Source organism: Cupriavidus sp. FW305-27 (assembly GCF_058787995.1).
The window spans coordinates 56,736-102,133 of sequence record NZ_JBYTAG010000017.1; the positions used below are offsets into that span (position 1 = coordinate 56,736).

At 68.2% G+C, this 45,398-nt stretch carries 42 protein-coding genes (1 of these 42 only partly in view); 29 read left to right on the forward strand and 13 right to left on the reverse strand.

Annotated features, from left to right (window positions below):
• From AC3WRI_RS10855 to AC3WRI_RS10870, 4 genes are all read right to left on the reverse strand, one after another.
• Positions 1-796, reverse strand: the 5' portion of a protein-coding gene (locus tag AC3WRI_RS10855; protein WP_492293305.1) for a threonine aldolase family protein. Its footprint begins 236 nt before the window's first position; the window shows 796 of its 1,032 coding nt (coding positions 1-796); the start codon lies at positions 794-796; its stop codon lies beyond the left edge, outside the window.
• Between the two features lie 28 nt (positions 797-824).
• The gene (locus AC3WRI_RS10860; RefSeq protein ID WP_010813672.1) at positions 825-1,013 is read right to left on the reverse strand and encodes a 4-oxalocrotonate tautomerase; all 189 of its coding nucleotides are present in this window, start codon (positions 1,011-1,013) and stop codon (positions 825-827) included.
• A 52-nt stretch (positions 1,014-1,065) separates the two neighbouring features.
• On the reverse strand, positions 1,066-1,842 hold the full coding sequence (locus AC3WRI_RS10865; RefSeq protein WP_010813673.1) for a class II aldolase/adducin family protein: 777 nt from the start codon (positions 1,840-1,842) through the stop codon (positions 1,066-1,068).
• A gap of 100 nt (positions 1,843-1,942) precedes the next feature.
• Positions 1,943-3,202, reverse strand: a complete 1,260-nt coding sequence (locus tag AC3WRI_RS10870; RefSeq protein ID WP_058696665.1) for a YbfB/YjiJ family MFS transporter — start codon at positions 3,200-3,202, stop codon at positions 1,943-1,945.
• A 129-nt stretch (positions 3,203-3,331) separates the two neighbouring features.
• On the opposite strand from AC3WRI_RS10870, the gene AC3WRI_RS10875 reads away from it, so the two are divergent.
• The 3 genes from AC3WRI_RS10875 (at position 3,332) to AC3WRI_RS10885 (ending at position 6,597) form a co-directional block, all read left to right on the forward strand.
• Entirely contained in the window at positions 3,332-4,225 is an 894-nt protein-coding gene (locus AC3WRI_RS10875; RefSeq protein ID WP_492293306.1) for a LysR family transcriptional regulator, read from the forward strand.
• Between the two features lie 102 nt (positions 4,226-4,327).
• Positions 4,328-5,827, forward strand: a complete 1,500-nt coding sequence (locus AC3WRI_RS10880) for an NfeD family protein (RefSeq protein WP_439670836.1) — start codon at positions 4,328-4,330, stop codon at positions 5,825-5,827.
• 2 nt (positions 5,828-5,829) lie between these two features.
• Positions 5,830-6,597 carry a slipin family protein gene (locus tag AC3WRI_RS10885; RefSeq protein ID WP_010813677.1) on the forward strand — a complete coding sequence of 256 codons (768 nt, stop codon included), beginning with the start codon at positions 5,830-5,832 and terminating at the stop codon, positions 6,595-6,597.
• Between the two features lie 62 nt (positions 6,598-6,659).
• Here the strand turns inward: AC3WRI_RS10885 and alaS are convergent, their stop codons facing one another.
• Entirely contained in the window at positions 6,660-9,284 is a 2,625-nt protein-coding gene (gene alaS / locus AC3WRI_RS10890) for an alanine--tRNA ligase (protein WP_010813678.1), read from the reverse strand.
• Between the two features lie 298 nt (positions 9,285-9,582).
• On the opposite strand from alaS, the gene AC3WRI_RS10895 reads away from it, so the two are divergent.
• The 3 genes from AC3WRI_RS10895 to AC3WRI_RS10905 all read left to right on the forward strand — a co-directional run bounded on the left by AC3WRI_RS10895 (position 9,583) and on the right by AC3WRI_RS10905 (position 12,375).
• Positions 9,583-10,803 (forward strand): CaiB/BaiF CoA transferase family protein, encoded by a 1,221-nt coding sequence (locus AC3WRI_RS10895; protein WP_492293307.1) that lies wholly within the window; start codon positions 9,583-9,585, stop codon positions 10,801-10,803.
• 93 nt (positions 10,804-10,896) lie between these two features.
• Positions 10,897-11,352, forward strand: coding sequence for a DUF2214 family protein (locus AC3WRI_RS10900; RefSeq protein ID WP_011615824.1), 456 nt, complete (start codon positions 10,897-10,899; stop codon positions 11,350-11,352).
• Positions 11,353-11,379: 27 nt separating this feature from the next.
• On the forward strand, positions 11,380-12,375 hold the full coding sequence (locus AC3WRI_RS10905; RefSeq protein WP_010813681.1) for a Bug family tripartite tricarboxylate transporter substrate binding protein: 996 nt from the start codon (positions 11,380-11,382) through the stop codon (positions 12,373-12,375).
• Between the two features lie 32 nt (positions 12,376-12,407).
• Here the strand turns inward: AC3WRI_RS10905 and AC3WRI_RS10910 are convergent, their stop codons facing one another.
• Positions 12,408-14,204 carry a potassium/proton antiporter gene (locus AC3WRI_RS10910; protein WP_439668115.1) on the reverse strand — a complete coding sequence of 599 codons (1,797 nt, stop codon included), beginning with the start codon at positions 14,202-14,204 and terminating at the stop codon, positions 12,408-12,410.
• A 352-nt stretch (positions 14,205-14,556) separates the two neighbouring features.
• Here AC3WRI_RS10910 and AC3WRI_RS10915 point away from each other — a divergent pair, with 352 nt between their 5' ends.
• The 3 genes from AC3WRI_RS10915 (at position 14,557) to AC3WRI_RS10925 (ending at position 17,188) form a co-directional block, all read left to right on the forward strand.
• On the forward strand, positions 14,557-15,018 hold the full coding sequence (locus AC3WRI_RS10915; protein WP_010813683.1) for a tripartite tricarboxylate transporter TctB family protein: 462 nt from the start codon (positions 14,557-14,559) through the stop codon (positions 15,016-15,018).
• Between the two features lie 13 nt (positions 15,019-15,031).
• A complete protein-coding gene (locus AC3WRI_RS10920; protein WP_010813684.1) occupies positions 15,032-16,534 on the forward strand; it encodes a tripartite tricarboxylate transporter permease in 1,503 nt (500 codons plus the stop codon).
• A gap of 180 nt (positions 16,535-16,714) precedes the next feature.
• Positions 16,715-17,188 (forward strand): aminoacyl-tRNA deacylase, encoded by a 474-nt coding sequence (locus AC3WRI_RS10925; protein ID WP_010813685.1) that lies wholly within the window; start codon positions 16,715-16,717, stop codon positions 17,186-17,188.
• A gap of 143 nt (positions 17,189-17,331) precedes the next feature.
• Here AC3WRI_RS10925 and katG read toward each other — a convergent pair whose 3' ends face one another.
• Together katG and AC3WRI_RS10935 are read right to left on the reverse strand one after the other, a co-directional pair.
• Entirely contained in the window at positions 17,332-19,587 is a 2,256-nt protein-coding gene (gene katG, locus AC3WRI_RS10930; RefSeq protein ID WP_011615827.1) for a catalase/peroxidase HPI, read from the reverse strand.
• Positions 19,588-19,814: 227 nt separating this feature from the next.
• A complete protein-coding gene (locus tag AC3WRI_RS10935; protein ID WP_010813687.1) occupies positions 19,815-20,699 on the reverse strand; it encodes a LysR substrate-binding domain-containing protein in 885 nt (294 codons plus the stop codon).
• A gap of 163 nt (positions 20,700-20,862) precedes the next feature.
• On the opposite strand from AC3WRI_RS10935, the gene AC3WRI_RS10940 reads away from it, so the two are divergent.
• From AC3WRI_RS10940 to AC3WRI_RS10955, 4 genes are all read left to right on the forward strand, one after another.
• Positions 20,863-21,840: a Bug family tripartite tricarboxylate transporter substrate binding protein gene (locus AC3WRI_RS10940; RefSeq protein ID WP_492293308.1), complete on the forward strand. Its 978-nt coding sequence runs from the start codon at positions 20,863-20,865 to the stop codon at positions 21,838-21,840.
• Between the two features lie 52 nt (positions 21,841-21,892).
• A complete protein-coding gene (gene ggt / locus AC3WRI_RS10945) occupies positions 21,893-23,518 on the forward strand; it encodes a gamma-glutamyltransferase (protein ID WP_011615828.1) in 1,626 nt (541 codons plus the stop codon).
• A gap of 173 nt (positions 23,519-23,691) precedes the next feature.
• Positions 23,692-24,552 carry a PhzF family phenazine biosynthesis protein gene (locus tag AC3WRI_RS10950; RefSeq protein WP_010813690.1) on the forward strand — a complete coding sequence of 287 codons (861 nt, stop codon included), beginning with the start codon at positions 23,692-23,694 and terminating at the stop codon, positions 24,550-24,552.
• A gap of 56 nt (positions 24,553-24,608) precedes the next feature.
• Positions 24,609-25,226 (forward strand): pyridoxamine 5'-phosphate oxidase family protein, encoded by a 618-nt coding sequence (locus tag AC3WRI_RS10955; RefSeq protein WP_010813691.1) that lies wholly within the window; start codon positions 24,609-24,611, stop codon positions 25,224-25,226.
• Position 25,227: 1 nt separating this feature from the next.
• On the opposite strand, the gene AC3WRI_RS10960 is transcribed toward AC3WRI_RS10955, so the two are convergent.
• Positions 25,228-26,667 carry a CoA transferase gene (locus AC3WRI_RS10960; RefSeq protein WP_492293309.1) on the reverse strand — a complete coding sequence of 480 codons (1,440 nt, stop codon included), beginning with the start codon at positions 26,665-26,667 and terminating at the stop codon, positions 25,228-25,230.
• Positions 26,668-26,922: 255 nt separating this feature from the next.
• Between AC3WRI_RS10960 and AC3WRI_RS10965 the strand changes: the two genes are divergently transcribed.
• From AC3WRI_RS10965 to AC3WRI_RS10995, 7 genes are all read left to right on the forward strand, one after another.
• Positions 26,923-28,680 carry a glutamine--tRNA ligase/YqeY domain fusion protein gene (locus tag AC3WRI_RS10965; RefSeq protein ID WP_492293311.1) on the forward strand — a complete coding sequence of 586 codons (1,758 nt, stop codon included), beginning with the start codon at positions 26,923-26,925 and terminating at the stop codon, positions 28,678-28,680.
• Positions 28,680-28,922: an RNA-binding S4 domain-containing protein gene (locus AC3WRI_RS10970; RefSeq protein ID WP_492293312.1), complete on the forward strand. Its 243-nt coding sequence runs from the start codon at positions 28,680-28,682 to the stop codon at positions 28,920-28,922. The genes AC3WRI_RS10965 and AC3WRI_RS10970 overlap by 1 nt, the downstream gene beginning before the upstream one ends.
• A 66-nt stretch (positions 28,923-28,988) precedes the next feature.
• The gene (locus AC3WRI_RS10975; protein WP_010813695.1) at positions 28,989-29,372 is read left to right on the forward strand and encodes an MAPEG family protein; all 384 of its coding nucleotides are present in this window, start codon (positions 28,989-28,991) and stop codon (positions 29,370-29,372) included.
• Positions 29,373-29,386: 14 nt separating this feature from the next.
• Positions 29,387-29,974, forward strand: coding sequence for a YceI family protein (locus tag AC3WRI_RS10980; RefSeq protein WP_492293314.1), 588 nt, complete (start codon positions 29,387-29,389; stop codon positions 29,972-29,974).
• 108 nt (positions 29,975-30,082) lie between these two features.
• Positions 30,083-30,391: a hypothetical protein gene (locus tag AC3WRI_RS10985; protein WP_011615834.1), complete on the forward strand. Its 309-nt coding sequence runs from the start codon at positions 30,083-30,085 to the stop codon at positions 30,389-30,391.
• Positions 30,392-30,502: 111 nt separating this feature from the next.
• On the forward strand, positions 30,503-31,051 hold the full coding sequence (locus AC3WRI_RS10990; protein ID WP_010813698.1) for a YaeQ family protein: 549 nt from the start codon (positions 30,503-30,505) through the stop codon (positions 31,049-31,051).
• Positions 31,052-31,110: 59 nt separating this feature from the next.
• Positions 31,111-31,458 carry an FKBP-type peptidyl-prolyl cis-trans isomerase gene (locus tag AC3WRI_RS10995; RefSeq protein ID WP_010813699.1) on the forward strand — a complete coding sequence of 116 codons (348 nt, stop codon included), beginning with the start codon at positions 31,111-31,113 and terminating at the stop codon, positions 31,456-31,458.
• Between the two features lie 80 nt (positions 31,459-31,538).
• On the opposite strand, the gene AC3WRI_RS11000 is transcribed toward AC3WRI_RS10995, so the two are convergent.
• The gene (locus AC3WRI_RS11000) at positions 31,539-31,859 is read right to left on the reverse strand and encodes a hypothetical protein (protein ID WP_010813700.1); all 321 of its coding nucleotides are present in this window, start codon (positions 31,857-31,859) and stop codon (positions 31,539-31,541) included.
• A 255-nt stretch (positions 31,860-32,114) separates the two neighbouring features.
• Here AC3WRI_RS11000 and AC3WRI_RS11005 point away from each other — a divergent pair, with 255 nt between their 5' ends.
• Entirely contained in the window at positions 32,115-32,870 is a 756-nt protein-coding gene (locus AC3WRI_RS11005; RefSeq protein ID WP_010813701.1) for a gamma-glutamylcyclotransferase, read from the forward strand.
• A 17-nt stretch (positions 32,871-32,887) separates the two neighbouring features.
• Complete coding sequence (locus AC3WRI_RS11010; RefSeq protein WP_081050144.1) at positions 32,888-33,688, forward strand: ankyrin repeat domain-containing protein; 801 nt, start codon at positions 32,888-32,890, stop codon at positions 33,686-33,688.
• Between the two features lie 69 nt (positions 33,689-33,757).
• Here the strand turns inward: AC3WRI_RS11010 and AC3WRI_RS11015 are convergent, their stop codons facing one another.
• Positions 33,758-35,473 carry a long-chain fatty acid--CoA ligase gene (locus tag AC3WRI_RS11015; RefSeq protein ID WP_010813703.1) on the reverse strand — a complete coding sequence of 572 codons (1,716 nt, stop codon included), beginning with the start codon at positions 35,471-35,473 and terminating at the stop codon, positions 33,758-33,760.
• A 234-nt stretch (positions 35,474-35,707) separates the two neighbouring features.
• On the opposite strand from AC3WRI_RS11015, the gene trxA reads away from it, so the two are divergent.
• Entirely contained in the window at positions 35,708-36,553 is an 846-nt protein-coding gene (gene trxA / locus AC3WRI_RS11020) for a thioredoxin (RefSeq protein WP_010813704.1), read from the forward strand.
• Positions 36,554-36,623: 70 nt separating this feature from the next.
• On the forward strand, positions 36,624-37,001 hold the full coding sequence (locus AC3WRI_RS11025) for a cupin domain-containing protein (RefSeq protein WP_011615838.1): 378 nt from the start codon (positions 36,624-36,626) through the stop codon (positions 36,999-37,001).
• 6 nt (positions 37,002-37,007) lie between these two features.
• Here AC3WRI_RS11025 and AC3WRI_RS11030 read toward each other — a convergent pair whose 3' ends face one another.
• On the reverse strand, positions 37,008-37,448 hold the full coding sequence (locus AC3WRI_RS11030) for a bacteriohemerythrin (protein ID WP_010813706.1): 441 nt from the start codon (positions 37,446-37,448) through the stop codon (positions 37,008-37,010).
• 124 nt (positions 37,449-37,572) lie between these two features.
• On the opposite strand from AC3WRI_RS11030, the gene AC3WRI_RS11035 reads away from it, so the two are divergent.
• Entirely contained in the window at positions 37,573-38,151 is a 579-nt protein-coding gene (locus tag AC3WRI_RS11035) for a P-loop nucleotide/nucleoside kinase family protein (protein ID WP_010813707.1), read from the forward strand.
• A gap of 15 nt (positions 38,152-38,166) precedes the next feature.
• Here AC3WRI_RS11035 and tcdA read toward each other — a convergent pair whose 3' ends face one another.
• Positions 38,167-39,036, reverse strand: coding sequence for a tRNA cyclic N6-threonylcarbamoyladenosine(37) synthase TcdA (gene tcdA / locus AC3WRI_RS11040; protein WP_081050145.1), 870 nt, complete (start codon positions 39,034-39,036; stop codon positions 38,167-38,169).
• A 211-nt stretch (positions 39,037-39,247) separates the two neighbouring features.
• Between tcdA and AC3WRI_RS11045 the strand changes: the two genes are divergently transcribed.
• The 4 genes from AC3WRI_RS11045 (at position 39,248) to AC3WRI_RS11060 (ending at position 45,348) form a co-directional block, all read left to right on the forward strand.
• On the forward strand, positions 39,248-41,587 hold the full coding sequence (locus AC3WRI_RS11045) for an AsmA family protein (protein ID WP_492293315.1): 2,340 nt from the start codon (positions 39,248-39,250) through the stop codon (positions 41,585-41,587).
• Positions 41,588-41,896: 309 nt separating this feature from the next.
• Complete coding sequence (locus AC3WRI_RS11050; protein ID WP_492293316.1) at positions 41,897-43,090, forward strand: MFS transporter; 1,194 nt, start codon at positions 41,897-41,899, stop codon at positions 43,088-43,090.
• A gap of 145 nt (positions 43,091-43,235) precedes the next feature.
• Complete coding sequence (gene pdxH / locus AC3WRI_RS11055) at positions 43,236-43,874, forward strand: pyridoxamine 5'-phosphate oxidase (RefSeq protein ID WP_010813711.1); 639 nt, start codon at positions 43,236-43,238, stop codon at positions 43,872-43,874.
• 232 nt (positions 43,875-44,106) lie between these two features.
• The gene (locus tag AC3WRI_RS11060; RefSeq protein WP_010813712.1) at positions 44,107-45,348 is read left to right on the forward strand and encodes an SAM-dependent methyltransferase; all 1,242 of its coding nucleotides are present in this window, start codon (positions 44,107-44,109) and stop codon (positions 45,346-45,348) included.
• Positions 45,349-45,398 lie beyond the last annotated feature (50 nt).

Genomic DNA, 45,398 nt, shown 5'->3' on the forward strand with positions numbered 1-45,398 from the left:
GCGCCATCGCATTGGCATGGCGCGCGTTGGCGAGCCATACGTCGCTCTCGAGCAAACCCAGCCACGGCGCGGAGATAAAGCGCATCTTCGACGCCAGCTGCCCGGCCTGCTTGACGCGGTAGGCAAAGTCCTCGGCCAGGCGGCGGTCGAAAAACACCACCGCTTCGCCCACCGGCAGGCCGTTCTTGGTGCCGCCGAAGCACAGCACGTCGACGCCGGCGCGCCAGGTAATCTCGGACGGATGCACGCCCAGCGACGCCACCGCATTGGCAAAGCGCGCGCCGTCCATATGCACGCGCAGCTGGCGGCGCTTGGCGATGGCAGCGATCGCGCGCACCTCTTCCACGCTGTAGACGGTGCCGACTTCCGTCGACTGCGTCAGCGACACCACCTTGGGCTTGGGGTAATGGATATCGGAGCGGCGCGTGACCAGCGCCTCGACCGCGTCAGGCGTGAGCTTGCCGTCAGCGCCGGGCGCGGTCAGCAGCTTGGAGCCGTTGGAGAAGAACTCCGGGCCGCCGCATTCATCGGTCTCGATATGCGCCAGCTCGTGGCAGATCACCGAGTGGTACGACTGGCACAGCGCCGACAGCGCCAGCGAGTTGGCCGCCGTGCCGTTGAACACGAAGAACACTTCGCAGTCGGTCTGGAACAGGTCGCGGATACGGTCGCAGACCTTCTGCGTCCAGGTATCGTCGCCGTAGGCCTGCTCATGGCCGCTGGCGTTGGCTTCCAGGAAATACTTGAGCGATTCCGGGCAGAAGCCGGCGTAGTTGTCAGAGGCGAAGTGCTGCATGGTGTTCAGTGTGGGGCTGAATGGAGCCTTACTTCTTGTCGGCCCACAGCTCGCCGCCGGTGGCCCAGTTCTCGCGCTTGATGTCGGTGATGATGATGTCGACGGCCGAGGCCGAGCAGCCCAGGGTCTCGCAGCTGACGCGCGTCACTTCCTCGACAAACTTGCGCTTCTGCTCGATGGTACGGCCTTCAAACATTTCGACGTGGAAAGTCGGCATGCAATGCTCCTTTGATGAATGTGGTTGAGTCGCGGCGGGAAATCGATCCCGCTCAGTCCCGGTATGAAGGATCGATTCTATCCAGTTTGCGCAGCAGCGCGGGCCACTCCATCACGCCTTCGACGGCGCCGTTGTCGTAGAGCTGCTCCGAGGTCTTGTCCGCCACGGCCGCGCCTGGCTGCACCAGCGCACCGCCCGCCTGTGCGGCAATCTGGACCTCGCAGGCCTTGATCAGCGTCGCCATCAGCACATAGGCCTCGGCCACGGTGCGGCCCACCGTCAGCGTGCCGTGGTTGCGCAACAGCATGGCGGGATGCCCACCCAGCGATGCGGTCAGCCGCGCGCCTTCGGCCGGGGTGAAGGCCAGGCCTTCGTAGTCGTGGTAGGCCATGCGGCCGTGGAAGCGCATCGCGTGCTGCGACAGCGGCAGCAGCCCGGCGGCCTGCGCCGATACGGCAATGCCGGCGGTGTTATGCAGGTGCATCACGCACATCGCGTCGGCGCGCGCCGCATGCACCGCGGCGTGCAGCGCAAAGCCGGTCACATTGACCGGATGCACGGTCGCGCCGACGACCTCGCCGCGGCCGTTGATCTTGACCAGGTCGCTGGCGCGGATCTCGTCGAAGGCAAAGCCGAAGGGGTTGATCAGGAAGTGGTCGGACTCGCCCGGCACCGTGGCGGAGATATGGGTGTAGATCAGGTCATCCCAGCCCTCGCGCGCGGCCAGGCGGTAGGCGGCGGCCAGGTCGACGCGCACACGCTGTTCTTCGGCGGAAACGGGCCGGATGGGGGCACCCGCGGCACGCGCGGGCTGCAAGGCAAAAGACATGGGGTCGCTCCTGCGCCGCCCGGTCTCGCGTGCCGGGTACGGCCCCGGCCTTCTGTGGCGCGCCAGGCGGCAAAGGCAATACTTTAGCGCACCTTGCCGATCAGCTCCGGGCAGCCGCCAGCGGCCAGGCGCGGCACATCCAGGCGAACACCAGCGCGCCGAGCAGCAGCGCCGCCGCCGCGCACGCCAGCGAGCCGGCAAAGCCGCCGGTGCGCGCCACCAGCGCGGTTGCCAGCGGCGGCCCGGCGATCTGGCCCAGGCCGTAGGACGCCGTCATCAGGCCCATCAGCCGCGCCGCTTGCGGCCCCCACAGGCGCCGCGCCTCGCGCATCGCAAACGCCACCAGCGCGGTGAACGGCAGCCCCGCCAGCAGGCTGCTGAGGGCAAAGCCGGCCACGGTCGGGAACACCACCGCGATCGCCACGCCCAGCGCCTGCATGCCGTACAGCAGCGTCAACAGCTTGCGGTTGTCGTGCGCCATGCCGACCCGCGTGACCAGGAACGCGCCCACCGTCACGCCCGCGCCGAAGATCGGCCAGAACAGGTCGGCCCAGACCGTGCCGGGCAGCGCCTCGCGCGCAATCACCGGCAGGAAGGTCGCGGTGATGATGTAGCCGAAGCCGGCCAGGCCGTAGGCAAAGGTCAGCGCCCAGGTCTGGGCATCGAGCCGCGCGGCGCCGGTGTCGGCTGCCGCCGGGGATGCCGCCGCCGTCGCCGTCATCGGCACAGCCGGCTGCGCGACGAAGATCCGCCAGACCGCCGCCACCAGCACCACCGCCAGCGCCGTGAACGCGAGCCAGCCATAGTCCGCATGCCAGCCCGCACCGACCATGCCGGATGCACCCAGCCCAGTGACCACGATGCCCAGCCCCGGCCCGCAGAAGATCAGCCCGGCGAGTTCCGGCTTGCCCAGTTCCGCCAACCGCTGCAGGCACCACCCCGCGGTGTAGACCATCACCACGGCGCTGGCCACGCCCGCGGCGGCGCGCCACAGCGACCATGCCGCCATGCCGCCCGGCAGGGCCATGCCCAGCGTCAGCAGCACCGTTGCGGCCAGGCCCCAGCGCACCATGCGCACCGCGTCGGGCCGGATGAACATGCACACTGCGGCGCCGGCGAAGTAGCCGATGTAGTTGACCGTGGCCAGCCAGCCGCCCTGATCCAGCGTGACGGTGCCGTCATGCAGCATCATCGGCAGCAGCGGCGTAAAGGCAAAGCGGCCGATGCCCATCACCACCGCCAGCGATACCAGGCCGGCCATGGCCACCGCCACCGCGCCGGCTTCGCGCCGTGCCGACGCCCGGGTGGCCACGCGCGCAGCGGCGGGGTGTTCAGGGTCGAGGCTGTGGGGGTTCGGCATGGCTGGAGGCTGGCGGGGCAGCGGTTGCATTGCGATGCCTGTATGCTACGCTGGCTTCAGCATTCCAAAAAATGAATTATTAAGATGTCAGGCATCTTAATAAGAGATGAATAACCTCAGGAGTCCCGCATGGACCTTGCCGCCCTCGAGATCTTCCGCGCCGTCGTCGAAGCCGGCGGCATCACCCGTGCGGCCGAGCGGCTGCACCGGGTGCAGTCCAATGTCACCACGCGCATCCGCCAGCTGGAGCAGTCGCTCGGGGTCGACCTGTTCGTGCGCGACGGCCGGCGCATGGTGCTGACGCCTTCCGGGCAGACCCTGTTCGACTATGCCTGCCGCATCCTCAGCATGACCGAAGAGGCACGCCAGGCGGTGCTGCCGGCGCGGCCGCACGGCCGGCTGCGCATTGCCTCGATGGAGAGCACCGCCGCCAGCCGCCTGCCCAATGTGCTGGCCGCGTACCACCAGGCCTGGCCCGCGGTGCAGCTGGAGCTGGTGACGCTGGCCACGCGCCAGGCGCTGGATGCGCTGGCGCGCTTCGAAGTCGAATGCGCCTTTGTCGCCGAGCCGCTGACCGACCCGGCACTGAGCGCCGTCCCGGTGTTCGAGGAAGAACTGGTGGTGATCACGCGCGCTCGCCATCGCCCGGTGCGCACCGCGGCCGACCTCGAGGTGCCGACGCTGCTGGCGTTCGAGCCCGGCTGCAACTACCGCGCCCGGCTCGAGAACTGGTATGTGATCGGCGATGCGCCGACGCCGCGCGTGCTGCAGCTGAGCTCGTACCATGCCATCGTCGCCTGCGTCGCGGCCGGCATCGGTGCGGCGATCGTGCCGCGCTCGGTGCTGGGGCTGTACCGCGACCTGCCCGCCATCCGCCAGCACGGCCTGGGCGCGGCCGGCCGCGTGCGCACGCTGCTGGCCTGGCATCCGTCCATGGCCAGCGCGGCCTTGCATGCGCTGATCGACACGCTCACCGCCCACTCACCCGGCCCCTCGGCCAGGCCGGACCTGGCGGCGGCCTGAGCGCCCGGCGCGCGGGCCCGAGGCAGCCCGCGTGCAAGATGTGCCCGGTGGCCTACACTTGAAGTGGCGCCATCACGGCACCTTGCGTGCCCCGCCCCTCTCATGAAACCTGCCACCGCGCTGCTGCGGGCGCTTCGGCCGATGTCCGGCCGGCTGCTGGCCGGCCTGGCGCTGGCGTGCGGCGCCGTTGCCCTCGCCGGCCCAGGTGCCCGTGCGGCGCCGCCCTCCGGCGCCTCGGCGCCTGCCGCCACCGTCACGACCACGGCAACCGCGCCGGTCTACGTGATTCCGCTCAAGGGTGCGGTCAGCCCCGCCAGCGCCAGCTTTATCCTGCGCAGCATGGAACGCGCGCGCGCGGGCGGCGCCCAGCTGGTGGTGCTGGAAATGGACACCCCGGGCGGGCTGGACGCGTCCATGCGCGAGATCATCCAGGCCATCCTGGCCTCGCCGATACCGGTGGCCAGCTACGTCTATCCCGGCGGCGCGCGCGCGGCCAGTGCCGGCACCTACATCCTCTACGCCAGCCACATCGCGGCAATGGCGCCGGGCACCAACCTGGGCGCGGCCACCCCGGTGCAGGTCGGCATTGGCGGGCCGCAGAAGCCAGAGGCCCTGCCCGGCGCCAAGCCCGCCTCCGCCCCCGCCAGCGAGCCAGCGCGGGCCGACGCGATGGAACGCAAGCAAATGCACGATGCTTCGGCCTATATCCGCGGCCTGGCCCAGCTGCGCGGACGCAATGCCGAGTGGGCCGAACGCGCGGTGCGCGAATCGGTCAGCCTGTCGGCCGACGAGGCCCTGGCCCAGCGCGTGGTCGACCTGGTCGCCCCCGACCTGCCCGCGCTGTTGCGCCAGGTTGAAGGCCGCACGATCACCGCTGCCGGTGGCAAGGCCGGCGTGCTGCACACCGCCAATGCGCCGGTGGTGACGCTGGAACCCGACTGGCGCAACCGCTTCCTGGCCGTGATCACCGAGCCCAGCGTGGCGCTGCTGCTGCTGATGATCGGCATCTACGGCCTGATCTTCGAATTCTCCACGCCGGGCATGGTAGTGCCCGGCATTGCCGGCGCGATCTGCCTGCTGGTGGCGCTGTTCGCGCTGCACATGCTGCCCGTGAACTACGCCGGGCTGGCGCTGGTGGCGCTGGGCATCGGCTGCATGGTGGCGGAGCTGTTCCTGCCGTCCTTCGGCGCGCTGGGCGTGGGCGGCATCATCGCCTTTGCCTTTGGCGCGGTGATGCTGATCGACACCGACGTGCCGGGCTTCGGCGTGCCGCTGCCGATGGTGGCGGCGATGTCAGCGCTGTCCGCGATTTTCGTGTTCGGCATGTCGGCGATGCTGGTGCGCTCGCGCAAGCGCCCGGTGGTCAGCGGTGCCGACACCCTGGTCGGCGCCCGCGGCGAAATGCTGGACGACCTGCGCGAGGAAGGCTGGGCCACGGTGCGCGGCGAGACCTGGCGCGTGCACAGCGCCAGCTCCTTGCCGCGCGGCACGCCGGTGGTCGTCACCGCGCGCAAGGGCCTGGTGCTCGAGGTGATCGCCGCCGGCAACGCCCCGCTTGTCCCGACAACTCCACCCCAACCGACGCCAGACAAGGGAGCCTGACCATGGCCTACGGATTCAGCTTCGGCGGTTTGATCTTCCTGCTGGCACTGCTGGTGATCACCTCGTTCCGCGTGCTGCGCGAATACGAACGCGGCGTGGTGTTCATGCTCGGACGCTTCTGGCGGGTCAAGGGCCCGGGCCTGGTGCTGCTGATCCCCGCCGTGCAGCAGATGGTCAGGGTGGACCTGCGCACGGTGGTGATGGACGTGCCGCCGCAGGATGTGATTTCGCGCGACAACGTCTCGGTGAAGGTCAATGCGGTGGTGTACTTCCGCGTGGTCGATCCGGAACGCGCCATCATCCAGGTGGCGAACTTCCTGGAAGCCACCAGCCAGCTGGCGCAGACCACGCTGCGCTCGGTGCTGGGCAAGCACGAGCTGGACGAGATGCTGGCCGAGCGCGAGAAGCTCAACCTCGACATCCAGCAGGCGCTGGACGCCCAGACCGACGCCTGGGGCATCAAGGTCTCGAACGTCGAGATCAAGCATGTCGACCTCAACGAAACCATGATCCGCGCGATTGCGCGGCAGGCCGAGGCCGAACGCGAGCGGCGCGCCAAGGTGATCCATGCCGAGGGCGAACTGCAGGCTTCGGAGAAACTGCTGGAAGCGGCCCAGATGCTGGCGCGCGAGCCGCAGGCCATGCAACTGCGCTACCTGCAGACGCTGACACAGATTGCAGGGGACAAGAGTTCCACCATCGTCTTCCCGCTGCCGATCGACATTCTCAACCGGCTCGCCGGCAAGCCGCCCGGCGACGAGCGCCCATAGAAAATGGCGCCGAAGCGCCATTAGCAGTTGCCGGGTCTGAGGGGGTTGCCCCCCTCAGCCGCTCAGACCTTGGTCGCCACCCACTCGCCGACACCAGCCAGCGCCTGCGGCAGCTTGGCCGGCTCGGTGCCGCCAGCCTGGGCCATGTCGGGACGGCCACCACCCTTGCCGCCCACCTGCTGCGCGACAAAGTTGACCAGCTCGCCGGCCTTGACCTTGCCCGTGGCATCGGCGGTGACACCAGCGATCAGGCTGACCTTGCCGTCGGACACCGCACCCAGCACGATGGCCGCACTCTTCAGCTTGTCCTTGAGCTTGTCCATGGTCTCGCGCAGGGTCTTGACGTCGGCGCCGTCCAGTTGCGCGGCCAGCACCTTCAGGCCCTTGATGTCGACCGCCTGCGCGGCCAGCTCGTCGCCCTGCGAGGCGGCCAGCTTGCTCTTCAGGCGTTCCAGCTCCTTCTCCAGCGCGCGCACCTGGTCCTGCACCTGGCCGATGCGCGGCACCAGCTCCGACGGCTGGGCCTTCAGCACGGCGGCGGCTTCGTTCAGCCTGGCGTCCAGGCCCTGCAGGTAGTGCAGCGCGTTGTCGCCGGTAATGGCTTCCACGCGGCGGATGCCGGCGGCAACGCCGCCTTCCACCACGATCTTGAACAGGCCGATGTCGCCGGTGCGGTGCACGTGGGTGCCGCCGCACAGTTCCTTTGAGGTGCCGATCGACAGCACGCGCACGTCGTCGGCGTACTTCTCGCCGAACAGTGCCATCGCGCCGCTCTTGACCGCGTCGTCGAACGGCATGATCTCGGCATGCGTGTCGTCGTTGCGCAGGATCTCGGCATTGACGATCTCTTCCACGCGGCGGATCTGCTCGTCGGTCAGCGCCGCGTTGTGCGAGAAGTCGAAGCGGGTCTTGTCCGCATCCACCAGCGAGCCCTTCTGCTGCACGTGGCTGCCCAGCACTTCACGCAGGGCCTTGTGCATCAGGTGGGTGGCCGAGTGGTTGCGCACGGTGCGCGCACGGCGCTGCGCGTCGACCTGGGCCGACACGGCATCGCCCACCTTGAGTGCGCCGCCTTCCAGCGTGCCCTGGTGGCCGAACACGTCGGCCTGGATCTTGGTGGTGTCAGTCACGGCGAAGACGGCATTGCCTGCCTTCAGCACGCCCTGGTCGCCGGCCTGGCCGCCGGACTCGGCGTAGAACGGGGTGTTGTCGAGCACCACCACGCCGGTCTGGCCCGGCTGCATGGCGTTCACGGCGGCGCCGTCCACATACAGCGCGGTGACCCTGGCTTGCGGCAGTTCCAGCTTCTCGTAGCCGTGGAACACGGTCTTGTCGCCGGTGTACTCCAGGCCGGCGGCCATCTTGAACTTGCCGGCGGCGCGCGCCTGCTCGCGCTGGCGGTTCATGGCCGCGTCGAAGGCGGCCTCGTCCACGCCGATTTCCTGCTCGCGGCACACGTCCTGCGTCAGGTCCAGCGGGAAGCCGAAGGTGTCGTGCAGCTTGAACGCCAGTTCGCCGTCCAGCGTCTTGCCGCCCTTGAGCTTCAGGTCGGCCAGTGCGGCGTCAAGGATCGACATGCCGTTCTCGATGGTCTCGAAGAAGCGCTCTTCCTCGGCCTTCAGCACTTCGGTCACGCGCGACTGGGCTTCAGCCAGTTCGGGATAAGCCTGGCCCATCTGCTCGACCAGATCGGCCACCATCTTGTGGAAGAACGGGGTCTTCTGGCCCAGCTTGTAGCCATGGCGGATGGCGCGGCGGATGATCCGGCGCAGCACGTAGCCGCGGCCTTCGTTGCCGGGGATCACGCCGTCGACGATCAGAAACGAGCACGCGCGGATATGGTCGGCGATGACCTTGAGCGAGTTCTGGTTCAGGTTGTCGATATGGGTTTCACGCGCGGCGGCCTTGATCAGCGCCTGGAACAGGTCGATCTCATAGTTGCTGTGCACGTGCTGCAGCACCGCGGCAATGCGCTCCAGGCCCATGCCGGTGTCCACGCACGGCTTGGGCAGCGGCGTCATATTGCCCTGCTCGTCGCGGTTGAACTGCATGAACACCAGGTTCCACACCTCGATGTAGCGGTCGCCGTCTTCCTCGGGCGATCCCGGCGGGCCGCCCCACACGTCCGGGCCGTGGTCGTAGAAGATTTCCGAGCACGGGCCGCACGGGCCGGTGTCGGCCATCTGCCAGAAGTTGTCCGAGGCGTAGCGCGCGCCCTTGTTGTCGCCGATGCGCACGATACGCTCGGCCGGCACGCCCACTTCCTTGGCCCAGATGTCGTAGGCCTCGTCGTCTTCCGCGTAGACCGTCACCCACAGCTTCTCGGCCGGCAGCTGGTAGGTCTTGGTCAGCAGTTCCCACGCGTACAGGATGGCATCGCGCTTGAAGTAGTCGCCAAACGAGAAGTTGCCCAGCATCTCGAAGAACGTATGGTGGCGCGCGGTGTAGCCCACGTTCTCGAGGTCATTGTGCTTGCCGCCGGCGCGCACCGAGCGCTGCGCCGAGGTGGCGCGGGTGTACGGGCGCTTGTCGGTGCCCAGGAACACGTCCTTGAACTGCACCATGCCGGAGTTGGTGAACAGCAGCGTCGGGTCGTTCGCCGGCACCAGGCTGGACGAGCGGACCACGGTATGGCCCTTCGATTCGAAGAACTGCAGGAACTTGCTGCGAATGTCTGAGACTTTCATGGGATGGCGGACGCTTGCCCTGGCGTGGCCGGGCGCGACGAATCAGTATTGGATTTGCAAACCGTTGATTATACGGGCAAGGCAGCCTGCCGGGCACGTCAGGCATGGCGCCGGGGAGCCGGCCGGCTATCGCCCAAATCCCATCGCCACAAGCGCCTTATAAAGCACCCAAAGCCGCACCGGCGATTTGCCGGTGGTACATTGCAGGCAACCCGTGCTGGCCCCTGTTTGCAGGGGCGCGCCGACCCCTCGCCGTTGCGACCGATCCCCCTCCTTACCCACTGCATTGACTACCGCCATGGGAGCTTTAAGCCATCTCCGCGTCCTCGACCTGACCCGCGTCCTTGCCGGGCCGTGGTGCGCCCAGAACCTTGCCGATTTCGGCGCCGACGTGATCAAGATCGAGCGCCCCGGCGCCGGCGACGATACCCGCACCTGGGGCCCGCCCTGGCTCAGGGACGAGGACGGCCGCGACACCGCCGAAGCCGCCTACTACCTGGCCGCCAACCGCAACAAGCGCTCCGTGACCTGCGACATCAGCACGCCGGAAGGTCAGCAGATCGTGCGCGAGCTGGCGGCGCAGAGCGACGTGGTGCTGGAGAACTACAAGGTAGGCCAGCTCAGGAAGTACGGCCTGGACTATGAGTCGCTCAGGCAGGTCAAGCCCGACCTGATCTACTGCTCGGTCACCGGCTTCGGCCAGACCGGCCCGTACGCCGCGCGCCCGGGCTATGACTTCATCATCCAGGGCATGGGCGGCTTCATGAGCCTGACCGGCGAGCGCGACGACCTGCCCGGCGGCGGCCCGCAGAAGGCCGGCGTGGCCATTTCCGACCTGATGACCGGCCAGTACGCCACCATCGCCGTGCTGGCGGCGCTGGCGCACCGCGACCGCACCGGCGAGGGCCAGTACATCGACATGGCCCTGCTGGACGTGCAGGTGGCGATGCTGGCCAACATGAACACCAACTACCTGGCCAGCGGCCAGGCGCCGCGCCGCTGGGGCAATGCGCACCCCAATATCGTCCCCTACCAGACCTTCCAGGCCTCCGATGGCTGGATCATCGTGGCGGTGGGCAACGACGGGCAGTTCCGCAAGTTCGTCACCGACGGCGGCAAGCCCGAGCTGGCCGACGACCCGCGCTTTGCCACCAACCCGCAGCGCGTGGCCAACCGCGACGTGCTGGTGCCGATCCTGGCCGAGATGGTGCGCCCGCGCACCCGCGCCCAGTGGATCCGCGACCTGGAGGCCGCCGGCGTGCCGTGCGGCCCGATCAACACCCTCGACGACGTGTTCGAGGACGACCAGGTCAAGGCGCGCGGCCTGCGCGTGGACCTGCCCCACCCCAGCGCCGGCGAGGTCAGGCTGGTGGGCAGCCCGATCAAGATGAGCGCCACGCCGCCGCAGGCACTGCGCCACCCGCCGCTGCTGGGCGAGCACACCGACACGGTGCTGGCCGAGACGCTGGGCTACGGCCCTGAGCAGATCGAAGCGCTGCGTGCAAAGGGTGTGCTGTAAGATTCTCCTCCTGCCGGCGGGCGGCCCTGGTGCCCCGCCGGTGCCTTCCCGAAGCAGTTCAGTCCCCACTGAAGCAAAGGCAAAGGAGAATCCATGCTGACCGACGCCATACTGTCCTTCCTGCATTTCCTTGCGATCTTCGTCCTGATCACCCTGATGGCCGCCGAGGCCGTGGTGCTGCGCCCGGAAATCACGCCGGCCGCGGTGCGGCGCCTGTCGCTGTACGACCTGTTCTATTTCCTGTCGGCGATGGTGGTGCTGGGCACCGGCCTGCTGCGCCTGTTCTACGGCGCCAAGGGCGCCGACTTCTACCTGCACAACCCGTGGTTCCATGCCAAGGTGGGCGTGTTCGTGCTGATCGCGCTGTGCTCGCTGCCGCCGACCTTCGCCATCGCGCGCTGGCGCAAGCAGGCGCGCCGGCTGCCGGATTACGTGCCGCCGCCGTCCGAGTTGAAGGCCGCCCGCCGCTGGGTGATGATCGAAGCCCACCTGGTGATCCTGCTGCCGCTGTGCGCGGTCATGATGGCGCGGGGCATCGGCGCCAGATAAGAATCCCAATCCCCTGAAGTCCGAAACATGCTGAAGAAACTGCTTGCCGCCGCGCTGACCGCGGCCCTGCTGCCCGCCGCCGCCGTGGCGGCCACCAATGCCTACCCGACCAAGCCGGTCCGCTTCGTGGTGCCCTACCCCGCCGGCGGCCCGCTCGACACCGTCGCGCGCGCCATCGGCGAGAAGCTGCGCGACAGCCTGGGCCAGCCGGTGGTGGTCGAGAACAAGCCCGGCGCGGGCGGCAACCTGGGCGCGGACTACGTCGCCAAGCAGCCGGCCGACGGCTACACCATCGTCATGGGCGCGGTGGCCACGCACGCCATCAACCCGACGCTGTTCAGCAAGATGCCGTACGACCCGGTCAAGGACTTCGCGCCGATCACGCTGGTGGCCGACGTCCCCAACGTGCTGGTGATGCACCCGGGCAAGGCCGCCGACCTGCATATCAACAATGTGCGCGACCTGGTCGCGTACGCGCGCAAGAATCCGGGCAAGCTGGACTACGCCTCGGGCGGCAACGGCAGCGCCGGCCACCTGTCGGGCGAGCTCTTCAAGAGCATGGCGAAGGTCAGCATGGTCCATATCCCGTACAACGGCGCCGCACCGGCGCAGCTGTCGGTGCTGTCGGGCCAGACCGACCTGATCTTCGACAACCTGGCTTCGGCCTCGGCCAATATCAAGGCGGGCAAGCTGAAGGCCTTTGCGGTCACCACCGCCAGCCGCGCCGCGGCCTTCCCGGAACTGCCGACCATCGCGGAAGCCGGCAAGGGGCTGGGCCTGGAAGGCTTCGACATCTCGACGTGGTTCGGCGTGTTCGCGCCGGCCAACACCCCGCGCGAGATCGTCGAGCGGCTTAACCATGAGATCGTGGCAATCCTGAAGACCGACGAGATGAAGGCACGCCTGGCCCGCATCGGCGCACAGCCGGCACCGACCACGCCCGAGCAGTTCGCGGCGCTGATCCAGCGCGAGCTGAAGAAATACGCGCAGATCGTGAAGGTATCCGGGGCGAAGGTGGATTGAAAACAAGGCGGCCATGGCCGCCTTTTTTGTCATTACTCCGCCTCGGCACCCTCCCCGCTCCGCTCTGCCCCGTCCTTGCGCCGGCGCGGCCATAGCCGCCCGCCCGAATCCCCGTCCAGCCGCGGCAGCAGCAACCCCACCTGCAGGATCTGCGCGCCTTCCATGCGCGTCACCGTCAGCGGCAGGCCGGCGATCGCGACGCTGTCGCCCTCCACCGGCGGCGAGGTGAAGGCCCGCAGCATCGCCGCTTCCAGCGTCAGCGGCTCCTCTTCCGGGGTCAGCGCGCGCGTGCCGTACAGCGCCGCGACGTCGCGCAGCAGCGCATCACCCGACATCAGGAAATCATGCGAGGCCTGCTCCCAGGTAGGCGCGCGGCCCGGTGCCTGGAACAGCGCCGACAGCATCGGGAGGGTCGTCACCGGCGCCAGCACCGAGACGCTGTCGCCGGCGCGCAGCACGGTCTGATCCAGCGCCGCCAGCGCATCGTCGCGCGCCACCGTCAGCAGCCGGCAGCGCGGCGGCAGCTCCAGCTGGTCGGCGCGCACGTTCTCCACGGGCGCATTGGGCCCCACCTCGAACTGCATCACCTCCAGGATCGGCGCGCGCGTGCCGCGCAGGCGCGAACGCGCCAGCGGCTCGGGGTAGCCGGGGCGCCGCACGCGCGCCAGGCGCGCCGCCACCGACACCGTGGTGCCCTGGAACAGCAGGCTGGCCAGCACCACGGCAAAGGCGATGCGGAACAGCAGCCCCGATTGCGGCACCTCGCGCAGCAGCGGAAACAGCGCCAGTACGATCGGCACCGCGCCGCGCAGGCCCATCCAGGCGATAAAGCCGGTCTCGCGCGCATTGAAGCGGAACGGCAGCAGCGCCAGCCACACCGCCACCGGCCGCGCCACCAGCATCAGGAAGGCCGCCACCGCCACCGCCGGACCGGCCACCTCCCAGATCCGGTGCGGCGACACCAGCAGGCCCAGCAGCAGGAACATGGCCGACTGCGCCAGCCAGGCCATGCCGTCCATGGCGCGCATGGTGTCCGGCGTCACCGCGCGCTCGCGGTTACCGATCAGCATGCCGGTCAGGTACACCGCCAGGAAACCGCTGCCGCCGGCGCTCTGCACCAGCGCGAACACCATGGCGCCGCCCGAGCACAGCAGGATCGCCTGCAGCCCTTCGGCCACGCGGATGCGCTCCAGCACGCGGGCCAGGCAATAGCCGAGCGCCAGGCCGAGCACGCCGCCCACGCCGAACTGCACCAGCAGCCGCGTGACCAGGCCCAGCGGCGTCAGGCCGTCAGGCGCGGTCAGCCATTCGATCAGCGTCAGGGTCAGGAAGATAGCCATCGGGTCGTTGATGCCGGACTCGATCTCGAGCACGCTCGCCACCCGCTCCTTCAGCCGGATGCCGCTGCTATTGAGCATCGAGAACACCGCGGCCGCGTCGGTCGAGCCGACGATGGCGCCAAGCAGCAGCCCGAGCCGCCAGTCGATGCCCAGCAGCCACGCGGCGAACACGCCGACCAGCGCTGCCGTCACCAGCACCCCCACGGTCGCCAGCGACAGCGAAGGCTTCAGCGCCACCCGGAAGGTGGCAAAGCGCGTGCGCAGCCCGCCATCGAGCAGGATCACCGCCAGCGCCAGGTTGCCGACCAGGAAGCTGAGCCAGGTATCGGAGAAACGGATGCCGCCCGGCCCGTCCACGCCGGCCAGCATGCCCACGGCCAGGAAGACCAGCAGGAACGGCACGCCCAGGCGTGCCGAGAAAGCCCCCAGCACGATGCCCAGCGACATCACGACGGCGCCGATCAGAATGATGTGGTCAATGCTCTCCAAACCGCTCCTCGCGTTGCGTAGTGGTTCCTTGCGGAACCTTTCAAACCTTTCAGCGGCGGGTAGCGCCGCGCGGCGCAAGACCGCCCCGGATAATAGCGCAGCGACTGGGGCTTCTGCCCGCCAGGCCGCTCCCAGCTTGGCTTGGCGGCACTTTTAAGCGCTCTTTCACTAGGGGATACCCTCAGCATGACCCTGTTTGCAGACATCTGAAAGGTAGCTGAAAGGTCGCCCCCTTAACTTCCACCCTGCCCGTAGGAGAGCTCCCGCAAACTGCCGCATTGATGCACCGCAACAAAGGCAGCGGAAGGGAGCCCTCCTGAGATTTCAAGCAGTCTTATCGAGGAGATTCACTTTGCGCATACGTAGCCAAAAGGACTTCGCCTCCGGCCTGATGTTCATCCTGGTCGGATTCGGCTTTTCCTGGGTCGCGCGCGGTTATTCCATGGGAACCGCCGCAAAAATGGGACCGGGATACTTCCCGTTCTGGCTCGGCATCGTGCTCGCCCTGCTGGGCGTGCTGGTGCTGTGGGGCTCGTTGTCTTCCAAGTCGGAAGAAGACAACCTGGCCCGCTGGGACATCAAGACGCTCTTGTGGATCCTCGGTTCGGTGGTGCTGTTCGGCCTGCTGCTCAAGCCGCTGGGCATGGTGCTGTCGGTGCTGGTGCTGGTGCTGGTGTCGTCGATGGCCAGCCATGAATTCAGCTGGAAGGGTGCCATCCTCAACGCCATCATCCTGGTGCTGATCAGCCTGGGCGCGTTCGTGTACGGCATCAACCTGCAGATGCCGGTGTGGCCGGCTTTCCTGGCAAGCTAAGGAGGCCGCCAACATGGAACTACTCGCCAACCTGGGTCTGGGCTTCTCCACCGCCCTGACCTTCCAGAACCTCGCGTACGCCTTCCTGGGCTGCGTGCTGGGAACCCTGATCGGCGTGCTGCCGGGCCTGGGGCCGCTGGCCACCATCGCCATGCTGCTGCCGGTGACCTACACGCTGCCCCCGGTGGCCGCGCTGATCATGCTGGCCGGTATCTACTACGGCGCCCAGTACGGCGGTTCGACCACCGCCATCCTGGTCAACCTGCCTGGCGAATCGTCATCGGTGGTGACCACCATCGACGGCTACCAGATGGCAAGGCGAGGACGAGCGGGGGTGGCGCTGGCCACAGCCGGGCTGGGCTCGTTCTTCGCCGGCTGCGTCGCCACCATGATCCTGGCCGCCTTTGCCGCGCCGCTGTCGGAACTGGCGTTCAAGTTCGGCCCCGCCGAATACTTCTCGCTGATGGTGCTGGGCCTGATCGGCGCCGTGGTGCTGGCTTCGGGTTCGCTGGTCAAGGCCATCGCCATGATCGTGCTGGGCCTGCTGCTGGGCCTGGTCGGCACCGACGTGAACTCGGGCGCCGCGCGCTTCTCGTTCGACGTGCCGGAACTGACCGATGGCCTGAACTTCGTCTCGGTGGCAATGGGTATCTTCGGCTTTGCTGAAATCATCGCCAACCTGGAGCAGAAGGAACACCGCGAAACCTTTACCGACCACATCACCAACCTGTTCCCGACCAAGGAAGACTTCAAGCGCATGATCCCGGCGGTGCTGCGTGGCACGCTGCTGGGCTCGGCACTGGGCATCCTGCCGGGCGGCGGTGCATCGCTGGCTTCGTTTGCTGCCTACTCGCTGGAGAAGAAGACTTCCAGGTATCCGCAGGAATTCGGCAAGGGTGCGATCGAAGGCGTGGCGGGTCCGGAATCGGCCAACAATGCGGCTTCGCAGACCTCCTTCATCCCGCTGCTGACGCTGGGCATTCCGCCCAACGCGGTGATGGCGCTGATGGTGGGTGCGATGACCATCCACAACATCCAGCCCGGCCCGCAGGTGATGACCAGCAACCCGGCGCTGTTCTGGGGCCTGATCGCCTCGATGTGGATCGGCAACCTGATGCTGATCGTGCTGAACCTGCCGCTGATCGGCATCTGGGTGAAGCTGCTGAAGGTGCCTTACCGCTACCTGTACCCGGCCATCCTGACGTTCTGCTGCATCGGCGTGTACTCGGTCCAGAACACCACCTTCGACGTGTTCCAGACCGCGGCCTTCGGCGTGGTGGGCTACCTGTTCATCAAGCTCAAGTGCGAACCCGCGCCGCTGCTGCTCGGCTTCGTGCTGGGGCCGATGATGGAAGAGAACTTCCGCCGCTCGCTGCTGCTGTCGCGTGGTGACTTCAGCGTGTTCGTGACGCGCCCGCTGTCACTGGGCCTGCTGATCGCCGCTGCCGTGCTGGTGCTGATCGTGGCGATGCCGTCGATCAAGGCCAAGCGCGAGGAAGCGTTCCAGGAAGAATAAGCAGGGAATATCGCCGGCCCCGGGGCCGGCGGCACAACACACTAAGGGCACCGCAAGGTGCCCTTTTTTTTGCGCTTGCCGGCTACGTTCTGGCTCCGCCCCACCGCCGCCCGACCCCCGACGACCTATATTGGTAGGACTCGGACAACGGTCGCGCTGCGCGCGTCGGAGGTTGAAATCATGACCATGTCTACCACGCTGGCGAGATGCCTGAGCAAGAAGCAAAGCCAGTTCGACACCGTCCGGCACCCCTACAGCCTCAGCAGCATGGCCACTGCGCAGGCCGCACACATTCCCGGAGACCGACTGGCCAAGACCGTCCTGCTGGAAGACAGCAGCGGCTACGTCGCTGCCGTGATTCCTTCGACTCACCACCTGAAACTGTCGGAGATCTGCGAGCAGACCGGCCGCAAGCTGTCGCTGGCGCATGAGGATGGCGTGCGCGAAGTGTTCCGCGACTGCGACCACGGCGCGCTCCCGCCGGTCGGCATGGCGTACGGCACGCAGACCTGGCTCGACGACAGCCTGCTGACGCATCCCGACGTCTACTTCGAGGCGGGCGACCACCAGGAACTGGTGCACATGAGCACCGGGCAGTTCCTCGACCTGATGGCCGATGCGCGGCGCGGGCATTTTGCGCACAGGATCATGTAGGCGGGGGCATGCCCTGGCAGGCCACGCGGCCGGCGCTTGCCGGCCGCTTGTCATTGTGTCGGCGACGCGTCCACTGCGCCGCTCACACCCGGGTTGAGAAAGCCCCGTCAGGGAGGACGGCCCTGACGGGGCCACGCGACCGTTCAGGCAACGTCGAACCGGTCGAGGTTCATCACCTTGGCCCAGGCGGCGACGAAGTCACGGACAAACTTCTCCTGTCCGTCCTCGCTTGCGTAGACCTCGCAAAGGGCCCGGAGCTGGGAATTCGAACCAAACACCAGGTCGACGCGGGTGCCGGTCCACTTCTTCGCACCGGTCTTGGCGTCACGCCCCTCGAACACGTCCCGGGCCTCCGAGAGCGGCTTCCATTCCGTACGCATGTCGAGCAGGTTGCGGAAGAAATCGTTGCTCAGCGTTTCCGGACGGTCGGTGAAGACGCCGTGCGCATCCTGCCCGGTATGCACGTTCAGGACGCGCAGTCCGCCAATGAGCACCGTCATCTCGGGAGCAGTCAGGGTCAGCAATTGCGCCTTGTCGATCAGCAGGTCCTCCGCCCGGATGTTGTACTTCCCCTTCAGGAAGTTGCGGAAGCCATCTGCAATCGGCTCGAGCGCCCCGACGGATTGCACGTCGGTCTGTTCCTGCGAGGCGTCCATGCGGCCCGGCGTAAACGGCACGGTCACCCGATGGCCGGCCTTCTGCGCCGCCTGCTCGATCCCCGCGCCACCGGCCAGCACGATCAGGTCGGCAAGCGAGATCTTCTTGCCGCCGGACTGTGCACCGTTGAACTCGGCCTGGATCCCTTCGAGCACCTTCAGCACCTTCGCCAGTTGCTCGGGCTCATTGGCTGCCCAGTCCTTCTGCGGGGCCAGGCGGATACGCGCGCCATTGGCGCCGCCGCGCTTGTCCGAGCCGCGGAAGGTGGATGCCGAGGCCCAGGCGGTCTGCACCAGTTGCGAGACCGGCAGCCCTGACGCCAGGATCTTCTGCTTGAGCGCGGCGACGTCCTGCTCGTTGACCAGCGGATGATCGACCGCCGGGATCGGATCCTGCCAGAGCAGCTCTTCGGCCGGCACTTCCGGTCCAAGGTAGCGGGCGCGCGGGCCCATGTCACGGTGGATCAGCTTGAACCAGGCGCGGGCAAAGGCATCGGCGAGCTGGTCAGGATGCTCCAGGAAGCGCCGCGAGATCTTCTCGTAGGCCGGGTCGAAACGCAGCGACAGATCCGTGGTCAGCATCGTCGGCCGCAGCTTCTTCGCAGGATCGTAAGCGTGCGGGATGGTTTCCGCGGCATCCTTGGCAACCCACTGGTTGGCACCGGCGGGGCTCTTGGTCAGCTCCCATTCGTGGCCAAACAGGTTCTCCAGATAGCTATTGCCCCACTTCGTCGGTGTATTGCTCCAGGTCACCTCCAGGCCGCTGGTGATGGTGTCGGCGCCCTTGCCGGTGCCAAAGGTGCTCGCCCATCCCAGGCCCTGGCGTTCGAGATCGGCGCCCTCGGGCTCGGGCCCGATGTTGTCCGCGGGACCGGCACCGTGGGTCTTGCCGAAGGCATGCCCGCCGGCGATCAGCGCGACGGTCTCCTCGTCGTCCATGGCCATGCGCCCGAACGATTCGCGGATGTCGTGGGCCGCGGCAAGCGGGTCCGGATTGCCGTCGGGGCCTTCCGGGTTCACGTAGATCAGGCCCATCTGCACGGCGGCCAGCGGGTTCTCCAGGTTGCGTCCGGAGTCGGTGCGGCTGGTCTCGGTGCCATGCAACGCCTCGTCGGCCACGACCACGCCTTCATCCTTGCCGGCAGCACCCTTGCCATAACGCAGGTCACCGCCCAGCCAGGTCTTTTCCTTGCCCCAGGAAACATCCGCATCCGGTTCCCAGGTGTCTTCCCGGCCACCGCCGAAGCCGAACGTCTTGAAGCCCATGGTCTCGAGCGCGACGTTGCCGGCCAGGATCATCAGGTCGGCCCAGGAGATCTTCTGGCCGTACTTCTGCTTGATCGGCCATAGCAGTCGGCGCGCCTTGTCCAGGCTGGCGTTGTCCGGCCAGCTGTTGAGCGGTGCGAAACGCTGCTGGCCGCGCCCTGCACCACCGCGGCCATCGCCAATGCGGTATGTGCCCGCGCTGTGCCAGGCCATGCGGATAAACAGCGGGCCGTAGTGGCCGAAGTCCGCCGGCCACCAGTCCTGCGAGTCAGTCATCAGCGCGGCCAGGTCCTTCTTCACTGCTGCGAAGTCGAGACTCTTGAAGGCCTTGGCATAGTTGAAGTCGCCGCCCAACGGGTTGGACTTGCTGGAATGCTGGCTCAGCAGGTCCAGACGCAGTTGATTCGGCCACCAGTCACGATTCGTCGTGCCGCCGCCGGCGGCATGGCTGAACGGACACTTTGTTTCGTTAGACATACGTTTCTCCATGTAGGGACGTACTGAACACGCCTGCAGCGATGGCGTCAAAGGTCGGGCAATCAGCGGACGCGCGAAAGCGTGCGCCAACGCAGGAGTCGTGGCGCCCATGGCGAGTCGGGCCGCGTCAGCGGCCGTCCGCAACCGAAATATATGCAATAGGGATCTTCAGGAGAACGTGTTTCTGACTATCCGCGCGATAGGACTTGGTTATGGCACGGCGACAGCTAGGCGCCGAACAGCTCGCTGCAGGCGGCCCGTACTGCCGCGGTCACCTTCCCGCGCCCGTGGTCGCGCCGTTCCAGCATGCCGATGTGACGCATCACCGGCTCGCCGTTGACCAGCAGCGGCAGGATGCGCAGCGCCTCGTCGTCGCGCCAGCGCGCGCGGCGCAGCAGCGGCACCACGGTCACGCCGACCTCCTGCCGCACCAGTTCCACCAGCGCCTCGATCGCGTTCAGCTCCAGGAACTCGTTGACCTTCAGGTGCGCGCGGCGCAGCGCGCGCTCGACCAGCACGCCGGTGCGCTGGCTGCGGTCGAAGCGCAGGTAGGGATTGGTGGCGAGCGCCTCGCGTGCGTCGCGGCCCGGGCTGCCGCGTGCCGCGATCGCCACCAGCGGCTCCTGGTACAGCGGCGTCCAGCGCAGCGTGCCGGGCACGCGTGCGGCGCCCTCGACCAGGATGGCGGCATCCAGCTCGCCGGCCTCGACCTGCGCCGCCAGCTCGATCGACTTGGCGCCGACCAGGCGCACGTCGAGCGCAGGATAAGTGCGCTTCATATGCGCCACCGCATGTGACAGCCCGCCCATCACCGACACCACCGCACCCACCGCCACCGCACCCGCCATGGCTTCGTCCGAGGCCAGCGGCAGGCGCATCTCTTCATACAGCGCCAGCATGCGCCGCGCCTGCGGCAGCAGCGCGCGGCCGTCGGCATTGAGCACGGCCACGCGGCCGTTGCGGTCGAACAGCTCGCGGCGCAATTCGGTCTCCAGCGCGCGCATCTGCAGGCTGACGGCGGCCTGGGTCAGCGCCACCTGGCCGGCAGCGGCGGCAAAGGAGCCGTGCTCGGCCACGGCAACGAAGGTACGGAGGAAGCGGACAGTGCTCATCGGTGCACACAAGGGAAGAGTCAGGCATATGCCGGCAAGGGCTGATCCTTAAGATTTCCTTGTGACATTGGAAAGAAATATTAGCTTTCTTTGTGACCGGCAGCACGGAATAATGAAGGCCGGCTCATGAATCGGGGCCAATCGCCTGACACCGGAGACAAGAATGAAATCCTGGCTGCGCCGCTTCGGCATCGGCCTTGGCTGCGGGCTTTGCCTGGCCGCCACGCCCGCACTGGCCGATACCTATCCCAGCAAGCCGATCCGCCTGATCGTGCCCTTCCCGGCCAGCGGCGCGACCGACCTGCTGGCACGCGCCATCGCGCAGAAGGTGGGCGCCAACCTGGGCCAGCAGATCGTGGTCGACAACCGCCCCGGCGCCGGCGGCGCGATCGGCTCGGACATGGCCGCCAAGGCCGCTCCCGATGGCTATACGCTGCTGATCGCCACCACCAGCACGCACTCGATCGGGCCGTATATCAACACCCGCCTGCCATACAACACCGAGACCGACTTCACCCCGGTCAGCCAGGTGGCGATCGCCACCAACCTGCTGGTGGTGCCGAACAGCCTGCCGGCGAAAAACGTGCGCGAGCTGATCGACTACGCCAAGAAGCATCCCGGCGAGCTGAACTACGCCTCCAGCGGCAACGGCACCGTGGTGCACCTGACCGCCGAGGCCTTCAAGGCGCAGGCGGGCGTGTTCATCACCCACATCCCCTACCGCGGCACCGCGCTGGCCGTGCCGGACCTGATCTCGGGCAAGGTGCAGGTGCTGTTCGACAGCATCGTGTCGGGCCTGCCGCATGTGAAGGACGGCAAGCTCAAGGCACTGGCAGTGACCAGCGCCAAGCGCTCGCCGATGGCACCGGAAATCCCCACCGCGAGTGAGTCGGGCCTGCCAGGCTTCGAGTCAGACACCTGGTTCGGCATCTATGGCCCCAAGGGCCTGCCGGCGGATATCGTCAACCGCCTGAATGCCGAGTTCAACAAGGCCATCCAGTCGCCCGAGGTCAAGGAACGCCTGGGCAAGCTGGGCGCCGAGCCGGTCGGCGGCACGCCGGCGCAGTTCGCCGCGATGGTGAAGAAGGACAGCGCGCGCTGGGGCAAGCTGATCAAGGATCGCAAGATCACGGCAGAATAAGGGCCGCAGAATTTGCGCTACGGGCGCACCGAGCACAAGGACACAGACAAGCATGCAGAACTTCAACTGGACCAACCCCTACCCCTCCGTGCGCATCCCGCTGTTTGCGCGCAACGTGGTTTCCACCTCGCACCCGCTGGCTGCGCAAGCCGGACTGCGCATGCTGCTCAAGGGCGGCAATGCGGTCGATGCCGCCATCGCCGCGGCCGCCGCGATCACCATCGTCGAGCCGGTGTCGTGCGGCCTGGGCAGCGATGCCTTTGCCATCCTGTGGGACGGCAAGGAACTGCACGGCCTGAACTCGTCGGGCGTGGCCCCGGCGGCGTGGAGCCCGGAATACTTCAAGAACAAGTACGGCACCGATGCCAACGGCCTGGCCAACCGCCCGATCCGCGGCTGGGACTCGGTCACCGTGCCCGGCGTGGTCGCCGGCTGGGCCGCGCTGCATGAGCGCTTCGGCAAGCTGCCGTTCGCCGACCTGATGGAGCCGGCGATCGAGATCGCCGAGCGCGGCTATGCCGTGCCGCCGGTGGTGGCACACAAGTGGGCCGCCGCGGTGCCTGAACTGAAGGACCAGCCCGGCTATGCCGAGACCTTCATGCCCAATGGCCGCGCACCCGCGGTGGGCGAGAAGTTCACCATGAAGGCTGCCGCCGAAACCCTGCGCAAGATCGGCGCGACCCGTGGCCGCGCTTACTATGAAGGCGAGATCGCCGAGCAGATTGCCGCCTTCAGCCAGCAGTGCGGCGGCGCCATGACGCTCGATGACCTGCGCAACTACCGCCCCGACTGGGTCAAGCCGATCAGCAAGTCCTACCGCGGCTACGAGCTGCACGAGATCCCGCCCAACGGCCAGGGCATCGCCGCGCTGATCGCGCTGGGCATCCTGGACCAGTTCGACATGGCTTCGATCCCGGTGGACTCGGTCGATTCTCAGCACCTGCAGATCGAGGCAATGAAGCTGGCCTTTGCCGACCTCTACCGCTACGTGGCCGACCCGCGCAGCATGGAAGTCACGCCGGAGGAAATGCTCGATGACGCCTACCTGAAGTCACGCGCGAAGCTGATCGACATGCAGCGCGCCACGCATTTCGACTTCGGCATGCCCAAGGTGGGCGGCACCATCTACCTGACCGCCGCCGACGAGAACGGCATGATGATCTCGTTCATCCAGTCCAACTACATGGGCTTCGGCTCGGGCGTGGTGGTGCCGGGCACCGGCATCAGCCTGCAGAACCGCGGCGTGGGCTTCTCGATGGACCCGAAGTCGGCCAACGTGGTCGCGGGCGGCAAGCGTCCGTTCCACACAATCATCCCGGCCTTCCTGACCAGGGACGGCCAGCCGGTGATGAGCTTCGGCGTGATGGGCGGCGACATGCAGCCGCAGGGCCACCTGCAGACCGTGGTGCGCATGCTGGATTACAACCAGCAGCCACAGGCCGCGTGCTGCGCGCCGCGCTGGAAGGTCAACCGCGACTTCACGCTGGATGTGGAAAGCACCATGGACCCGGCCACGGTCGCGGGCCTGAAGGCGCGCGGCCACCAGCTCAAGTCGGTGGACGATCCGTACATGGACTTCGGCTCGGGCCAGTTCATCTGGCGCCTGTCGGAGGACGCCGAGCACGGCTATGTCGCGGCCAGCGACAGCCGGCGCGATGGCCAGGCAGTGGGGTTCTGAGCCGGCTGACTCAGTGCCCTCGCCAGCGATACGCCCGGGTCCGCCCGGGCGTTTTTCATGGCACGGCACAACTGTCCGCAACTGGCCCGCCGGCGATCGGCCCAACTGTGCATGGCGTGTCCGCCCCCGCTCCGTACACTGGTGATCAACCAGCCTCCGGAGCCCCCCGCGCCATGACCACCTACGCCTTCCGCCTGCTCAACGTCTTTGCCGAAGCCACCTTCGGTGGCAATCCGCTATGCGTGTTCGAGGATGCGCGCGGTATGGACGAGGCCACCATGCAGGCACTGGCGCTGCAGTTCAACCTGTCGGAAACCACCTTTATCCTGCCGTCGGAACGTGCCAGCGCGCGGGTGCGCATCTTCACGCCGGGCTATGAAATGCGCTTCGCCGGCCATCCGACGCTGGGCACCGCGCACGCTGTGCGCGACCTGGCCGGAACCGGCGACGCGCTGACGCTGGAGTTCGCGGCGGGCGTGGTGCCGGTGACCGCGCAGGGCGATGTCTGGACCTTCACCGCCCCCCACAGCGGCAAGCCGAAGACCGCGCCGGCGGGCCTGTCCGATGCCGACATCGCCAGCCTGCTCGGCCTGCGGGAACACGACCTGCTGGTGTCGCCGATGTGGGTCGACACCGGCGCCGACCAGCTGCTGGTGGCAGTGCGCGGCACCGATGCCGTGCGCCGCGCCAACCCCGACAGCGCGCGCCTGCAGATCTGGCCGCAGAGCAGCCTGGGCCGCAAGACCGTCTACGTCTTTGCTTTCGACCCGGAGCAGCCCGGCCGCGTGCTGTCGCGCTACTTCTTCACCAAGCAAGGCGGCGGCGTGGCCGAGGACCCGGGCACGGGTTCGGCCTGCGCCAACCTCGGCGGCTGGCTGCTGGCCACCGGCCACGCGCTGCCGGCCGAGTATGCGATCGACCAGGGCGAGGCCGTTGGCCGCCCCTGCCGGCTGCGCCTGAAGGCCGATGCCGAAGGCGCCATCCGCGTGGGCGGCCGCGTGCTGGAGATCGGCCGGGGTACCGTGACCGTGTAACGGCATCTGCGCTACATTGACGGTTTCGCCTCCCGCCGACCCACGCCCCGCCTGCCATGACCTCGCACGCCATCACCACGCTGGCCGAACTGGAAGCGCTCTACGCGCAACCGGCGGCCCCGTCGCTGTCCAAGGAAGTCGACTACCTGCACCCGCACTACCGCGCCTTTATCGAGGCGGCGCCCTTCTGCCTGCTGTCGACGGTGGGCGAGGACCGGGCTGAATGCTCGCCGCGCGGCGATGCGCCGGGCTTTGTGCAGGTGCTGGACGAACACACGCTGCTGCTGCCCGACCGGCGCGGCAACAACCGCATCGACAGCCTGCGCAATATCGTTGCCGATCCGCGCGTGGGGCTGCTGTTCGTGATCCCCGGCATCAACGAGACCATCCGCGTCAACGGCACCGCGCAGATCAGCGTCGACCCGGCGCTGGTCGCGCGCTGCTTGGCCGACGGCAAGGCCCCGACCACGGTGCTGGTGGTCACGGTGCAGTCAGTGTTCTTCCAGTGCGCCCGCGCGCTGATCCGCTCGCGGCTGTGGGCAGCGGATGCGCAGGTGGCGCGCCAGTCGCTGCCCAGCAACGGCGAGATCCTGGCCACGCTGAGCGACAACGCCATCGACGGCGCCGCCTACGACCGTGACCTGCCCGAGCGGCAGCGCACCACGCTCTACTAACCTAGCCGCGCGGCAGCCACTCCGGCGCGTGCGTGCCGAGCGGCTCGGACGGCAAGGTCCAGCGCGCCGGCGTTTCCGACAGATGCGCCGCATGACGCACCACCGTCAGCATGCCGAAGCCCGACGGCACGGCCTCAAGCAGGTCGGAAACGTCGTCGATCTTCTGCTCGGGCGCCTTGAGCCCGTCCGGCACGCGCCCCAGGCCGCGCAGCCACTGCCCCACCTGCGCCAGCGACACCCGCACATGCCAGCTGCCGCCCTCCACCGCGCGCCGGTGCAGCGCGGCCATCGCGCCGAAGGCCAGCAGGTAGCCCGCGGCGTGGTCCAGCACCTGCGCCGGCAACGGGCGCGGCATGTCGCTGCCGGCCGCCTGCGCTTCGGCATCATTGAAGCCGGTGGCGGTCTGCACCAGCGAATCGAAGCCGCGCTTGTGCGACCACGGCCCCACATGGCCATAGGCGCTCAGCGACACATAGACGATGCCCGGACGTGCGCGCGCCGCGGCCTCCGGCCCCACGCCCAGCTCGGCCAGGCCGCCGGGCCGGTAGCCCTGCACCATCACGTCGGCACCGTGCAGCAGCTTGTGCAGGGTGCGCTTGTCATCGGGATCGCGCAGGTCCAGCTGGCAGCTGCGCTTGCCGCGGCCGGTGTCGATCACCAGCGGCGGGATCGACGGCAGGTGCGAGGCAGTGACCAGCAGCACGTCGGCGCCATGCGCGGCCAGCGTGCGGCCCGCCACCGGGCCGGCGATGATGCGGGTGAAATCGAGCACGCGCACGCCCGACAGCGGCTGCGCATCCGCGGATGCGGGCGCCGGCAGTGGTTGCGGCGGGGCGTCGCCGATGCGCTCCAGCGTCACCGGCGGCAGGCCGCGCAAGGCGGCCGCCTGCGGATGGCGGTCCCATTCCTCGAAGCTGCGCAATGCCGCAACCACCAGGCCCGCGTCGGACGCCGCGGTCTCGAAGGCTTCGGCGTCCCGCTTTTCCAGCGCGGCCTGCACGGCCGCCTTGTCATTGGCGCAGCCGAGCAAGCGCACCACGCCGTCGCGGTGGTGCGGGAAATTGGTATGCAGGCGCACCCAGCGGCCGTCGCCGCAGCGGTAGATGCCGGCCAGCTTGTCCCACAGTTCGGGCGCGGGGCCACCATCGACGCGCAGGTAGCGTTCGCTGCGGAATTCGGTGATGGCGTGGCGCATGTCGACGCTGACGTCCTGCCAGCGGCCGGTGCGGCTGTGCCACAGTGCGGCGGCTGCCAGCGCCGCGGCGCCAAGGCTGGCCTGGGCGGCGGTGCCCACGGCAAAGCTCGACGGCAGCACCGGCTCGGCGCCGCCCAGCTTCAGGTGCGCCAGCGCCTCGGCGGGCAGGCCGGCATCACGCCACAGCGCGGCAACGACTTCAGAGGGCTCAAGCGGCACTGGCGCCGCATCGGGTTGGGCGTTCATGGGCATTCCTGCAGCGATGGACCAAAGCCGGCCACCACGGGCCGGCACGCTCCCATGCTACTCCGACACATCACTTTCGTCGCAGCCAGGCGCATCCGCGCGGACGCAAATCCGGGATAAGGGCGGAAATCCGCGGCGGCTCGCGGCGTGCGGCGGCTCCGGCACGGTAAAATCCCGCTATTGGCATTCCGCCACGCAATCTGACGACCCGGCCCCAAGCACCCAGACGCATCAGGCCGGCCAACCGGCGCCATCATGAGCCACGACAACAAGCCTACCGACAGCACCCCCGCCGCCTCCAACTTCCTGCGCAGCATCATCGACCAGGATCTCGCCGCCAGCACCTATGCCGGCCGCCAGGACAAGGCCGGCGAACCGCTGCCGACCGTCATCACCCGCTTCCCGCCGGAGCCCAACGGCTACCTGCATATCGGCCACGCCAAGAGCATCTGCCTGAACTTCGGGCTGGCGCGCGACTATGGCGGCCGCTGCCACCTGCGCTTTGACGACACCAACCCGGTCAAGGAAGACACCGAATACGTCGATTCGATCATCGACGCGGTGCACTGGCTGGGCTTTTCCTGGGACAGCGAGGGCAAGGACGGCACCAGACAGCCGCACCTGTACTACGCCAGCGACTACTTCGACCAGCTCTACGCCTTTGCCGAGACCCTGATCGAGCGCGGCGCCGCCTACATCGACAGCCAGACCGCCGAGCAGATCGCCGCCAGCCGCGGCAATTTCTCCGAGCCGGGCAAGCCCTCGCCCTACCGCGAGCGCAGCGTCGAAGAGAACCTGCAGCTGTTCCGCGACATGCGCGCCGGCAAGTACGCCGACGGCGAGCACGTGCTGCGCGCGAAGATCGACATGACCGCGCCCAATATCGTGATGCGCGACCCGGTGCTCTACCGCATCCGCCATGCGCATCACCACCGCACGGGCGACAAGTGGTGCATCTACCCGATGTACGACTTCACCCACTGCATCTCGGACGCGCTCGAGAACATCACGCATTCGCTGTGCACGCTGGAGTTCGAGAACAACCGCCCGCTGTACGACTGGGTGCTTGAGCACCTGCGCGACAGCGGCGTGTTTCGCGACCCGCTGCCGCACCAGTATGAGTTCGCGCGGCTGAACCTGACCTACGCCATCACCAGCAAGCGCAAGCTCAAGCAGCTGGTCGACGAGCAGCGCGTGGACGGCTGGGACGATCCGCGCATGCCCACGCTGGTGGGCGTGCGCCGGCGCGGCTACACCCCGGAATCGATCCAGCTGTTCTGCGACCGCGTGGGCGTGGCCAAGGCCGACAGCTGGATCGACATGAGCACCCTCGAAGGCGCGGTGCGCGACGACCTGGACGGCCGTGCCGCGCGCGGCGTGGCCGTGCTGGACCCGCTCAAGCTGATCATCGACAACTACCCCGAGGGCCAGAGCGAGGAATGCTCGGCACCGGTCCACCCGAAGAAGCCGGAACTCGGCAAGCGCGTCTTTCCGCTGTCGCGCGAGCTGTGGATCGAGCGCGAGGACTTCAACGAGACTCCGCCCAAGGGCTACTTCCGCCTGTTCCCGGGCAACAAGGTGCGGCTGAAATACGGCTACGTGATCGAGTGCACCGGCGTGGACAAGGATGCCGACGGCAACGTGATCGCCGTGCACGCCAGCTACCTGCCCGAAACCAAGAGCGGCACGCCGGGCGCCGACAGCGTCAAGGTCAAGGGCGTGATCCACTGGGTCAGCGCGGCGCACGCGTACGAGGCCGAAGTGCGCCTGTACGACCGCCTGTTCAACGACCCCAACCCGGATGCCGGCGGCAAGAACTTCCTGGATGCGCTCAACCCGGATTCCAAGCAGGTGATCACCGCCTACCTGGAGCCGGGCCTGCGCGAGGCGCAGCCCGAAGACCGCTTCCAGTTCGAGCGCCATGGCTACTTCGTCGCCGACCGCACCGATTCGCGGCCGGGCAAGCCGGTCTTCAACCGCATCGTCGGTCTGAAAGACAGCTGGGGCAAGTGATGGCCAAACCTGGCAAGGCAGCCGTGCAAACCATCACCTTCCCGCTCGAGGGCGAGTTCATCGCGCTCAATGACCTGCTCAAGCTGGCGGGCGTGTGCGACAGCGGCGGCGCCGGCAAGACGCTGGTCGCCGCCGGCGAAGTCTCGGTGGACGGCGCGCCTGAATCGCGCAAGACTGCCAAGATCCGCGCCGGGCAGGTGGTGGGCCTGGCGGGCATCGAGATCCGCGTGGTCGCCGCCTGACCGCTCGGGCCGGGCCGGTGGCGCCAGTGACGGCGGCGCCGGCATTGCAACCGAAAGGACTGGACTATGCCGATCGCTTTCTGGTGCGTGCTGCTGGCCGGCATCCTGCCGCTGGCGACGGTGGCCATCGCCAAGGCCAGCGGGCCTGGCTATGACAACCATGACCCGCGCGGCTGGCTGGAGCAGCAGTCCGGCCGCGCGCGCCGCGCCGACATGGCGCACCGCAACCACTTCGAGGCCTTCCCCTTCTTTGCCGCCGCCGTGCTGGCCGCCAGCCACCTGCAGGCGCCGCAGGCCCGCATCGACGAGCTGGCCGTGGTCTTCATCGTGGCCCGCCTGCTCTACACCGTGTGCTACGTGACCGACCGCGCCACGCTGCGCACGCTGTGCTGGACCATCGGCTACCTGTCGGTGGTGGGCATGTTCCTGCTGCCCGTGTTCGTCCACTGAACGCCGACTGAGCCATGGCCGCACGCGCGCTGGCACTCGCTGCCGCCCTGGGCATCGCCGCTGCGCAGGCGGCGCCGCTTGAGTACACCATCGATCCGGCGCACACCACCGTCTATTTTTCCGCCAGCCATTTCGAGCGCAGTTCGGTGCGCGGGCGCTTTGGCAAGATCGACGGGCGCCTCATATATGACGCGGACAGCGGCGCCGGCGCACTCGACGTGACCGTGGACCTGGCCTCGGTCGATACCGGCAACCGCACCCTGGACGGCGTGCTGCGCTCGGCACAATTCTTCGATACTGCCCAGCACCCGGTGGCGCGGCTGCGCGCGGACCGCTTCCTGATGGAAGGCGGCCGGCTGGCGGCGGTGGAAGGCGAGCTGACGCTGCACGGCGTCACGCAGCCGCTGCGCCTGCAGGCCGAACGTTTCCGCTGCGGCGAGGTCACCCTGTTCGGCGTGAGCCGGCAGGTCTGCGGCGGTGACTTCCGCGCCGAGGTGCCGCGCAGTGCCTTTGGCATGACCCGCTTCCTGCCCGAGGTAGGCGACACCGTGACGCTGCAAGTGGCGGTCGAGGCATCGCCCGCGGGCAGCACCCCACGGTAACCGTATTCGTCACCTCCGGCGCAAATTTCTCTTGTAGAATCAGCGCTTTGCCCAATTCCCGCCACGCTCGCCTGCGTGTGCCTGATGGGGGCGCGCGAGACCAAGACCATGTTCGACATCCATTCCGGCGACATCGTGGCCGCCGCACTGGCAGCTGCCGGTGCCTGCCTGGCCTGCAGCATTCCGGGCGACTTCCTGCGCCGCTTCCCGCTGTGGGCAGTGCAAACCTACGGCCGCGGCGCGCTGCTGATGCCGTTCCTGGCGATGATGGTCGGCACCTGGCTGTTCCGCCTCGGGGTGGCCGGCCAGATCGACTCCACCGCCGGGCAGGCGCTGATCGTTGCCGCCGGCTTCCTGAGCACGCTGCTGCTGTCGGCGCTGCTGCGCTTCTACCTCAAGGAATACCGCAAGCGCTGAGCCACTGCGCGAGTATGCCGGGCCCGCAGGCGGTGTCCGGCAAATGGCGTATGATGCGGCCTTTTGCGTCTCCCGCACCCCAGCCGGGGCGCCTGCCGCTCACTTCACCTCATGGCGCTCAAATCCACCATCTTCAAAGCTGACCTGTCGGTCTCCGACATGGACCGGCCCTACTACGGCAGCCACAGCCTGACCATCGCCCAGCACCCGTCCGAGAATGACGCGCGCATGATGGTGCGCCTGCTGGCCTTTGCCTGCGAAGCCACCGAAACGCTGGCCTTCACGCGCGGCCTGGACGAACCCGACGAACCCGACCTGTGGGACAAGCGCCTGACCGGCGACATCGCCCACTGGGTCGAACTGGGCCAGCCCGACGAAGCGCGCCTGAAGCGCGCCGCGGCGCGCGCCGAGCGCGTGACCGTCTATACCTACAACGCCGCCAGCGCGCGCGAATGGTGGAAGGGCATGGCGGGCAAGGCCGGCAAGCTGCGCAACGTCACCGTCTACAATGTCCCGGCGGAAGCGGTCGAAGCCCTGGCTGCGCTGGCGCAGCGCGCCATGCGCCTGTCGGTGACGATCCAGGACGGCGACATCTGGGTGGCCGACGACGACCGCAATGTGCAACTGACGCTGGATGTGCTCCAGCGCGCCCAAGCCTGAACGCAGCCGCGCTGCGTTCTCCTCTCACCACGTCTGTTCCCATCGGAAGGAAATACGCCATGCAAACCACGCCCTCTGGCCTGCAATACGAAGACACCACCGTCGGCGCCGGCGCCGAAGCCACCGCCGGCAAGCACGTCACCGTGCACTACACCGGCTGGCTGTACGAGAACGGCCAGGCTGGCCGCAAGTTCGATTCGAGCAAGGACCGCAACGACCCGTTCGTGTTCCCGCTGGGTGCCGGCCATGTGATCCGCGGCTGGGACGAAGGCGTGCAGGGCATGAAGGTGGGCGGCGTGCGCCGGCTGGTGATCCCGGCCGACCTCGGCTACGGTGCCCGCGGCGCCGGCGGCGTGATCCCGCCGAACGCTACCCTGCTGTTTGAAGTGGAACTGCTGGCGGTCTAAGCCGGCAGCAAGGTTGTCGCGCCTGCACAGGCAGGGGCGACAACCGCGGCAACTACCCGTCTTGCTGGCGCGCCCGCGCCTCAGAACCCGATCGCGGCGTTGCCGACATCGACGCGGACCTTGTCCCGGTCCAGCAGCCGCGCCGCATGGCGGGCATAGTCCTGCGCCCAGGCAGGATCGCCGGAGAAGCGCGCCTCTCCGGAAAACTTGGCGACATTCAGGATCTTGTCGATCACCAGCACCTTGCCGACCGGGCTCGACGCCTGACAGCCCAGCTCGCTGTATTCCCGGTCGAACCAGCGCCACGCGGCGTCCTCGGTGACCGCGGCCAGCTCGTCCGTGCCGATCGTGAAGTCATATTCCTTGCCACTGCCGAACACCACCGTAAGCGTGCGTGCCATCGCGGGTTCCCCCTGTGAATTGAGGCCACCATTGTAAGGACATGGCAGCCGCGCCGGCCAGCAATTCACGTGCGCCTGATCGCGGACAAAGGTGCGGCAGCACCCGTCCGCGGCGAGTGACAGAGGCGGCACGCCGCGCCAAACGTTGTCAGGCGCCCACACCCGTGCCGGTTGCTCAGGCAATTCTGAGAAAAACTGGCACTTATGTCATTTCCCCCACCTTCCCGTGGCGCCGCTTTGATTTATGCTTCCACCATGGCCATCACGCGACAGGACCTCGAATCCGACCGTCTGCGCACCTCGCTGTGCAGTACTCCGGTCGCGTCCTCGCTGCTGCCGGAAGCCGTGCTCGAGCAGTCCCTTTCCGACACGCTGGCGCGCCGCCCGGAAGATCCCGCGCTTGGCGGCGATGTCTGGCTGTTCGGCTATGGTTCGCTGATCTGGAACCCGATGGTGGTGCACACCGAGCGCCAGCGCGCCACCGTGCACGGCTACCACCGCGGCTTCTACCTCTATTCCCGCATCAACCGGGGCACCTGGGACAACCCGGGCCTGGTACTGGGCCTGGACCGGGGCGGCTGCTGCCACGGCATGGTGTTCCGCATCCCCAGCCATGTGGTCGAGCAGGAATTCCGCGTGCTGTGGCGCCGCGAGATGCTGACCGGGGCCTACCATCCGCGCTGGCTGCGCATCCGCACCGGGGATGCCAGCGCGCCTGAGCAGCGTGCCCTCGCCTTCGTCATGAACCGCTCGCACGAGGCCTACGCCGGCCGGCTGCCGGATCCCAGCGTGGTCGAGCGCCTGCGCCACGCTGCCGGACTGTACGGCCCCGCGCGCGAATACCTGCAGCAGACCTTGCTGGGCCTGGCCACCAACGGCGTCGACGATCCCTACCTGGGCAGGCTCTGGCGCCAGCTGCAGGCCAACGATGCCGCCGACGCCGAGCGCGCTGCGCACGCCGCCCGCGACGACGCAGCGCCCCTGCCGGCCAGCCCCCACGAAACCGTCTGAGCCAAGGAGCTGCCGCCATGACGCGCCCCGCCGCCCGCACCCGCAGACAGGCACTCAACGAGCTGCTGGGCCTGATGGGATTGCTGATGGGGGGTGGCCTGCTGGCGGCCCAGGGCGGGCAAACCCTGGCGGCACGGCCCGCCGGCGGCGCGGCCAGCCAGCCCGCCGCCCGAGCGCCGCGCAGCGCGGCCATGCAGCCGCCGCCACGCCGCGACGCCATCGGCACGCTCGACCGCAACCTGATCACCGCCGCCAGCGCCGGCGACCAGGACCTGGTGGCGCGCCTGCTGGCCGCCGGCGCCTCGGCGCGCGCGGCCGACGAGCGCGGGCGCAGCGCCCTGCTGGCGGCGGTGCAGAACCGGCACACCGAAGTCGCGCGCACGCTGCTGCTGGCCGGCGCCGATGTGAACCTGAAGGACACCGAGGCCAACAGCCCCTTCCTGCTGGCAGCCGCCACCGGCCAGGCCGACATGGTGCGCCTGGCGCTGGCGCACGGCGCCGACCTGGCCAGCACCGACCGCTATGACGGCACCGCGCTGATCGCCGCCAGCCAGCACGGCCATGTCGAGGTGGTGAAGCTGCTGCTGAAGGCCGGCGTTGCCGTGGACCATGTCAACGACCTCGGCTGGACCGCGCTGCTGGAAGCGGTGATCCTGGGCGATGGCAGCACCCGCTACGAGGAAACGGTGCAACTGCTGCTGGATGCCGGCGCTGACGCCAACCTCGCCGACCGCGAAGGCGTGAGCCCCACGCGCCATGCGCGCGAGCGGGGCTACAAGACGATGGTGAAGATGCTGATGCGGGTGCGGGGGCATTGAGGGCCGGCACCGCGTAAATAAAAAAAGCTGGTCGGTCGACCAGCCTTTTTCATTGGCTACCCGGCTGCCTCAGGCCGCGGGCCTCTCCTCTGCGCCGGTGTTGCGCGCATTCTCGCATTCCTGCAGATGGCGCCACATCACCTTGCCGGTGCCCGACTTCGGCAGCGCCTCAACGAACTCCACCACGCGCGGGTACTTGTAGGCGGCCATGTTCTCCTTGGCCCATTCGATGATCTGCTCCGGCGTGGTCTTGCCTTTGGCATGGGCGCGCAGCACCACCACCGCCTTGACGGTCTCGCCGCGGTACGGGTCGCGCGTGCCGATGATGCAGGCCTCCTGCACGTCCGGATGCTTGTACAGCAGGTTCTCCACCTCGGCCGGCCACACCTTGAAGCCCGACGCATTGATCATGCGCTTGAGGCGGTCGGTGATGAAGAAGTAGCCCTCTTCGTCCATGCGGCCCAGGTCGCCGGTGCGGAAGAAGGCCTTGCCCTCGAACTCGATAAAGGCGTCGCGGGTGGCGTCTTCCTTGCCCCAGTAGCCCTTGAACACCTGCGGGCCGCTGACGATGATCTCGCCGATCTCGTTGGGCGGCAGTTCCTTGAGCGTGACCGGGTCGACCACGCGCGCGTCGGTGTTGAAGGTCGGCACGCCCAGGCACTGCAGCTTGGGCCGGTCCGACGGGTTGCTGTGCGTCGGCGCCATGGTCTCGGACAGGCCGTAGCCTTCCAGGTAGTTCAGCCCGAACTGCTCGCGCAGGCGCTCGGCCACGGCCTGCGGCATGGCCGCGCCGCCGCCGCCGATATAGCGCAGGCTGGCCAGGTCGAACTGGGCCAGGTTGGGGCTGGCCAGGAAGTCGATCACCATGGTCGGGATATTGGTCCAGTGCGTGACCTGGTAGCGCGAGATCAGGCGGCCGGCCACCTCGCGGTCCCAGCGCGGCAGCATCACCACGGTGGCGCCGCTGTAGATCGGGCCGTTCATGCCGTACTGCATGCCGGTGACGTGGAACAGCGGCAGCACCGACAGGATCACCGATTCGGCGCCCGAGCCCGACCAGGTTGAGCCGCCGACGATGTTGTGCATCACCGAGCGGTGCGTATGGATGCAGCCCTTGGGGAAGCCGGTGGTGCCCGAAGTGTAGGGCATCACCGCCATGTCGTCCGGGCCGGCGGTGTGCGGGCCAGGCTGCAGGCCGGCACCCAGTGCCTCGGGCCACGCGGTGGCGCCCGCGGGCAGCGGATGCGGCGTGGTCAGCCAGGCCGGCGGCGCGTCTTCCGGATGTTCGTGCGTGGGCGGCAGCGCGTCGGCATACTGGGTCACCAGCATATGCTCCAGGCGCTCGGCCGGCGCCAGCTCCGCCTGCGCCTGCTCGACCCCGGCGGCCAGGTCGGCGGTGAAGATCGCCACGCGCGCCTGCGCGTCGGTCACGTAATGCTTGAATTCCTCGGCACGGTTCATCGGGTTGACCGGCACCACCACCGCGTCGGCGCGCAGGATGGCGTAGTAGCTGACGATGAACTGCGGGCAGTTCTGCATGTACAGCAGCACCCGGTCGCCCTTCTTCACGCCCGCCTTCTGCTGCAGCCAGCCGGCCAGGGCGGTGGCCTGCGCCTCCAGCTCACGGAAGGTGATGGCATTGCCGAAGTAGCGGATCGCGGCCTTGTCGGCATAGCGGAGCGCCGAGACTTCCAGGTTGGCCCAGAGCGAGGTCTCCGGCAGCACGATGGCGGTCGGCAGGCGCTTCGGCCAGAACTGGAAATGCGGGCGAGCTGGGGTCTGCATGCAAGGTCTCCTGTGCGGTCTCGCGGACCGGGGCTTTTGGTATGATCAAGGACTATAACCGAACGATCGTTCTATTTTCAACCGCAGACTTTCCCGAACCCTGCGGGCACGGTATTGGCACAGGGCGTTGCATTCGGCGCCTTCGCCCTCACAATAGGGGTATAGATTGCCTTGCCCCTTCGGGCGGCCCGCCCGGGCTGGCCGCTCCCGCCTCTCCCCGATCCAGGATTTCCCATGAGCGACGTGACCCTGCAGAATTTCGAAACCGAAGTGATCGAGGCCTCGCGCCAGGCGCCCGTGCTGGTCGACTTCTGGGCGCCGTGGTGCGGCCCCTGCCGCACGCTGGGCCCGATGCTGGAACGGCTGGAATCCGAGGCCGGCGGCCAGTGGAAGCTGGTCAAGGTCAATGTCGACGAGAACCAGGACCTGGCCGCGCACTTCGGCGTGCGCAGCATCCCGCATGTGGTGGCGATTGCCGACGGCCAGGCGGTGGACCAGTTCATCGGCGTGCTGCCCGAGTCCGGCCTGCGTGAATTCCTCGGGCGGCTGATGCCCAGGCCCGCGCAGACGGCCCTGCATGACGCGCTGCAACTGGCCGCCGAGGGCGACCGGGCCGGCGCCGAGGCGAAGTTCGACGAAGCCATTGCGCTCGACCCCGAGACCGACGCCGCCCGGCTGGCCTATATCGGTTTCCTGCTGGACGGCAATGCCATCGCCGAGGCCAGGTCGCAGTTCGAGGCCCTGTCGCCGCAGGCCGCGCAGCAGGACGCCCATGCCGCGCTGCGCATGCGCATGGATGCGATGGAGGGCCTGTCCGGCCTGCCGGACGAGCCCACCCTGAGCGCGCGCATTGCCGCCGACCCGCGCGACCTGGCGGCGCGGCGGGACCTGGCCAGGCTGCTGATCGCGCGCCAGCAGTACGAGCCGGCGCTGGAGCAGTTGCTGGAAATCGTGCGCACCGATCGCACTTTCGAGGACGATATCGGCCGCAAGACCATGCTGTCGGTGTTCGAGATGCTGGCCGACCGGCCCGACGTGGTGTCGCACTGGCGCCGCCAGCTGAGCACGGCGCTGAACTGAACGGCCGGGCCGCGGGCCCCGGCGCGGTAAACTGGCGGACTCAGTTCCGCCATTTTTCCTGCCATCCGCCATGCCAGCGCCCCGCCTGATCGACTTCAAGACTGAGCCCGCCCCCAGCCACGACCGCCCGCGCCCGGACCGGCTGGTGTCAGGCAACCCCGACCGCACCACCTGGACGCACTACAGCGCGCAGCACGGCGATTTCGACTGCGGTATCTGGGCATGCGAGCCCGGAGCCTGGCGCATCGCCTTTCCGGCCGGCAAGGAAGAGTTCTTCCATGTCATCAGCGGCCGCATCCGCATCAGCGACGATGCCGGCCAGGCCAGCGACTTCGGCCCCGGCGACGCCTGCGTGATCCCGGCCGGCTTTACCGGGCTGTTCGAGGTGCTGGCGCCGGTGCGCAAGTATTTCGTGGTGATCGACCGCGCCGCCGCCCACCCGGCCTGACTGCGCTCAGGCCGCCGTGACCGGGCCTTCGACCAGCGTGAAGCCGTGCTCGCGCATATGCTCCACCATCATCGCGTCCATCGACTTGACGTGATGGTCGAACCAGCCCGAGAGCTCGGCCACCAGGCGGCGGCCAAGCTGGAACTCGGCATCGGTGTGCACCTTGTCGCGCACCGCGGCGGCCACGGCCAGCACCTGCTGGTGCTCGCCCGCGTGGCAATGGCGCGGGCCGAAGCCCATCGCCTCCATCCACTGCTCTTCCTGTGCGAAATGATGGCGGGTATGGTCGATCCATTCGTCCATCGCCGCCAGGAAGCCGGCGTCGTCGGCGCCGGCCACCGCGGCCAGCAGCTGCACGAACTCGGCATGGGTGGCGTCGGTGACCGGTTCGCCCAGATGGAGGTGGTCCGGCAGGCCGGCGGAGGAAAGCTGGTCTTTGGCGTCCATGGATCGACGGCAATCGTGGGAGAAAACGGCAAGGATACCGAATCGGCGCGGCCCGGGCCTGATCTGGCGCAAGCCCAGGGGGTATGCTGTGGGCGATGCGCCCTGTCCGCTACACCAAACCCTCATGCCAAGACTGATCTTCTTCTGCGGCCATGCCGGCACCGGCAAGACCACCCTCGCCCACCGCCTGATCGGCCCGCTGATGCAGGCCACCGGCGAGCCCTTCTGCCTGCTCGACAAAGACACCCTGTACGGCCGCTACAGCGCCGCGGCCATGGCCGCGATCACCGGCGACCCCAATGACCGCGACAGCCCGGCCTACCTGAACAACCTGCGCGACCCGGAATACCAGGGCCTGCTCGACACCGCGCGCGAGAACCTGGCGCTGGGCATCAGCGTGATCGTGATCGGCCCGCTGTCGCGCGAGGTCAAGGCCCACCTGCTGCATGACCCCGGCTGGCTGCACGTGCCCGCCGGCACGACGGTGCGCACGGTCTGGGTCCATCTGCCTGAAGACGAGGCCCATGCGCGCATCATCCGGCGCGGCAATCCCAACGACGCCTACAAGCTGGGCCACTGGGAAGCCTACCGCACCCGGCGCTTCATGCCGGCGCCCGCGGATTATCCGGAGCTGATCTTCTTCGACAACCTTGCACCCGGCGACGCCGAGATCGACGGGCTGCTGCGCGCGCTGAGCGCCTGAGCGGCCCGGGCGGCTTCAGCCGCGCGCGATCGCGCCGATCACCGCCGACGCCGCGACAAAGCCGAACACCGCCGTCACCGCCACCGACGAGCCAAAGCCCGCGCAGGCCAGCCCCTGCGGGCCGCGCATGGCCGGCTGGCCCGGCTGCAGGTCCAGCGGCGGCGCCTCGTCGATCTCGCAGGCCTGCTGCTCGGGCTCGGGATATTGCAGCGGCTCGTCCGAATAGACCGCGGCGATGCCGAACTTCTTCTTCGGGTCGCGCGTAAAGCCCCATTGCTTGCGCAGGCCGGCGCGCACCTTGGACAGCAGCGGGTCCTGGATCGTACGCGCCAGGTCGTCGATGCGCACGCGCGTGGGGTCGAGCTGGCCGCCCGCGCCGCCGCAGGTGATCACCGGCACGCCCTGGCGCCGGGCCCAGCCGAGCATCCCAGTCTTGACGCGCACCGCGTCGATGGCGTCGATGACGTAGTCATAGCCGGCGCCGAGCAGCTCGGGCACATTGTCCGGCGTGACGAAATCATCGACCTGCGTTACCCGGCAGCGCGGGTTGATGGCCACGATGCGCTCGGCCATGGCCTCGACCTTGGCGCGCCCGTAGGCATCGCCCAGCGCATGGATCTGGCGGTTGGTGTTGGACAGCGCGATATGGTCCAGGTCGATCAGCGTGATGCGCCCGACCGCATTGCGCGCCAGTGCCTCGGCCGCCCAGCTGCCGACGCCGCCAATGCCGACCACGCACACGCTGGCCGCCTCCAGGCGGGCCAGGCCGGCGGCGCCGTAGAGCCTTGCCACGCCGCCGAAGCGGCGGTGGTAGTCATCCTCGGCCGGGCTTTCGTGGGTCAGCGGCTCGGGCAGGCCGGCCAGGTCGTGTGCGGCATCGTTCATGCTGGAGGTATCGGGTCGATGGAGTGCGGCAGGGTCGGCGCTTGGCTGCGCGGGGCAAGAATCCGGCATTTTCCGGCGGCGATGTCAGCCAATCCCCGACAAAGACAGGAAGCGCGCAACTATACAATAGACGTGCAGTGGTCCGTTCGCCGCCCCGCGCTGGCTTGGGCGGCCCCGGCCCTGCCCCCCGCCAGACAGGAGAGCCCGCCTCATGCCCGTGCGCCGCAAGGTTGTTCTGTGGAGTGTGCTGACACCCATCGCGCTGATCGCGCTGCTGGTGGTCGTGATCCTGACCTTCGACTGGAACCGCCTCAAGCCCTGGCTCAATGACCGCGTCACCGAGGCCATCGGCCGCCCCTTTGCCATCAACGGCGACCTGACCGTGACCTGGCGCCGCGGTGAGGGCGAGAAAGGCTGGCATACGCTGGTGCCGTGGCCGCGGCTGTCGGCGCGCGACATCACCATCGCCAATACCGACTGGGCCAAACAGCCCAACCTGGCAACCGTGCGCGAGCTGATCTTCGTGCTGCGTCCGATACCGCTGCTGGCGCACCAGATCGCGGTGCCGACCATTGTCGTCGACAGCCCGGCGGTGTGGCTGGAGCGCCTGCCGGACGCCCGCAACAACTGGACCCTCGAGTTCGGCCCCAAGAAGGGCCCGTCCGAATGGGAGCTGCATATCGGCGAGGTGGTGCTGGCGCGCGGCAACCTGGCGCTGGCCGACCAGCTCAAGAAGATCGAGCTGCAGGCAGAGCTCGACACCATCGGCGGCAGCCCGCTCTATGACAAGGCCCGCGACGGCGCGCTGGTCGCGCCCGAGGCCTCCGCGGTGCCGCCAGGGCCCCCGGCCAGTGCACCCGGCGCGGCCAGGGCAGCCTCCGCGCCAGCGGCTTCGGCGCCGGGCGTTTCCGCCCCGCCGGCCACGGCCAAGGGCCCCGACGACCGCTACGGCGTGCGCTGGAAAGCCACCGGCCGCTACAACGAGGCCACCATCAACGCCAGCGGCAAGGCCGGCACGGTGCTGAGCCTGCGCAACGCCGACGTGCCCTTCCCGATCCTGGCCGATGTGCGGGTTGGCACCACCCGCGCCGTGATCGAAGGCACCGTGACCAACCCGGCCCACCTGGCCGCGCTGGACGTGCACCTGACCCTGAGCGGCGACAGCATGGCCAGGCTCTATGCGCTGACCGGCGTGGTGCTGCCGTCCACGCCCCCGTACCAGACCCGCGGCCGGCTGATGGCGACGCTGCGCAAGCAGGGCTCGATCTACGAGTACCAGAAGTTCACCGGCCGCGTCGGCGGCAGCGACCTGTCCGGCACGCTGACCTTTACCAAGCGCGAGCCGCGCCCGCTGCTGGCCGGCAACCTGGTGTCCAACCAGCTGCGCTTTGTCGACCTGGCGCCGTTGATCGGCGCCGATGCCAAGCCCGGACGCCCCGCCAAGGACAGCCCGGTGGCCCAGCCGGCCGACAAGGCGCTGCCGGTGGCGCCATTCCGCACCGAGCGCTGGGACGAGATCGACGCCGACGTGCGCTTTGCCGGCAAGCGCATCATCCGCGATGCCGACCTGCCGATCACCGACCTGGTCACGCACCTGAAGCTGCAGGACGGCGTGCTGCTGCTGGACCCGCTGAATTTCGGCGTGGCCGGCGGCAACCTGGTGTCGACCATGCGCCTGGACGGCAAGCGCGAGCCGATGGGGGCCACGGTCGACATGACCGCGCGGCACATGAAGCTCAAGCAGCTGTTCCCCACCTTTGACCTGATGCGCACCAGCATCGGCGAACTCAACGGCAGCGCGAAGCTCTCGGCCACAGGCAATTCAGTGGCGGCACTGATGGCGTCTTCCAACGGCGAAGCCAAGCTGCTGGTCGAGAACGGCACGGTCAGCAAGTTCCTGCTTGAAGCGATGGGGCTGAACGTGGGCAGCGTGGTGATCCGCAAGCTGTTCGGCGACAGGCCGGTGCGGATCAATTGCGGCGTCAGCGACTTTGCCTTCACCGACGGCATCGCGCGGGCGCGCACCTTTGTGCTGGATACGGAAGATGCGGTGGTCGAAACCACCGGCGGCATCGACCTGCGCAATGAAAGGCTGGCGCTGACCATCCACCCGGACTCCAAGGGCCTGCGCGTGTTCTCGCTGCGCTCGCCACTGTACGTGGGCGGCACCATGAAGAAGCCGTCCGTCAGCCCCGATATCGGGGTGCTGGCGCTGCGCGCCGGCGGCGCGCTGTCGCTGGCGCTGCTGGCACCGGTGGCGACTGCGGTGCTGCCGCTGGTGGACCTGTCCCCGGACGGCGAAGACAACCTGTGCGCAACGCTGCTGGCCGACCTGCGCAAACGCCCGGTCGCGCCGCCGCCGGGCAAGACCTACAAGGATCCCAGGACCGGCAAGACCGCCGGCATGACCGCCGGCAGGCCGATCCCGAAGGAAACGCCGGGGACCGCCGCGCAGGCTGACGCCCAGACCCGCCAGCCGGCACGCGCCAGCGAGCGCGAGGAGCGCAAGCCGGCGCGCCCGGACAGCGATGCCCTGCACAAGGGCGGTTGAGGCGCGTGCGCAATCAGGTCGCGTCGCCTGGCGGCCGCATGTCCGCCATTGTCTGAAGCAAAATCACAACACTTGGCCCCGCTGCGACATCCTGCCGCACGCAGCCGTTGTGCCGCGCCCACGCCGGGCGCATAATTAAACGGCCATTTACAAGAAGTTTAAGCATGGCAAGCATCGGGTGCGGTGCGGGTTCGCCCGCTGCATCCTTCTGAAGGCGCGGCTGCGGCCGCCCTTTGTTTCCTCTTTATTTTCCCGCCTCGGCACGGCCGCCGGCCGCCACGAGCGCGGCCACCGCGAGCCCCCGTTCCCATGTCGCTGCCGCACGCCGCCGTCCCGCCGATCACCTGGCTGATCGCGCTGACGGTGTGCAACCACGTGGCCTTCAATGCCAGCCGCGTGGTGGTGTCGCTGTTCGCGATTTCCCTCAAAGCCTCCACCATCACACTCGGCGTGCTGATGTCGCTGTATGCGGTGCTGCCGATGCTGCTGGCAATCCGCGCCGGCAAGCGCATCGACGAGATCGGGCCGCGCAAGCCGATGACCGCGGGCTCGCTGATGGTGGTGGCGGGCACGCTGCTGCCGGCGCTCTGGCACGACCTCGGCGCGCTGTACCTGTCATGCGCGCTGATCGGCGTGGGCTTCATGCTGGTCCAGGTGGCGATGCAGCTGCTGATCGGCCAGGTCTCCACCAACGAGACCCGGCTGCGCAACTACACCTGGCATGCGCTGGGGCTGTCGGTGTCCGGCACGCTCGGGCCGGTGGCGATGGGCTACGTGATCGAGCATGCGGGCTTCCGTCCCGCCTTCATGGTGCTGGTGGCGGTGGCGCTGGTCGGCCAGGCCGGCCTGCAATGGCTGCGTCCGCGCCTGCCGGCGCAAGGCGGCAATGCCGGGCGCATCGCCATCGAGGACGGCAGCCGCCACTCCACGCTGGACCTGCTGCAGCATGCCGAGCTGCGCGCGGTCTTTATCGCCAGTGCGGTGCTGTCCGCCGCATGGGACCTGCACGCCTTCCTGATCCCGATCCAGGGCTCGCGCATCGGCCTGTCGCCGTCGTCGATCGGCTGGGTGCTGGGCGCTTTCGCGATTGCCACCTTTGCCATCCGCGTGGCCATGCCGGCGGTGTCGCGCCGGCTCTCGGAGTGGAAAATCATCCGCAGCGCGCTGCTGGTGGGAGCGCTGGCCTACCTGGCCTACCCCCTGGTCACGCAGTTCTGGCTGATGTGCGGGCTGGCCTTCGTGCTGGGCCTGGCGCTGGGCAGCGCCCAGCCCAATGTCATGAATATCCTGCACACGGCGTCGCCGCACGGCCGCGCCGGCGAGGCACTGGGCCTGCGCTCGGCGGTGCTCAATACCAGCCAGGTGGTGTGGCCGCTCACGTTTGGCGTGGTCGGCACGGCGCTGGGCATGCTGCCGATCTTCCTGTCGATGGCGGGCGCGATGGGCGCGGCCGGCTACTACTCGCGGCGCCAGGGGCGCAAGGTGCTGCCACCGCCGGTTTAGCCGCCGCGGCAGGTGGCGCTGCCGATACGTTTGTCGCCACGCAAATGCGATCCCCGATGCATTCGCTATACTCGAATCAGCCGGACCTGCGGCCCCCGCCCCCGGGCGCACCGCGCATCCCGACCGATATCCTGATGATTGCGACATGACTCAACTTGCCGACCTTCGCCGTAGCTATGTGCTGGGCTCTCTGTCCGAAACCGACGTAGCGCCCGACCCGATGAGCCAGTTCAAACGCTGGTTCGACGAGGCGGTCACGGCCAAGCTGCCCGAACCCAATGCCATGACCCTGGCCACGGTCGACGCCGACGGCCAGCCGTCCGCGCGCATCGTGCTGCTCAAGGGCATCGACGACCGCGGCTTCACCTTCTTCACCAACTATGAAAGCCGCAAGGGCCTGGACCTGGCGGCAAACCCGCGCGCGGCGCTGCTGTTCCACTGGGTGCAGCTGGAGCGCCAGGTACGCGTCGAAGGGCGCGTCGAGAAAGTCTCGGACGACGAGAGCGACGCCTATTTCGCCACGCGCCCGCTGGGCTCGCGCGTGGGCGCCTGGGCCTCTGCGCAAAGCCGCGAGGTGCCCGGCCGCGACGTGCTGGAGCAGCGCGAGCAGGAATACCGCAGCAAGTTCGGCGAAAACCCGCCGCGCCCGCCGCACTGGGGCGGCTACCGCCTGGTGCCGACCGCGCTGGAGTTCTGGCAGGGCCGCCCGTCGCGGCTGCACGACCGCATTGCCTTCCGCCTGCAACCCGGCGGCGACTGGCAGATCGTGCGGCTGTCGCCCTGAAACGGTTGGCACGCGCCTGAACATGCGCCAACTACGCCGAACGGGTCGGTAGTGGGGTCTTCTGGGCGGTGCGCTGCACAAGCTGCGGAATTGGACTAAAGTGAGACCGGCGTCGCTTGGTTACTCTTTTCTTGCAGCGCTCGATACGGATTGGGCAAGGTTCCAGCTCAGTACCAACCTTGCCTGATGCGTCGGCCGCAGCGTGTGCCGCAACCATCGGGAGGTAAAGCGCATGTTTTTCAAGCAAGCCCTGGAAAAGCAACTCGACAACTGGATCGCCGACCTGCGAGAGAATGCCAATCTGCCGGTCAGCTTGCGGCTGTGGAATGGCATCGAATACCCGCTCGGGCACTTCGACAAGCCGGCTGTCACGCTGACCGTACGCGAAGCCGCGGCCCTGCCGCTGCTGCTGACGCCGAGCCTGGACAACCTGGGCGAAGCGTATGTGCAGGAGAAAATCGACTTCGAGGGCAGGCTGACGGACATCATCAAGGTCGCCTACGGCTTCTCGGCCGCGGCCACGCACCGCGCCGGCGGCGCGCTGTTCAAGGCGGCGCAGCACTTCGCGCATACCAAGCAGGAAGACAAGAACTCGATCCAGTACCACTACGACGTCTCCAACGACTTCTACCAGCTCTGGCTCGATCCCAACATGGTCTACTCCTGCGCCTACTTCGAGCACGGCGACGAAGACCTGGCCACGGCGCAAATCAAGAAGATCGACCACATCCTGACCAAGATCCGGCTGCAGCCTGACCAGACGCTGCTGGACATCGGCTGCGGCTGGGGCGCGCTGGTGCTGCGCGCCGCGCAGAAGTTCGGTGCGCGCTGCGTGGGCATCACGCTGTCGCAAAACCAGTTCGACCTGGCCACCGAACGTGTCAGGGCCGCGGGCCTGTCCGACCGCATCGAGATCCGGCTGCAGGACTACCGCGACACCGCCGGCACCTTCGACCGCATCACCAGCGTCGGCATGTTCGAGCATGTGGGCAAGGACAACCTGCCCGGCTACTTCAGCCGCATCCGCGAACTGCTGGCCGACGACGGCTATGTGATGAACCACGGCATCACCTCGCCCGACCCCGACAACGGCGCGACGCCGATGGACGGCGCCGAGTTCATGGACCGCTATGTGTTCCCGCAGGGCGAGCTGCCGCATATCGGGCTGGTGCTGCGCACGCTGCAGCAAGGCGGCCTGGAAGCCTTCGACGTCGAACTGCTGCGCCGCCACTACGCGCAGACGCTGCACTACTGGGCCGACAACTTCGAGGCCCGCGGCGACACCATCCGCAGCCTGGTCGGCGAGAAGAAATACCGCATCTGGCGGGTCTACCTGGCCGGCTGCGCACATGCCTTCGAGACCGAGAAGATGTCGATCTACCAGGTGCTCTGCCACAAGGCCGGGCTGCCGGCCGATACCCTGCCGTGGTCGCGCCGCTATATCTACGACCAACCCATTGGCCGCAACGACTGAAGGCAACGCCGGCGATTGACTGAAGACCTCTTTGGCGGGCTGCTCCAGCC

What these genes read in the sequence shown, in the direction of transcription:
- AC3WRI_RS10860 (WP_010813672.1), bottom strand. Translation starts at nt 1,013, where the DNA reads ATGCCGACTTTCCACGTCGAAATGTTTGAAGGCCGTACCATCGAGCAG.
- AC3WRI_RS10865 (WP_010813673.1), bottom strand. Translation starts at nt 1,842, where the DNA reads ATGTCTTTTGCCTTGCAGCCCGCGCGTGCCGCGGGTGCCCCCATCCGG.
- AC3WRI_RS10870 (WP_058696665.1), bottom strand. Translation starts at nt 3,202, where the DNA reads ATGCCGAACCCCCACAGCCTCGACCCTGAACACCCCGCCGCTGCGCGC.
- AC3WRI_RS10875 (WP_492293306.1), top strand. Translation starts at nt 3,332, where the DNA reads ATGGACCTTGCCGCCCTCGAGATCTTCCGCGCCGTCGTCGAAGCCGGC.
- AC3WRI_RS10880 (WP_439670836.1), top strand. Translation starts at nt 4,328, where the DNA reads ATGAAACCTGCCACCGCGCTGCTGCGGGCGCTTCGGCCGATGTCCGGC.
- AC3WRI_RS10885 (WP_010813677.1), top strand. Translation starts at nt 5,830, where the DNA reads ATGGCCTACGGATTCAGCTTCGGCGGTTTGATCTTCCTGCTGGCACTG.
- alaS (WP_010813678.1), bottom strand. Translation starts at nt 9,284, where the DNA reads ATGAAAGTCTCAGACATTCGCAGCAAGTTCCTGCAGTTCTTCGAATCG.
- AC3WRI_RS10895 (WP_492293307.1), top strand. Translation starts at nt 9,583, where the DNA reads ATGGGAGCTTTAAGCCATCTCCGCGTCCTCGACCTGACCCGCGTCCTT.
- AC3WRI_RS10900 (WP_011615824.1), top strand. Translation starts at nt 10,897, where the DNA reads ATGCTGACCGACGCCATACTGTCCTTCCTGCATTTCCTTGCGATCTTC.
- AC3WRI_RS10905 (WP_010813681.1), top strand. Translation starts at nt 11,380, where the DNA reads ATGCTGAAGAAACTGCTTGCCGCCGCGCTGACCGCGGCCCTGCTGCCC.
- AC3WRI_RS10920 (WP_010813684.1), top strand. Translation starts at nt 15,032, where the DNA reads ATGGAACTACTCGCCAACCTGGGTCTGGGCTTCTCCACCGCCCTGACC.
- AC3WRI_RS10925 (WP_010813685.1), top strand. Translation starts at nt 16,715, where the DNA reads ATGACCATGTCTACCACGCTGGCGAGATGCCTGAGCAAGAAGCAAAGC.
- katG (WP_011615827.1), bottom strand. Translation starts at nt 19,587, where the DNA reads ATGTCTAACGAAACAAAGTGTCCGTTCAGCCATGCCGCCGGCGGCGGC.
- AC3WRI_RS10935 (WP_010813687.1), bottom strand. Translation starts at nt 20,699, where the DNA reads ATGAGCACTGTCCGCTTCCTCCGTACCTTCGTTGCCGTGGCCGAGCAC.
- AC3WRI_RS10940 (WP_492293308.1), top strand. Translation starts at nt 20,863, where the DNA reads ATGAAATCCTGGCTGCGCCGCTTCGGCATCGGCCTTGGCTGCGGGCTT.
- ggt (WP_011615828.1), top strand. Translation starts at nt 21,893, where the DNA reads ATGCAGAACTTCAACTGGACCAACCCCTACCCCTCCGTGCGCATCCCG.
- AC3WRI_RS10950 (WP_010813690.1), top strand. Translation starts at nt 23,692, where the DNA reads ATGACCACCTACGCCTTCCGCCTGCTCAACGTCTTTGCCGAAGCCACC.
- AC3WRI_RS10955 (WP_010813691.1), top strand. Translation starts at nt 24,609, where the DNA reads ATGACCTCGCACGCCATCACCACGCTGGCCGAACTGGAAGCGCTCTAC.
- AC3WRI_RS10960 (WP_492293309.1), bottom strand. Translation starts at nt 26,667, where the DNA reads ATGAACGCCCAACCCGATGCGGCGCCAGTGCCGCTTGAGCCCTCTGAA.
- AC3WRI_RS10965 (WP_492293311.1), top strand. Translation starts at nt 26,923, where the DNA reads ATGAGCCACGACAACAAGCCTACCGACAGCACCCCCGCCGCCTCCAAC.
- AC3WRI_RS10970 (WP_492293312.1), top strand. Translation starts at nt 28,680, where the DNA reads ATGGCCAAACCTGGCAAGGCAGCCGTGCAAACCATCACCTTCCCGCTC.
- AC3WRI_RS10975 (WP_010813695.1), top strand. Translation starts at nt 28,989, where the DNA reads ATGCCGATCGCTTTCTGGTGCGTGCTGCTGGCCGGCATCCTGCCGCTG.
- AC3WRI_RS10980 (WP_492293314.1), top strand. Translation starts at nt 29,387, where the DNA reads ATGGCCGCACGCGCGCTGGCACTCGCTGCCGCCCTGGGCATCGCCGCT.
- AC3WRI_RS10985 (WP_011615834.1), top strand. Translation starts at nt 30,083, where the DNA reads ATGTTCGACATCCATTCCGGCGACATCGTGGCCGCCGCACTGGCAGCT.
- AC3WRI_RS10990 (WP_010813698.1), top strand. Translation starts at nt 30,503, where the DNA reads ATGGCGCTCAAATCCACCATCTTCAAAGCTGACCTGTCGGTCTCCGAC.
- AC3WRI_RS10995 (WP_010813699.1), top strand. Translation starts at nt 31,111, where the DNA reads ATGCAAACCACGCCCTCTGGCCTGCAATACGAAGACACCACCGTCGGC.
- AC3WRI_RS11000 (WP_010813700.1), bottom strand. Translation starts at nt 31,859, where the DNA reads ATGGCACGCACGCTTACGGTGGTGTTCGGCAGTGGCAAGGAATATGAC.
- AC3WRI_RS11005 (WP_010813701.1), top strand. Translation starts at nt 32,115, where the DNA reads ATGGCCATCACGCGACAGGACCTCGAATCCGACCGTCTGCGCACCTCG.
- AC3WRI_RS11010 (WP_081050144.1), top strand. Translation starts at nt 32,888, where the DNA reads ATGACGCGCCCCGCCGCCCGCACCCGCAGACAGGCACTCAACGAGCTG.
- AC3WRI_RS11015 (WP_010813703.1), bottom strand. Translation starts at nt 35,473, where the DNA reads ATGCAGACCCCAGCTCGCCCGCATTTCCAGTTCTGGCCGAAGCGCCTG.
- trxA (WP_010813704.1), top strand. Translation starts at nt 35,708, where the DNA reads ATGAGCGACGTGACCCTGCAGAATTTCGAAACCGAAGTGATCGAGGCC.
- AC3WRI_RS11025 (WP_011615838.1), top strand. Translation starts at nt 36,624, where the DNA reads ATGCCAGCGCCCCGCCTGATCGACTTCAAGACTGAGCCCGCCCCCAGC.
- AC3WRI_RS11030 (WP_010813706.1), bottom strand. Translation starts at nt 37,448, where the DNA reads ATGGACGCCAAAGACCAGCTTTCCTCCGCCGGCCTGCCGGACCACCTC.
- AC3WRI_RS11035 (WP_010813707.1), top strand. Translation starts at nt 37,573, where the DNA reads ATGCCAAGACTGATCTTCTTCTGCGGCCATGCCGGCACCGGCAAGACC.
- tcdA (WP_081050145.1), bottom strand. Translation starts at nt 39,036, where the DNA reads ATGAACGATGCCGCACACGACCTGGCCGGCCTGCCCGAGCCGCTGACC.
- AC3WRI_RS11045 (WP_492293315.1), top strand. Translation starts at nt 39,248, where the DNA reads ATGCCCGTGCGCCGCAAGGTTGTTCTGTGGAGTGTGCTGACACCCATC.
- AC3WRI_RS11050 (WP_492293316.1), top strand. Translation starts at nt 41,897, where the DNA reads ATGTCGCTGCCGCACGCCGCCGTCCCGCCGATCACCTGGCTGATCGCG.
- pdxH (WP_010813711.1), top strand. Translation starts at nt 43,236, where the DNA reads ATGACTCAACTTGCCGACCTTCGCCGTAGCTATGTGCTGGGCTCTCTG.
- AC3WRI_RS11060 (WP_010813712.1), top strand. Translation starts at nt 44,107, where the DNA reads ATGTTTTTCAAGCAAGCCCTGGAAAAGCAACTCGACAACTGGATCGCC.